The 56,866-nt window shown below is 70.4% G+C and carries 52 protein-coding genes and 1 riboswitch (2 of these 53 cut by a window edge); of the genes, 15 read left to right on the top strand and 37 right to left on the bottom strand.

Going from position 1 to position 56,866, the window contains the following annotated elements; genetic code table 11:
• Together ACZ7L5_RS36540 and ACZ7L5_RS36535 are read right to left on the bottom strand one after the other, a co-directional pair.
• Window positions 1–958: the 5' portion of a PucR family transcriptional regulator gene (locus ACZ7L5_RS36540; protein ID WP_471522440.1), read on the bottom strand. The gene continues 722 nt to the left of window position 1, outside the view; the window shows 958 of its 1,680 coding nt (coding positions 1–958); it begins with the start codon at window positions 956–958; its stop codon lies off the left edge, out of view.
• Window positions 959–1,100: 142 nt separating this feature from the next.
• Window positions 1,101–3,221, bottom strand: coding sequence for an ATP-binding protein (locus tag ACZ7L5_RS36535; RefSeq protein WP_471522438.1), 2,121 nt, complete (start codon window positions 3,219–3,221; stop codon window positions 1,101–1,103).
• 261 nt (window positions 3,222–3,482) lie between these two features.
• Here ACZ7L5_RS36535 and gabT point away from each other — a divergent pair, with 261 nt between their 5' ends.
• Window positions 3,483–4,817, top strand: coding sequence for a 4-aminobutyrate--2-oxoglutarate transaminase (gabT, locus tag ACZ7L5_RS36530; protein ID WP_383245183.1), 1,335 nt, complete (start codon window positions 3,483–3,485; stop codon window positions 4,815–4,817).
• Window positions 4,818–5,039: 222 nt separating this feature from the next.
• Window positions 5,040–5,849: a phosphatase PAP2 family protein gene (locus ACZ7L5_RS36525; protein ID WP_471522584.1), complete on the top strand. Its 810-nt coding sequence runs from the start codon at window positions 5,040–5,042 to the stop codon at window positions 5,847–5,849.
• 3 nt (window positions 5,850–5,852) lie between these two features.
• Here ACZ7L5_RS36525 and ACZ7L5_RS36520 read toward each other — a convergent pair whose 3' ends face one another.
• From ACZ7L5_RS36520 to ACZ7L5_RS36485, 8 genes are all read right to left on the bottom strand, one after another.
• On the bottom strand, window positions 5,853–7,643 hold the full coding sequence (locus tag ACZ7L5_RS36520) for a chitinase (RefSeq protein ID WP_471522436.1): 1,791 nt from the start codon (window positions 7,641–7,643) through the stop codon (window positions 5,853–5,855).
• A 69-nt stretch (window positions 7,644–7,712) separates the two neighbouring features.
• Window positions 7,713–8,156: a hypothetical protein gene (locus ACZ7L5_RS36515; protein WP_471522434.1), complete on the bottom strand. Its 444-nt coding sequence runs from the start codon at window positions 8,154–8,156 to the stop codon at window positions 7,713–7,715.
• A gap of 128 nt (window positions 8,157–8,284) precedes the next feature.
• A complete protein-coding gene (locus ACZ7L5_RS36510; RefSeq protein ID WP_363032363.1) occupies window positions 8,285–9,712 on the bottom strand; it encodes an NAD(P)/FAD-dependent oxidoreductase in 1,428 nt (475 codons plus the stop codon).
• A 22-nt stretch (window positions 9,713–9,734) separates the two neighbouring features.
• On the bottom strand, window positions 9,735–10,535 hold the full coding sequence (locus ACZ7L5_RS36505; protein ID WP_362384090.1) for an ABC transporter permease: 801 nt from the start codon (window positions 10,533–10,535) through the stop codon (window positions 9,735–9,737).
• Complete coding sequence (locus ACZ7L5_RS36500) at window positions 10,536–11,465, bottom strand: ABC transporter permease (protein WP_471522432.1); 930 nt, start codon at window positions 11,463–11,465, stop codon at window positions 10,536–10,538.
• A complete protein-coding gene (locus ACZ7L5_RS36495) occupies window positions 11,465–12,628 on the bottom strand; it encodes an ABC transporter ATP-binding protein (RefSeq protein WP_471522430.1) in 1,164 nt (387 codons plus the stop codon). The genes ACZ7L5_RS36500 and ACZ7L5_RS36495 overlap by 1 nt, the downstream gene beginning before the upstream one ends.
• Before the next feature lie 5 nt (window positions 12,629–12,633).
• Window positions 12,634–13,881, bottom strand: coding sequence for an ABC transporter substrate-binding protein (locus ACZ7L5_RS36490; RefSeq protein ID WP_328878907.1), 1,248 nt, complete (start codon window positions 13,879–13,881; stop codon window positions 12,634–12,636).
• Window positions 13,882–14,028: 147 nt separating this feature from the next.
• The gene (locus ACZ7L5_RS36485; RefSeq protein WP_471522428.1) at window positions 14,029–15,564 is read right to left on the bottom strand and encodes a gamma-aminobutyraldehyde dehydrogenase; all 1,536 of its coding nucleotides are present in this window, start codon (window positions 15,562–15,564) and stop codon (window positions 14,029–14,031) included.
• 221 nt (window positions 15,565–15,785) lie between these two features.
• On the opposite strand from ACZ7L5_RS36485, the gene ACZ7L5_RS36480 reads away from it, so the two are divergent.
• Complete coding sequence (locus tag ACZ7L5_RS36480) at window positions 15,786–16,358, top strand: NADAR family protein (RefSeq protein ID WP_471522426.1); 573 nt, start codon at window positions 15,786–15,788, stop codon at window positions 16,356–16,358.
• Window positions 16,359–16,521: 163 nt separating this feature from the next.
• On the opposite strand, the gene ACZ7L5_RS36475 is transcribed toward ACZ7L5_RS36480, so the two are convergent.
• Window positions 16,522–16,767, bottom strand: a complete 246-nt coding sequence (locus tag ACZ7L5_RS36475) for a DUF4190 domain-containing protein (protein WP_362384096.1) — start codon at window positions 16,765–16,767, stop codon at window positions 16,522–16,524.
• A gap of 722 nt (window positions 16,768–17,489) precedes the next feature.
• On the opposite strand from ACZ7L5_RS36475, the gene ACZ7L5_RS36470 reads away from it, so the two are divergent.
• Both ACZ7L5_RS36470 and ACZ7L5_RS36465 read left to right on the top strand, forming a co-directional pair.
• Entirely contained in the window at window positions 17,490–18,551 is a 1,062-nt protein-coding gene (locus ACZ7L5_RS36470; protein ID WP_471522424.1) for an adenosine deaminase, read from the top strand.
• Between the two features lie 65 nt (window positions 18,552–18,616).
• A complete protein-coding gene (locus ACZ7L5_RS36465) occupies window positions 18,617–19,336 on the top strand; it encodes a glycerophosphodiester phosphodiesterase (protein ID WP_471522422.1) in 720 nt (239 codons plus the stop codon).
• Here the strand turns inward: ACZ7L5_RS36465 and ACZ7L5_RS36460 are convergent.
• On the bottom strand, window positions 19,318–21,021 hold the full coding sequence (locus tag ACZ7L5_RS36460) for a sigma-70 family RNA polymerase sigma factor (RefSeq protein ID WP_471522420.1): 1,704 nt from the start codon (window positions 21,019–21,021) through the stop codon (window positions 19,318–19,320). The genes ACZ7L5_RS36465 and ACZ7L5_RS36460 overlap by 19 nt on opposite strands.
• Before the next feature lie 276 nt (window positions 21,022–21,297).
• Between ACZ7L5_RS36460 and ACZ7L5_RS36455 the strand changes: the two genes are divergently transcribed.
• A complete protein-coding gene (locus ACZ7L5_RS36455; RefSeq protein WP_471522582.1) occupies window positions 21,298–22,461 on the top strand; it encodes a serine hydrolase domain-containing protein in 1,164 nt (387 codons plus the stop codon).
• Here ACZ7L5_RS36455 and ACZ7L5_RS36450 read toward each other — a convergent pair.
• Complete coding sequence (locus tag ACZ7L5_RS36450; RefSeq protein WP_471522418.1) at window positions 22,451–22,984, bottom strand: hypothetical protein; 534 nt, start codon at window positions 22,982–22,984, stop codon at window positions 22,451–22,453. The genes ACZ7L5_RS36455 and ACZ7L5_RS36450 overlap by 11 nt on opposite strands.
• A gap of 125 nt (window positions 22,985–23,109) precedes the next feature.
• Between ACZ7L5_RS36450 and ACZ7L5_RS36445 the strand changes: the two genes are divergently transcribed.
• A complete protein-coding gene (locus ACZ7L5_RS36445) occupies window positions 23,110–24,459 on the top strand; it encodes a diacylglycerol/lipid kinase family protein (protein WP_471522416.1) in 1,350 nt (449 codons plus the stop codon).
• A 34-nt stretch (window positions 24,460–24,493) separates the two neighbouring features.
• Here the strand turns inward: ACZ7L5_RS36445 and ACZ7L5_RS36440 are convergent, their stop codons facing one another.
• Window positions 24,494–25,684 carry a polyamine ABC transporter substrate-binding protein gene (locus ACZ7L5_RS36440; RefSeq protein ID WP_471522414.1) on the bottom strand — a complete coding sequence of 397 codons (1,191 nt, stop codon included), beginning with the start codon at window positions 25,682–25,684 and terminating at the stop codon, window positions 24,494–24,496.
• Between the two features lie 183 nt (window positions 25,685–25,867).
• On the bottom strand, window positions 25,868–27,307 hold the full coding sequence (locus ACZ7L5_RS36435; RefSeq protein ID WP_471522412.1) for a gamma-aminobutyraldehyde dehydrogenase: 1,440 nt from the start codon (window positions 27,305–27,307) through the stop codon (window positions 25,868–25,870).
• Between the two features lie 168 nt (window positions 27,308–27,475).
• On the opposite strand from ACZ7L5_RS36435, the gene ACZ7L5_RS36430 reads away from it, so the two are divergent.
• The 7 genes from ACZ7L5_RS36430 to ACZ7L5_RS36400 all read left to right on the top strand — a co-directional run bounded on the left by ACZ7L5_RS36430 (window position 27,476) and on the right by ACZ7L5_RS36400 (window position 34,244).
• The gene (locus tag ACZ7L5_RS36430) at window positions 27,476–27,991 is read left to right on the top strand and encodes an Lrp/AsnC family transcriptional regulator (protein ID WP_328422862.1); all 516 of its coding nucleotides are present in this window, start codon (window positions 27,476–27,478) and stop codon (window positions 27,989–27,991) included.
• Window positions 27,992–28,010: 19 nt separating this feature from the next.
• Window positions 28,011–29,384 (top strand): aspartate aminotransferase family protein, encoded by a 1,374-nt coding sequence (locus tag ACZ7L5_RS36425; protein ID WP_328878919.1) that lies wholly within the window; start codon window positions 28,011–28,013, stop codon window positions 29,382–29,384.
• Window positions 29,385–29,568: 184 nt separating this feature from the next.
• Entirely contained in the window at window positions 29,569–30,309 is a 741-nt protein-coding gene (locus ACZ7L5_RS36420) for an ABC transporter ATP-binding protein (protein ID WP_471522409.1), read from the top strand.
• Complete coding sequence (locus tag ACZ7L5_RS36415) at window positions 30,291–31,721, top strand: hypothetical protein (RefSeq protein ID WP_471522407.1); 1,431 nt, start codon at window positions 30,291–30,293, stop codon at window positions 31,719–31,721. Before ACZ7L5_RS36420 ends, ACZ7L5_RS36415 begins: the two co-directional genes overlap by 19 nt.
• A gap of 108 nt (window positions 31,722–31,829) precedes the next feature.
• Window positions 31,830–32,249 carry a VOC family protein gene (locus ACZ7L5_RS36410; protein WP_471522405.1) on the top strand — a complete coding sequence of 140 codons (420 nt, stop codon included), beginning with the start codon at window positions 31,830–31,832 and terminating at the stop codon, window positions 32,247–32,249.
• A gap of 37 nt (window positions 32,250–32,286) precedes the next feature.
• Window positions 32,287–33,411, top strand: a complete 1,125-nt coding sequence (locus ACZ7L5_RS36405; RefSeq protein ID WP_471522403.1) for an LOG family protein — start codon at window positions 32,287–32,289, stop codon at window positions 33,409–33,411.
• A 179-nt stretch (window positions 33,412–33,590) separates the two neighbouring features.
• A complete protein-coding gene (locus ACZ7L5_RS36400) occupies window positions 33,591–34,244 on the top strand; it encodes an LAETG motif-containing sortase-dependent surface protein (protein ID WP_471522401.1) in 654 nt (217 codons plus the stop codon).
• A 61-nt stretch (window positions 34,245–34,305) separates the two neighbouring features.
• On the opposite strand, the gene ACZ7L5_RS36395 is transcribed toward ACZ7L5_RS36400, so the two are convergent.
• The 11 genes from ACZ7L5_RS36395 to rpsB form a co-directional block, all read right to left on the bottom strand.
• A complete protein-coding gene (locus ACZ7L5_RS36395) occupies window positions 34,306–35,103 on the bottom strand; it encodes a maleylpyruvate isomerase family mycothiol-dependent enzyme (RefSeq protein WP_471522399.1) in 798 nt (265 codons plus the stop codon).
• 24 nt (window positions 35,104–35,127) lie between these two features.
• Window positions 35,128–36,147, bottom strand: a complete 1,020-nt coding sequence (locus ACZ7L5_RS36390; protein WP_471522397.1) for an ABC transporter ATP-binding protein — start codon at window positions 36,145–36,147, stop codon at window positions 35,128–35,130.
• Window positions 36,148–37,749, bottom strand: coding sequence for an ABC transporter permease (locus ACZ7L5_RS36385; RefSeq protein ID WP_471522580.1), 1,602 nt, complete (start codon window positions 37,747–37,749; stop codon window positions 36,148–36,150). It lies immediately after the preceding gene.
• 62 nt (window positions 37,750–37,811) lie between these two features.
• Window positions 37,812–38,912 (bottom strand): thiamine ABC transporter substrate-binding protein, encoded by a 1,101-nt coding sequence (locus ACZ7L5_RS36380; RefSeq protein ID WP_471522395.1) that lies wholly within the window; start codon window positions 38,910–38,912, stop codon window positions 37,812–37,814.
• A gap of 79 nt (window positions 38,913–38,991) precedes the next feature.
• Window positions 38,992–39,097, bottom strand: a riboswitch (TPP riboswitch).
• A 45-nt stretch (window positions 39,098–39,142) separates the two neighbouring features.
• A complete protein-coding gene (gene rlmN / locus ACZ7L5_RS36375; RefSeq protein WP_363032399.1) occupies window positions 39,143–40,249 on the bottom strand; it encodes a dual-specificity RNA methyltransferase RlmN in 1,107 nt (368 codons plus the stop codon).
• 70 nt (window positions 40,250–40,319) lie between these two features.
• Window positions 40,320–40,943 (bottom strand): hypothetical protein, encoded by a 624-nt coding sequence (locus ACZ7L5_RS36370; protein WP_471522393.1) that lies wholly within the window; start codon window positions 40,941–40,943, stop codon window positions 40,320–40,322.
• Window positions 40,944–41,214: 271 nt separating this feature from the next.
• Window positions 41,215–42,381, bottom strand: coding sequence for a phosphatidate cytidylyltransferase (locus ACZ7L5_RS36365; RefSeq protein WP_471522391.1), 1,167 nt, complete (start codon window positions 42,379–42,381; stop codon window positions 41,215–41,217).
• Window positions 42,381–42,938, bottom strand: a complete 558-nt coding sequence (frr, locus tag ACZ7L5_RS36360) for a ribosome recycling factor (protein WP_062666818.1) — start codon at window positions 42,936–42,938, stop codon at window positions 42,381–42,383. Before frr ends, ACZ7L5_RS36365 begins: the two co-directional genes overlap by 1 nt.
• A gap of 168 nt (window positions 42,939–43,106) precedes the next feature.
• Window positions 43,107–43,865, bottom strand: a complete 759-nt coding sequence (pyrH, locus tag ACZ7L5_RS36355; protein WP_471522389.1) for a UMP kinase — start codon at window positions 43,863–43,865, stop codon at window positions 43,107–43,109.
• A 195-nt stretch (window positions 43,866–44,060) separates the two neighbouring features.
• Window positions 44,061–44,897: a translation elongation factor Ts gene (tsf, locus tag ACZ7L5_RS36350; protein ID WP_383842176.1), complete on the bottom strand. Its 837-nt coding sequence runs from the start codon at window positions 44,895–44,897 to the stop codon at window positions 44,061–44,063.
• Window positions 44,898–45,080: 183 nt separating this feature from the next.
• The gene (rpsB, locus tag ACZ7L5_RS36345) at window positions 45,081–46,004 is read right to left on the bottom strand and encodes a 30S ribosomal protein S2 (protein ID WP_471522386.1); all 924 of its coding nucleotides are present in this window, start codon (window positions 46,002–46,004) and stop codon (window positions 45,081–45,083) included.
• Window positions 46,005–46,323: 319 nt separating this feature from the next.
• Here rpsB and ACZ7L5_RS36340 point away from each other — a divergent pair, with 319 nt between their 5' ends.
• Complete coding sequence (locus ACZ7L5_RS36340) at window positions 46,324–46,923, top strand: M23 family metallopeptidase (RefSeq protein ID WP_471522578.1); 600 nt, start codon at window positions 46,324–46,326, stop codon at window positions 46,921–46,923.
• Window positions 46,924–47,615: 692 nt separating this feature from the next.
• Here the strand turns inward: ACZ7L5_RS36340 and ACZ7L5_RS36335 are convergent.
• The 11 genes from ACZ7L5_RS36335 to lepB (ACZ7L5_RS36285) all read right to left on the bottom strand — a co-directional run.
• Complete coding sequence (locus ACZ7L5_RS36335) at window positions 47,616–48,173, bottom strand: TetR/AcrR family transcriptional regulator (protein ID WP_363048976.1); 558 nt, start codon at window positions 48,171–48,173, stop codon at window positions 47,616–47,618.
• Window positions 48,174–48,268: 95 nt separating this feature from the next.
• Window positions 48,269–49,111, bottom strand: coding sequence for an RNA polymerase sigma factor WhiG (gene whiG, locus ACZ7L5_RS36330; protein ID WP_328422905.1), 843 nt, complete (start codon window positions 49,109–49,111; stop codon window positions 48,269–48,271).
• A gap of 293 nt (window positions 49,112–49,404) precedes the next feature.
• Window positions 49,405–50,565, bottom strand: coding sequence for a DNA-processing protein DprA (gene dprA, locus ACZ7L5_RS36325; RefSeq protein WP_471522384.1), 1,161 nt, complete (start codon window positions 50,563–50,565; stop codon window positions 49,405–49,407).
• Window positions 50,562–52,187: a YifB family Mg chelatase-like AAA ATPase gene (locus tag ACZ7L5_RS36320; protein ID WP_471522382.1), complete on the bottom strand. Its 1,626-nt coding sequence runs from the start codon at window positions 52,185–52,187 to the stop codon at window positions 50,562–50,564. The genes dprA and ACZ7L5_RS36320 overlap by 4 nt, the downstream gene beginning before the upstream one ends.
• A 1-nt stretch (window position 52,188) precedes the next feature.
• Complete coding sequence (locus ACZ7L5_RS36315) at window positions 52,189–52,566, bottom strand: YraN family protein (RefSeq protein ID WP_328878935.1); 378 nt, start codon at window positions 52,564–52,566, stop codon at window positions 52,189–52,191.
• Between the two features lie 107 nt (window positions 52,567–52,673).
• Window positions 52,674–52,982: a DUF2469 domain-containing protein gene (locus tag ACZ7L5_RS36310; RefSeq protein WP_003993268.1), complete on the bottom strand. Its 309-nt coding sequence runs from the start codon at window positions 52,980–52,982 to the stop codon at window positions 52,674–52,676.
• A gap of 56 nt (window positions 52,983–53,038) precedes the next feature.
• On the bottom strand, window positions 53,039–53,605 hold the full coding sequence (locus ACZ7L5_RS36305) for an NUDIX hydrolase (RefSeq protein ID WP_471522380.1): 567 nt from the start codon (window positions 53,603–53,605) through the stop codon (window positions 53,039–53,041).
• Window positions 53,595–54,371 (bottom strand): signal peptidase I, encoded by a 777-nt coding sequence (lepB, locus tag ACZ7L5_RS36300; RefSeq protein WP_471522378.1) that lies wholly within the window; start codon window positions 54,369–54,371, stop codon window positions 53,595–53,597. Before lepB (ACZ7L5_RS36300) ends, ACZ7L5_RS36305 begins: the two co-directional genes overlap by 11 nt.
• Window positions 54,372–54,499: 128 nt before the next feature.
• On the bottom strand, window positions 54,500–55,468 hold the full coding sequence (gene lepB / locus ACZ7L5_RS36295; RefSeq protein WP_471522376.1) for a signal peptidase I: 969 nt from the start codon (window positions 55,466–55,468) through the stop codon (window positions 54,500–54,502).
• A complete protein-coding gene (gene lepB / locus ACZ7L5_RS36290; protein WP_471522373.1) occupies window positions 55,356–56,447 on the bottom strand; it encodes a signal peptidase I in 1,092 nt (363 codons plus the stop codon). The genes lepB (ACZ7L5_RS36295) and lepB (ACZ7L5_RS36290) overlap by 113 nt, the downstream gene beginning before the upstream one ends.
• On the bottom strand, window positions 56,440–56,866 hold the 3' portion of the coding sequence (gene lepB, locus ACZ7L5_RS36285; RefSeq protein ID WP_362384156.1) for a signal peptidase I. The gene runs 290 nt beyond the window's last position; 427 of the gene's 717 nt are visible here — the last part of the coding sequence; its start codon lies beyond the right edge, outside the window — the gene reads right to left on this strand; its stop codon occupies window positions 56,440–56,442. The genes lepB (ACZ7L5_RS36290) and lepB (ACZ7L5_RS36285) overlap by 8 nt, the downstream gene beginning before the upstream one ends.

Here is a 56,866-nt window from a genome sequence, read left to right as displayed (position 1 = left end):
GCGCCGCCGACACCGACGCGGCCTCGGCGACGATCACCCGGAAGGGCGCGTCCAGGAGCCCTCCGTACAGGTCCCCGGCCACCGCCCGCGCATGATCGGGCTCCCCTGCGAGCAGCATGCGCAGCACTGCCGCGCCCACCCGCGCCTCGGCCGCCTGCAGCGAGCGCGACCGCTCGGTGGTCAGGGTCAGCAGCGCGATGGCCGAGTGGACGGCGTACCGCTCGGCCGTGCCCAGTGCCGCCGCGGTGCCCACGGCCAGGGCGGCGCGGGGCCGGCGGCCGGTGCCCAGGGTGTGCAGCTCGACCCGGTCCTCGTTCTCCGGCCCGCCCACGACGGACGACGCCGGCGCCGGCCGCTCCCGCAGCCGTTCCACGTCCGCCGTGAGCCGTGCCGCCCTCCGCCCGGCCCATTCCGGCGCGGTCGCGACGACGGCACCGGATGCGTCGAACAGCGCCGCCCAGCCGTCGACCTGCGAGGCCAATGCCGTCAGCAGCCCTTCCGGCCCGTCGGTCAACGCCTGCTTGGTCAGCTCCCGTTGCGCCGCGAACCCCGCCGTCACCGCCCGGTACTGATCCGCCGCGATCGCCGCCGACACGGCCTTGCTGATGGCGAGGAAGGGCGTGCGCCGCGGCACCTCCAGCAGCGGCATGCCCTCCTGCGCCGCCGCGTCGACGAGTGCCTCGGGGATGTTCTCGTAGTTGACGCCGACCGCGAAGCCGAGTCCGGCCACGCCCGCGCCGACCAGCCGCCGCACATAGCGCTGCATCGACTCGGGGTTCTCCGCGTCCAGCTTGAGCGCGGTGATCAGCAGCAGTTCCCCGCCCTCCATGTAGGGGACCGGGTCGGCGAGCTCACTGGCGTGCACCCAGCGCACGGGCACGTCCAGGCGGTCCTCGCCCGCCCGCACGGTCAGCTTGAGCGCGGAGTGGTGCAGGAGCGAGGCGAGCGTGGGGGGCATGAGGCCTTCAAATCGGTGTGAGCTCTGTGACCGCTGGATCTTCGGTGATCTCTGTGATCATTTGGCCGCCGTGTATGAACGACCTGTGCCGATTCTGCCTCACCGGAAGGTCACCGCGCGGCCTGCCGCCCGTACCCCCAGGTCACCCCCGAAGATCCACCAGCAAAGGCGGCGCGTGCTCGCCCTGCACGCTGGTGAGCGACAGCACCGCATGCCCGGGCGGCACCGCGTGCGCCAGCTCGGACGCCGACCAGCGCTCGCGCTCGACCTGGCGTACGGTCACCGCCCGCGCGGTCGGCGCCTTGCCGGTGATCACCCGCCGCAGCGCGTGCACCGCCTTCCCGGCCGGGGTCTCCGCGATGATCTGCCGGTCGGTGACGTCCCGCGCCTCGGTCCACTCCTTGCCCCACACCTCGGCGAAGTCCTGCCCGTCCCAGGGCGTGATCCCGGCCAGCGCCATCCGGCACCCGGCGGCGCCGAGCAGCGGCCCGCGCAGCGGCCTCGGCGCGTCGTCCAGGCTGCGCAGCGTGAGCACCGCGCCGGCGTTGCCGGACCGCAGCCGCTGGATGCCCCGTACGGCCTCGGGCGTCACGACGCCGGTCGCGTCGTCCAGCACCAGACAGGCGAACAGCGACCGGTCCTCCCGTACGGCGATGCTGGCCGTGAACTGCGCCAGCACCAGCCGCGCCAGCATCCGCGAGGCCTCCGCGTGCCCGCGCGCCGGCAGGTCGATGCGGACCCGGACGGGGTGGTCGAGGGCCTTCAGCGAAAACGGCCGGGACTGCCCGGAGGTGTCGAAGAACCCGGCGAAGGCAGGGCGGTCGAGCAGCGCCACCCGGTCCGCGAGCACGGCCGCCACATCGCCGGGATGCCCCGACTGCCGCTCCCGGGCGTCGAGTTCGCGGATGAGGGATTCCTGCCCGGACCCCTCCAGCGCCGTGCGCAGCGCGCCGAGCGCACCAGGGGCGCCGTCCAGCAGCTGCCGTAGCTCCGCCACGGACGGGAAGCGCTGATGGACGGCGCGGAACGGCCCGAGCAACTGGGCCAGCACGGTCGTGGAGCGGCGGCTGTCGCTGCCCGGATGCGGGTCGGCGAGATCCCCGACGAGCGCCTCGGCGAGCACGGCCGCCGCCTCGTCGGGGTCGCCGGTGCCGCCGTACAGGTCCAGGTCGTAGACCGAGTCCGGGTTTCCGATCCGTACGACGACGTCGTACGAGTCCTCCGGTCCGAGCCCCGTGCCCGCCGCCCCGACCACGACCACGGCGGCCCGTCCGGCGAGCGTGTGCAGGCACAGCGACTCGGCCAGCGGCCGCACGACGGTCCCCGTCTTGCCGGACCCGGCCGGCCCGACGGCGAGCAGGGAGGTGCCGAGCAGGTCGGGCCCGAGGCCCAGTCCCGTCCCGCGGTAGGCGTACGGATTGCGCGGATCGTCGGCGGTCGTACCGAGCCGCACCTGACCGCTGACGAGGTCGTGCCGCGCGACCCGGCCCGGCACGTCGCGCTCGCCCGACGGGTGCAGACAGGCGGCGGCACCGTCCTTGAGGACGGCACCGCTGAAGGTGGCAAGGTCGTGCCGCCCACTGCGCACGCCCTGCCAGGCGCGGCTGATCCGGGCGTAGTCGACGTCCCGCATCAGCCCCGACCGCGCGTCGGCACTCAGCCGCTCGGCGGCATCCGTGGCACCGGCGGTGCGCAGCGCGGGCCAGGACGCGGGGTCCTGCTCGGGGGCGGGCGCCCGCTCGGGCGCGGGTGCCGTACGCAGCCAGGCGGGCGGGCCGTAGCGACGCCAGACCTCGCCCCAGCGACCCAGTCGGCCGACGGCGAGCATTATGGCGAGGGCGATGAGCGTGTAGTAGCTGTACCAGAGGACGGCGTTGCCGACGCGGTCGTTGTTCTCGCGCCAGGAGTCCGGGGTGAACAGCTCCAGGGGCAGCACCCACCAGCCACCGAGATAGCCGTTCCAGAGCAGCGACCAGATCAGCCACCCGACCAGGAAGGCGATCACCGCCCCGCTCAGCAACTGCCGCCCCGGGATCCGCTCGGGCTCCGCGTCCGGGCGGGGCACGTGCCCGAACCGCCACACGCCGGGGAGCGCCTCCGGTCGTGGCGCCCGCAGCCAGGTCAGGAACGCCGAGTCGTCCGGCCCCGCACCCGGCGCCCGTGTCGGCCGAGGCGGCACCGCAGGGGCCTGTGGTGGTGCCGCAGGCCGAGGCACAGGCGTGGCGTGCGTACCCCGCGCGTCCCGCGTCCCGTCGCTGTCCATCGCCCTTGCCCCCTGACCAGCCGTTCCGTCCGTACCATCCACCATCAGCGAGTCAATCTAACGTGCACTCCTGGGGAGTTCACCGCTTACACGGCCGACCGAACGGATCGAGCTGCTCCAGACACTCGGCGTCGCTATGTCCACGACGGACAACCGGGCCCCCTGACAACGCCCACATGGAGCATGCCCACCCCCCGCTCCCCGCCCTAGCCTGCGAGAAAAGAACAAGACAAGCGTCCGCAAAACCCCCAGGAGCCCCTCATGAGCGCACTTCCGCAGGAGCGCCGCCTCGTCACCGCCATCCCCGGCCCGAAGTCGCAGGAGCTGCAGGCCCGCCGTACCGCCGCGGTCGCGCAGGGCGTGGGCTCCGTGCTGCCCGTGTTCACCGCGCGGGCGGGCGGCGGCATCATCGAGGACGTCGACGGGAACCGGCTCATCGACTTCGGTTCGGGCATCGCCGTGACGTCGGTCGGCGCGTCCGCCGAGGCGGTCGTACGCAGGGCGAGCGCGCAGCTCGCCGACTTCACCCACACCTGTTTCATGGTCACGCCGTACGAGGGCTACGTGGCCGTCGCCGAGGCGCTGGCCGAGCTGACGCCGGGTGACCACGCCAAGAAGTCGGCGCTGTTCAACTCCGGCGCCGAGGCCGTCGAGAACGCCGTCAAGATCGCCCGCTCGTACACCAAGCGCCAGGCCGTCGTCGTCTTCGACCACGGCTACCACGGCCGTACGAACCTCACCATGGCGCTGACCTCGAAGAACATGCCGTACAAGCACGGCTTCGGCCCGTTCGCGCCCGAGGTCTACCGCGTGCCGGTCGCCTACGGCTACCGCTGGCCGACCGGTGCGGAGAACGCCGGGCCGGAGGCCGCCGCGCAGGCCATCGACCAGATCAGCAAGCAGGTCGGTGCGGAGAACGTCGCCGCGATCATCATCGAGCCGGTGCTCGGCGAGGGCGGCTTCATCGAGCCGGCCAAGGGCTTCCTGCCGGCGATCAGCAAGTTCGCCTCCGACAACGGCATCGTCTTCGTCGCCGACGAGATCCAGTCCGGCTTCTGCCGCACCGGCCAGTGGTTCGCCTGCGAGGACGAGGGCATCGTCCCGGACCTGATCACCACCGCCAAGGGCATCGCGGGCGGTCTGCCGCTCGCCGCCGTGACCGGTCGCGCCGAGATCATGGACGCCGCGCACTCCGGCGGCCTGGGCGGCACCTACGGCGGCAACCCGGTGGCGTGCGCCGGTGCGCTGGGCTCCATCGAGACCATGAAGGAGCTCGACCTCAACACCAAGGCGAAGAACATCGAGGCGACCATGAAGGCCCGCCTCACCGCCATGGCCGAGAAGTTCGACATCATCGGCGACATCCGCGGCCGCGGCGCCATGATCGCCATCGAGCTGGTCAAGGACCGCACCACCAAGGAGCCCGACGCGCAGGCGACCGCCGCGCTCGCCAAGGCCTGCCACCAGGAGGGCCTGCTGGTCCTGACCTGTGGCACCTACGGCAACGTGCTGCGCTTCCTGCCTCCGCTGGTGATCGGCGAGGACCTCCTCAACGAGGGCCTCGACATCATCGAACAGGCCTTCGCCCGCATCTGAGGTCACAGCAAAACCACTGGTGAGCGACAGGGGCCTCGCCCCATGCGACTCGTCCGCCCCAGCCCCGGCACCTTCCGTGATTCCGGGGCCGGGGCGGCTACCGTCAGAGCGTGTGAAGAAGGTGTGCGAGGTGGATGTCAGGACGCCATTCCGGCTGTCTAACACCATCGCCCTGTCGTAGGTTCTAAGCAGATGAGAGATACACCCCGCCCAGAGGGGACTCTGGGCGACTTCGGGCCGAGGCCTCCCCAGCTTCGACCTGGTCGTGCCCTCGCGCACACACCCGGAGCTTCCGGCTCCGGATCTCCTCACCGATCGGACAGTCGCCCGCCCCAAACCCCCCGGGGCGCGCGACCTTCCGATCCGGACGGCCGCCCCGGAACCACCCCCCCTGTTCCGGGGCGGCCGACCTCCCTCTTCGTCCTTCTCGGACTCCTCGGGCTTCCCGCCCTTCTCTTCGTGCTCATCACCTGGCAGGTGGTGGCCGACGGCCCGCTGGTCGACCTCGACGAGGCGGCCAGCCGGGCCCTGGCTCATCCGGACCGTTTCTCCGAACTCCTCGCCGACCTGGGCAATGTGCCGGTCGCGGTGCCCGTGCTCGCCGTGAGTCTGATGTACGTCGCCTGGCGGGCCCGCAGCACCGGTACACACCAATGGTGGTGGCCGGCCGCCTCCGCGGCCCTGCTCATGGCGCTGGTTCCGGCCCTGGTGATCCCCCTCAAGATCCTGACCGACCGCCCCGGCACCCCGGTAGTGCCGCCCGCCACCGGCTACTACCCGTCCGGCCACACGGCCACGGCCGCCATCGCCTACGGTGCCGCGACCCTGTTGCTGCTGCCGTGGCTGAGTTCCGTGTTCGCACAGCGCGCGCTCCTCGTCACGTGCGCCGTGCTCAATCTCTGCGTCGGCTTCGGGCTGGTCCGGCGCGGCTACCACTGGCCACTGGACGTAGTGGCCAGTTGGTGCCTGTGCACGGTGCTCCTCTCGCTGCTCTGGCTGTTCCTCAGCCGTGCCGGGCGCCGGCCCGCGTAGCCGTCAGCCGAAATAGCCGTCGAACGTCCGCTGGAACTCCCAGTTCGAGTAGCGGTCCCAGTTGATCGACCACGTCATCAGACCGCGCAGCGCGGGCCAGGTGCCGTGGGTGGCGTACGAGCCGCAATTGGCCCTCTTCGTCAGGCAGTCGAGGGTCTTGGTGACCTCGGCCGGAGGGACGTGGCCGTTGCCCGCGTTGGTGGAGGCGGGCATGCCGATCGCGATCTGGTCGGGACGCAGGGGCGGGAAGACGTTGCCGGCGTTGCCCGCGACCGGGAAGCCGGTCAGCAGCATGTCGGTCATGGCGATGTGGAAGTCGGCGCCGCCCATGGAGTGGTACTGGTTGTCCAGGCCCATGATCGGGCCCGAGTTGTAGTCCTGGACGTGCAACAGCGTCAGGTCGTCGCGCAGGGCGTGGATGACCGGGAGGTACGCCCCGGCCCTCGGGTCCTGGCCGCCCCACTGGCCGGTGCCGTAGTACTGGTAGCCGAGCTGGACGAAGAAGGTCTCCGGGGCCATGGTCAGCACGAAGTCGTCGCCGTACCTGGCCTTCAGGGTCTTCACGGCCGAGATGAGGTTGACGATCACCGGCGTCCTCGGGTTCTTGAAGTCCGTGTCGTCGGCGTTCAGGGAGAGCGAGTGGCCCTCGAAGTCGATGTCCAGGCCGTCGAGTCCGTACTCGTCGATGATCCTCGACACCGACGTCACGAAGGTGTCCCGCGCGGCCGTCGTCGTCAGCTGCACCTGGCCGTTCTGGCCGCCGATCGATATCAGCACCTTCTTGCCGGCCGCCTGCTTGGCCTTGATCGCCGCCTTGAACTCGGCGTCGCTCTCGACGTTCGGGCACTCCGTGGCCGGGCAGCGGTCGAACCGGATGTCGCCCGAGGTGACCGAGGTCGGTTCGCCGAAGGCCAGGTCGATGACGTCCCAGCTGTCGGGGACGTCGGCCAGACGGGTGTAGCCGGAGCCGTTGGCGAAGCTCGCGTGGAGGTAGCCGACCAGGGCGTGGGCAGGGAGGTCCACGGGGCTGCCGGTGCCCGCGGTCGTCGTCGCGGTCACCGTGGCCGACTTCGCCGACTCGCCCGCGTCGTTCACCGCGGCGACCTGGAAGCCGTACGCCGTGGAGGGCGAGAGCCCGCCGATCGTGGCCGAAGTGCCGGTCACCGTCCGGACGTTGACGCCGTCGCGGTAGACGGCGTAGCCCGTCGCACCCGGGACGGCCGACCAGGACAGGGCGACGCTGGACGAGGTGACCGCTCCGGTCTTCAGGCCGGTCGGGGCGGCGGGCGGCTGGCCGGCGTCCACTCCGGGTCCGACGAGGGAGATGTCGTCGGCGTTGTAGGCCCCGGTGCCGTACCAGCCGTGGGTGTAGAGGGTGACGCGGGTGGTGGACGGGCCCGTCCTGAAGGTCGTCGTGAGCTGCTGCCAGCCGGGGGCGGACTGCGTCCACGCGGAGACGTCGGTGGTGCCGGTGCCGCTCGCGCCGAGGTAGACGTACGAGCCGCGGACGTATCCGGACAGGGTGTACTGGGAGTCCGGCTTCACGGTGACGGTCTGTGCGCACCGGGCGTTGTCGCTGCCGGCCGGGGTGGCCTGGAGCGCGGAACTGCCGCTGCGCACGGGCGTGTTGACGGTCGTACCGGCCGTGCAGGTCCAGCCGTCGAGGCCGGCCTCGAAGCCGCCGTTGCGGGCCAGGTCCGCGTCGGCCGCACGGGCGGCCGACGAGAGCGCGGTGACGCCGGGCAGGGTCAGTGCCGCGGCGGTCAGGAGAGCGAGGGGTCTGAAGCGATCCACAAGTGCCTCCAGGCAGGGGGGAAATGGAGGGTGGAGCCGCACACAACTTGGTCCAGACCAATCCGCCTGTCAAGAGTCGGCGAGACCCGCCGCCGCCTCGTGCATGGCCAGTTCGAGAAGTGCCGGGTCGTTGAGGGTGCCGGTGCCGTCCGGTGGGACCAGCCAGCGGGTGCCGCCGGTGGCGCGGCCCGGGTACGGAACGACGATCCAGGTGCCGGCCCCGGCCGTACGGATGCCGGTGCCGAGCCAGCGTGCGGCCGTGCCGGGCGGCACGAAGAAGCCCATGCGGGCGTCGCCGAAGTCGACCAGGACCGGGCCCAGTTGGTCGATGACGCGGCTGAGCACATCGAGCGTCGGATAGCCGAGCTCGCCCGGCAGGATGAGTACGTCCCAGGCCTTGCCCGCCGGCAGCAGTGCGACCCCGAGGGGGTTGCGCTCCCACTCCCAGCGACAGGCTTCGGGATTCGGCGCAACGGATGCCAGCCACTCGACCGCCGTCTTCGCCCCTGTCATGACGGTGACCTCCCTTTTCCTCATGGACGCTGATCGCGTCACGAGGGAGAGGGAGGTCATCGGCAGGCATTACGCGGGTTCTCACCGCCAGTTCAAAGTGAGCTGAGTCACATGCTCACCGGCGGTCTTCAGCTGTCGAAGCCGAGGCCCAGCCGGTCCATCGCCTTCAGCCACAGATTGCGCCGCCCGCCCTGCGCGTCGGCGCGGGCCAGCGACCACTTGGTGAGCGCGATGCCGGTCCAGGCGAAGGGCTCCGGCGGGAAGGGCAGTGGCTTCCGGCGGACCATTTCGAGCTGCGTGCGCTCCGTCCGCTCCCCCGCCAGCAGGTCCAGCATCACGTCCGCGCCGAACCGGGTGGCGCCGACGCCGAGTCCGGTGAAGCCCGCCGCGTACGCCACGTTGCCCTGGTGGGCGGTGCCGAAGAACGCCGAGAAGCGCGAGCAGGTGTCGATCGCGCCGCCCCACGCGTGTGTGAAGCGGACGCCCTCCAGCTGCGGGAAGCAGGTGAAGAAGTGCCCGGCGAGCTTGGCGTACGTCTCCGGACGGTCGTCGTACTCGGCCCGCACCCGGCCGCCGTACGGGTAGATGGCGTCGTAGCCGCCCCACAGGATGCGGTTGTCGGCGGAGAGGCGGAAGTAGTGGAACTGGTTGGCCGAGTCGCCGAGGCCCTGGCGGTTCTTCCAGCCGATCGACGCCAGCTGGTCCTCGGTGAGGGGCTCGGTCATCAGGGCGTAGTCGTAGACCGGGACGGTGTAGGAGCGGACGCGCTTGATCAGGTTCGGGAAGATGTTCGTGCCGAGCGCGACCTTGCGGGCGCGGACCGAGCCGTACGGAGTGCGTACGGCCATCCCCGCGCCGTACGGCTTCAGGGTGAGGGCGGGGGTGTGCTCGTAGACGCGGACGCCGAGGTCCAGGCAGGCCTGCTTCAGGCCCCACACCAGCTTGGCCGGGTTGAGCATGGCGACGCCCCGGCGGTCGTAGAGGCCGGCCTGGAACGTCGGTGAGTCGACCTGTGCCCGCACCGCCTCGGCGTCCAGGAACTCGACGCCCTCGGCGAGTCCCTTGTCCCGCAACTCCTCGTACCAGTCGCGCAGTTCCGCTGCCTGGTATGCCTCGGTGGCGACATCGATCTCGCCGGTGCGTTCGAAGTCGCAGTCCAGGGAGTAGCGGGCGACCGCCTTCTCGATCTCGTCGAGGTTGCGGGCGCCCAGCTCCTCCAGCTTGTGGATCTCGTCCGGCCAGCGGGTGAGCCCGTTGGGCAGACCGTGGGTGAGGGAGGCGGCGCAGAAGCCGCCGTTGCGGCCCGAGGCGGCCCAGCCCACCTCGCGTCCTTCGAGCAGCACGACATCCCGCTGCGGGTCGCGCTCCTTGGCGATGAGCGCGGTCCACAGTCCGCTGTACCCGCCGCCGACGACCAGCAGATCGCAGGTCTCGGCGGTGGTGAGGGCGGCCTCGGGGCGGGGGCGGCCGGGGTCGTCCAGCCAGTACGGGACCGGCTGGGCGTCGGAGAGGGCCTTCGTCCAGTGATTGCCAGAACTCATGGCGCTTGGGGCCATGATTTCAACTCCCTACAGGGGTTTATGCCTTTTGCTTCTTACGGCGGTTTCCGATGGCCATGGAGGCCAGGACGAACAGTACGGCGATGATGAACATGGCCGTACCGATGACATTGATCTGAACGGGCGTTCCGCGCTGGGCCGAGCCCCAGACGAACATCGGGAAGGTGACGGTGGAGCCCGCGTTGAAATTGGTGATGATGAAGTCGTCGAAGGACAGCGCGAAGGCGAGCATCGCGCCCGCCGCGATTCCCGGCGCGGCGATCGGCAGGGTGACCCGGACGAACGTCTGGAAGGGGCCGGCGTACAGGTCCTGCGCGGCCTGTTCCAGCCGCGGGTCCATCGACATCACGCGCGCCTTCACCGCCGTCACGACGAAGCTCAGGCAGAACATGATGTGCGCGATGAGGATCGTCCAGAAGCCGAGCTGAGCACCCATGTTGAGGAACAGGGTGAGCAGCGAGGCGGCCATGACGACCTCGGGCATTGCCATGGGCAGGAAGATCAGCGAGTTGATGGCGCCCCGCGCACGGAAGCGGTAGCGGACCAGCGCGAAGGCGATCATCGTGCCCAGCAGCGTGGCGCCGATGGTCGCCCAGAACGCGATCTGGAGGCTGACCGACAGCGAGCCGCACAGGTCGGAGACACCGCACGGGTCCTGCCAGGCGGCCGTGGAGAACTCCTGCCATTCGTAGTTGAAGCGCCCCTTCGGTTTGTTGAAGGAGAAGATCGTCACGATGACATTGGGCAGGAGAAGATAAGCGAGCGTCAGCAGTCCCGCGATGACCACGAGATTGCGCTTGAGCCAGTTGACGAAGGTCATTTAAACCAGATCCTCCGTGCCGGACCTGCGGATGTAGACCGTCACCATGACGAGGATGGCGGCCATGAGGATGAAGGAAAGAGCCGCTGCCGTCGGATAGTCCAGGATTCGCAGGAACTGCGTCTGAATGACGTTTCCGACCATGCGGGTGTCGGTCGAGCCGAGCAGATCGGCATTCACGTAGTCACCGGCCGCCGGGATGAAGGTCAGCAGCGTGCCGGAGACGACGCCGGGCATCGACAGCGGGAAGGTGACCTTGCGGAAGGTGGTGACCGGCTTGGCGTAGAGGTCGTTCGCCGCCTCGTGCAGCCGTGGGTCGATGCGCTCCAGCGAGGTGTAGAGCGGCAGGATCATGAACGGCAGGAAGTTGTACGTCAGACCGCACACCACCGCGAGCGGCGTGGCCAACACGCGGTCGCCCTCGGTCATGCCGAGCCAGCTGGTGACGTCCAGGACGTGCAGCGTGTTGAGGGCGCCGACGACCGGGCCGCCGTCCGCGAGGATCGTCTTCCAGGCGAGGGTGCGGATCAGGAAGCTGGTGAAGAACGGCGCGATCACCAGGATCATGATCAGGTTCCGCCAGCGGCCCGCCCGGAAGGCGATGAGGTAGGCGAGCGGGTAGCCGAGGACCAGGCACAGGATCGTCGCCGAGCCGGCGTAGAGCACCGAGCGCAGGAACTGCGGGTAGTAGTCGGACAGGGCGTCCCAGTACGTGGCGAAGTGCCAGGTGACCTTGTAGCCCTCCTCCAGGGAGCCCGTCTGCACGGACGTGGAGGCCTGGTAGATCATCGGCAGCGCGAAGAATACGACCAGCCACAGGATGCCGGGCAGCAGAAGCCAGTACGGCACCAGGCGCCCGCGTTTGCGGGGCGGCTTCTTCTCCGGGGCGGTCGGGGAGAGAGGCGGGGGCGCCTCGGTGACTGTCGCCATCAGACCGCCGCCTCTTCCTGGATGCCGGCGGAGCCCGTCGTCCCGGCAAGCAGGGACTGGGCCGCGTCAAGGCCGAAGGTGTGCGCGGGGTTCCAGTGCAGGACGACCTCGGCGCCGGGTACGAGCCGGTCGTCCCGGTCGATGTTCTGGGCGTAGACCTCGAACTCGGGGCAGACGGGGCTGTCGACGACGTACTGCGTGGAGACGCCGATGAAGGACGAGTCCGCGATCTTCCCGGTGATGCGGTTGCGGCCCTCGGGTATCTCGCCCGCCTCGTCGGCATGCGTGAGGGAGATCTTCTCGGGGCGCACGCCGACCAGCACCTTGCCGCCGGTCGCCGTGGCCGCGCCGCACCGCGCCTCGGGCAGGACGAGCTTGCCGCCGGCCGCCTTCAGCACGATGTCGCCGCCGCTCTTGGAGTCGACCTCGGCCTCGATGAAGTTGGAGGTGCCGAGGAAGTTGGCGACGAACGTCGTGCGCGGGTTCTCGTAGAGGTCGGTCGGCGAGCCGAGCTGCTCGACGCGGCCCGCGTTCATCACGGCGACCGTGTCGGCCATCGTCATGGCCTCCTCCTGGTCGTGCGTGACGTGGACGAAGGTGATGCCGACCTCGGTCTGGATGCGCTTGAGCTCCAGCTGCATCTGGCGGCGCAGCTTCAAGTCGAGGGCGCCGAGCGGCTCGTCGAGGAGGAGCACCTTGGGGTGGTTGATCAGCGCACGGGCGACGGCCACACGCTGCTGCTGGCCACCGGACAGCTGGTGCGGCTTCTTGCGGGCCTGCTCGCCGAGCTGGACGAGGTCGAGCATGTCCTCGACCTGCTTCTTCACGCTCTTGATGCCGCGTCGGCGCAGCCCAAAGGCGACGTTCTCGAAGATGTCGAGGTGCGGGAAGAGGGCATAGGACTGGAAGACCGTGTTCACCGGCCGCTTGTACGGCGGGAGCGCGGTCACGTCCTGGTCGCCGAGGTGAACGGTGCCGGAGGAAGGTTCCTCCAGGCCGGCGATCATGCGCAGAGTGGTGGTCTTGCCGCAGCCGGAGGCGCCGAGCAGGGCGAAGAAGGAACCCTGGGGCACGGTCAGGTCGAGCGGGTGTACGGCATTGAAGGAGCCGTAGGTCTTGCTTATGCCGGAGAGGCGGACGTCGCCGCTGGTGTCGTTCGTCATGGTGGTCACGCCCCTGTGAGCTTCGCGAACTTCTCTTCGTAGGCCGTCTCTTCCTTCGAACTCAGGGAGCGGAAGGCACGGGACTGGGCCTGCATGGCCTTGTCGGGGAGGATCAGCGGGTTGTTCGCCGCGTCCTCGTCGATCTTCGCGAGCTCTTCCTTCACGCCGTCCACGGGACAGACGTAGTTGATGTAGGCGGCGAGCTCGGCGGCGGGCTTCGGCTCGTAGTAGAAGTCGATGAGCCGCTCGGCGTTCGTCTTGTGACGGGCCTTGTTGGGAATCAGCATGTTGTCGCTGGACGTCATGTAGCCGCTGTCCGGGATGAGGAAGTCGATGTCCGGGCTGTCGGCCTTGAGCTGTACGACGTCACCGGCCCAGGCGAGGCAGGCCGCGAAGTCTCCGCTGGTGAGGTCGGAGGTGTAGTCGTTGCCGGTGAACCGGCGGATCTGCTTGTTGTCGACGGCCTTCTGCAGACGGGCGATCGCCGCGTCGTAGTCGTCGTCGGTGAACTTCGCGGGGTCCTTGCCCATGTCGAGCAAGGTCATCCCGATGGTGTCGCGCATCTCGGTGAGGAAGCCGACGCGGCCCTTGAGCTTGGGGTTGTCGAGCAGGTCGGAGACCGTCTTCACCTCGACGCCGTCGAGCGCCTTCTTGTTGTAGGCGATGACGGTCGAGATGCCCTGCCAGGGGTACGAGTACGCCCGTCCCGGGTCCCAGTCGGGGTTGCGGAACTGCTGGGAGAGGTTGGCGAAGGCGTGCGGCAGGTTCGACGGGTCGAGTTTCTGGACCCACCCCAGGCGTATCAGGCGGCCGGCGAGCCAGTCCGTGAGGACGACGATGTCGCGCCCGGTCTCCTGGCCCGCGGCCAGCTGCGGCTTGATCTTCCCGAAGAACTCGTTGTTGTCGTTGATGTCCTCGGTGTACTTGACCTTGATGCCGGTCCGCTTCGCGAACTGCTCCAGCGTCGGGTGGTGCTTGCCGCTGTCGTCGACGTCCATGTACTCGGTCCAGTTGGAGAAGCTGACCTGCTTCTCCTTGGCCGAGTGGTCCTCGGCGGACGTGCCGCCCTCGGTCTTGCCGGCCGCGGGGATGCCGCAGGCACTGAGCGCCCCGAGTCCGCCCACCGCGAGAGCGCCGCCGGTGGAGGCGCGCAGCAGGGAACGGCGGGTCATGGCGGCCCGGCCGTTGCGCAGGCTGCGCCGCATGGCGGCCACTTGGGCCGGGGACAGGCGGTCGGGCTCGTACTGCTCCATGCGCGTGGTGCCCTTTCGGGAGATCGGGAGGGAGGGGAGGCCGGCCGCGGGGAGGGGGTCGAGGCGGCCGCGCCGATCTGATCCGGTCCGGCTTCCTGCCTGGTCAGGTCCGCTCAGGCCGAGGTCGGTCCGGTCCGGTCGGATCGGCTATCGGTCCCCGAAGACCGTGCGATGCCAGTCCTTCCTGGCGACCGCCGTGTTGTCGAACATGACGTGCTTGATCTGCGTGTACTCCTCGAAGGAGTACGCGGACATGTCCTTGCCGAAGCCGGAGGCCTTGTAGCCGCCGTGCGGCATCTCGCTGATGATCGGGATGTGATCGTTGACCCACACGCAGCCCGCCTGGATCTCGCGGGTGGCGCGGTTCGCCCGGTAGACGTCGCGGCTCCATGCGGAGGCGGCGAGCCCGTACGGGGTGTCGTTGGCGAGCCGGATCCCGTCATCGTCGCTGTCGAACGGCAGAACGACAAGGACCGGCCCGAAGATCTCGGACTGGACGATCTCGCTGTCCTGGGCGGCGTCGGCTACCAGGGTGGGCCGGTAGTACGCACCGTTCTTGAGATCGCCCTGCGGGGCCTCACCGCCGGTGACCACGCGCGCGTAGGCACGCGCACGGTCGACGAACCCGGCGACACGGTCGCGCTGGACGTGTGAGACGAGGGGCCCGAGATCGGTGCCGGGGCTGAAGGGGTCGCCGAGGCGGACGCTCTCCATGAGGGCGGCGGTGCGCGAGACGAACTCCTCGTAGAGCGGCCTCTGCACGTACACGCGCGTGGCGGCCGTGCAGTCCTGCCCGGTGTTGATGAGGGAGCCCGCGACGGCGCCGTTGGCGGCGGCCTCCACGTCGGCGTCGTCGAAGACGACGAAGGGCGCCTTGCCGCCCAGCTCCAGGTGGATCCGCTTCACCGTGGCCGTGGCGATCTCGGCGACGCGCCTGCCCACGGCGGTGGAGCCGGTGAAGGAGGTCATGGCCACGTCGGGGTGGCCCACGAGATGCTCGCCGGCCTCCTTGCCGGTCCCGGTGATGATGTTGATGACGCCGTCGGGGATGCCGGCGTCCGTGGCGGCCTGGGCGAAGAGGAGCGAGGTGAGAGGGGTGAGCTCGGCCGGCTTGAGCACGATGGTGTTGCCCGCGGCGATCGCCGGGAGGACCTTCCAGGCGGCCATCTGGAGGGGGTAGTTCCAGGGGGCGATGGAGCCGACGACGCCGATGGGTTCGCGGCGGATGTAGGAGGTGTGGTCGCCGGAGTACTCCCCTGCGGACTGGCCGGCGAGGTGGCGGGCGGCCCCCGCGAAGAAGGAGGCGTTGTCGATCGTGCCCGGCACGTCGAACTCACGGGTCAGCTTCAGCGGCTTCCCGCACTGCAGGGACTCCGCGCGGGCGAAGTCCTCGGCGCGCTCGGCGAGGACGGCGGCGAAGCGGTGCAGTGCGTCCGAGCGCTCGCCCGGGGTGGCTGCCGCCCAGGCGGGGAACGCCTCGCGCGCGGCGGCCACGGCGGCGTCGACGTCGTCGGTACCGGCCAGGTCGTACGTGTATACCTCCTCGCCGGTGGCCGGGTCGACGACGGCGTGCGTACGACCCGACGTTCCCTTCACCAGACGGCCCGCAATGAACTGCGCGCCGTCCGCGAAGCGGTCTTGGGCCGGGAATCGTTCCGGGGTGTCGGTGCCCGGGTTGTGCATGTCGCTCTCCTCCGTGTCCCCCTGGAGGGACCGCAGTGGGGTCGGCGTGGGGTGGCGTGGCTCAGGCTCGATTTGAGTGCCGATCCTGACAGAGCAGGAAGGGCTCAACAAGTGATTCCGTTGTTGCCTTTTGGTTACGCAACGGAATCTGTCGACCAGGTGTCGAGTTGGCCTTGAAAACCCGGGACGGATTGTCGGTGGTGCGTGCCAGACTCGGCCACATGGCGAAGATCGATTCTTGGGACGTCCTGATCAGGGAGGTCCGTGCGGGGACGAGAGTCAAGTATCTGCACTTCTGGGGCCACCGGCCACGACCGGACGGACAGGTGAGCGCGAGTTGCCTGAGCCAGTGGTGGCCGTCGCCGTTCACGGTGGCCGGCGTGTCGTACGCGACCGCCGAGCACTGGATGATGGCCGAGAAGGCCCGGCTCTTCGGGGACGCGGAGGCCGAGCGGCGGGTGCTGGAGGCCGGGCACCCCTCGCTGGCGAAGAAGGCGGGGCGGCTCGTGCGCGGCTTCGACGACGCGGTGTGGGAGCGGGAGCGGTTCCGGATCGTCGTCGAGGGGTCGGTCCACAAGTTCGCGGCGGATACGGAGCTGCGGGGGTTCTTGCTGGGGACCGGGGACCGGGTGCTGGTGGAGGCCAGTCCGGTGGACCGGGTGTGGGGGATCGGGTTGGCGGCGGGGGATGACGGGGCGGGGGATCCTGAGCGGTGGCGGGGGCCCAACTTGCTGGGGTTTGCGCTGATGGGGGCGCGGGAGCGGTTGCGGGGTCAGGAGCCGGCAGGGCTCTGAATTCCCAGCGCCGGTCCAGGCATTCCAGCCCGTCTGGGGGTGCCCCCTCTGGGGGAGTTTGAGGACTAGGCCCGTTCAGGGCCGAAGCGGGGGTCTGGGGGGGGCGGCAGCCCCCAGGTACGGGACGGGTAGGGGCGGCGGGGGCGAAGAAACCCCCCGCTCCCTACACCGTCGAGATCAACACCGCCAGCATCCCCAACCCCAGCACCAACCCCACCGCCCCACAGATCATCCCCGCCAGCGCCTGCCCAGGGTTCGTCGCTTCGCCCCGACGCGCCTTCCCCCGCCCGATCGACCCGAAGATCAACGCCAGCGCACCCATCACGATGGCGACCGGCCACAGGCAGAAGATCGCCGCGGAGATGATCCCGAGTACGAGCCCCGCCGTACCCATCCCATTGCTCGGCATGGGCTGCACCCCGGGCCACCCGTAATAACCCCCTGCACCGGGACCCATGACCGGCGGCGGGTAACCCTGGACAGGCCCGGGATAGCCGTACGCAACATGCCCCGGCCCACCGGGCGCGATGGGCGGCGGCGGCACGGGCGCACCGTGGGCGGCGTAGGGAACGGACGCCGTAGGGGGCGCGAAGGGCCCGGCCGGCGCGAGGGGCGGCACAGGCGACGTGGGTTCCGGCGCCGCGAAGGGGTTGGCACTCGACTCGCCCGGCGGCGTCGGCATGCCGGAGGACGGCATGGACGTCACCGTCTGCTGATCGTGCACGGATGGTGCTGGCCAGGTCAGCGGGTCGTTCGAGGCGACGGTGTAGCCGGGGCCCCCGGATCCCCCAGGCGCGACCGGCGGCGCCCACGGATCCGGCTCGGCGGAGGACGCGTTCCTGCCCGTCTTCTCCAACGAGGTTCTCGGATCCGTCTCCGACGAACCCGACGACGAAGCCCCCGGCGAAGCCGGCCCTCCTGCCGCCGCGCCCCCCGATCCGTCCGCCGCCCCCGGCGTCTGCGCGTCGTCCGACATGCCCGGCCCCCCTCCGTCGTATGTGCCGTCATGCTAAGGCCCGGGCATCTCGGGCACGGCCCCGGCATACGATGACCCCGAGTCATCGATCAGCCGATCACCCGCGTCCCGCCGACCACACACCCGGCCGGGGACGCCGTTCCTGGGGAGGAACCTTGACCGACAACCTCGTCGACGCCCGTGTCCCGCGCGATCTGCACGCCTTCATCGCCGGACTGCCCAAGTCCGAACTGCACGTCCACCACGTCGGCTCCGCCTCCCCCCGCATCGTCGCGGAACTCGCCGCCCGCCACCCCGACTCCAAGGTCCCCACCGATCCCGAGGCCCTGGTCGACTACTTCACGTTCACGGACTTCGCGCACTTCATCGACGTGTACCTGTCCGTCGTGGATCTGATCCGCACCCCTGAGGACGTACGGCTGCTGACGTACGAGGTGGCCCGCGAGCTGGCCCGCCAGCAGGTGCGGTACGCCGAGCTGACCATCACCCCGTTCTCCTCGACCCGCCGCGGCATCGACGAGGGCGGCTTCATGGCGGCGATCGAGGACGCCCGCAAGGCGGCCGAGGCCGAGTTCGGGACCGTGCTGCGCTGGTGCTTCGACATTCCGGGCGAGGCCGGCCTGGAGTCCGCCGCGGAGACCGTGCGGCTCGCCACCGACGACCGGCTGCGCCCGGAGGGCCTGGTCTCGTTCGGGCTCGGCGGGCCCGAGATCGGCGTACCGAGGCCGCAGTTCAAGCCGTACTTCGACCAGGCCATCGCCGCAGGTCTGCACTCCGTGCCGCACGCCGGCGAGACCACCGGCCCGGAGACCGTCTGGGACGCCCTCACTCACCTGCGCGCCGAGCGCATCGGGCACGGCACCAGTTCGGCGCAGGATCCGAAGCTGCTCGCGCACCTCGCCGAGCACCGGATCCCGCTGGAGGTGTGCCCGACCTCCAACATCGCCACGCGCGCGGTGCGCACGATCGACGAGCACCCGCTCAGGCAGTTCACCGAGGCCGGCGTCATCGTCACCATCAACTCCGACGACCCGCCCATGTTCGGCACCGACCTCAACAACGAGTACGCGGTCGCCGCCCGCCTCCTCGACCTCGACGAGCGAGGGCTGGCCGATCTCGCCAAGAACGCCGTGGACGTGTCCTTCCTCGACGAGCCGGGCAAGGCCCGGATCAGGTCCGAGATCGACACGTACACCACGGACTGGCTCGCCTCCTGAGCCCGCGGCGCCTTCCACGCCTCGGCTCATCCACGATGGCCCCCGCCCCCGACCGGAATGCCCTCATGCAGAACGTGACCGCCGTGGCCCACCGCGGCGACCCCTACCGCGTCCGCGAGAACACGCTCGTTTCCCTGCGCTCCGCGCTCGAACGGGGCGCGGACGCGGTGGAGATCGACGTACGGCTCACCAAGGACGGCGTGCCGGTGCTGCTCCACGACGAGACGCTGAAGCGGCTGTGGGAGCAGGACCGTCCTGTCCTCGCACTGTCTGCGGCCGAGGTGCGCGGGCTGACGGCGGGCGGGGTGCCGACGCTGCCGGAGGCGCTGGCGTCGTGTGACGGGAGCCGGGTGATGCTCGACCTGCCGGGCACGCCCGACGTGCGGGCGGCTCGGCGGATCGCGGACGTCGTGCGCGAGTGCGGGGCGCAGGACCGCGTGTACTACTGCGCGGGCGCCCCGGCCATGCTCGCGGTGCGGGCCGCCGACCCGGCCGCGGAGATCGCCCTGACCTGGACGACGCTGGCCCCGCCGCGCCCCGCCCTGCTGGACGCGGTGCGCCCGCGCTGGCTCAACTACCGTTTCGGCCTGGTCGACCGCGCCCTCGCCGAGCGCGTCCACCGCGATGGTCACCTGCTGTCCGTCTGGACCCCGGACACCCGGCGAACCATGCGCCGCCTGCTGGACCTCGGCGTCGACTCGATCACGACCAACCGCGTCGACGTCCTCCGCGGCCTGCTCGCAGCCCGGTCCGACGCCGAAGGCCGCTACACGCGCGAGCGTTGAGGCACCGTCGCCGGATCGGCCGGGGTCGCGCGCGTGACGTACTGCGGGACCGGTGCGGTGTCCTTGCCGTCGTCGCGGACCTGGCCGTAGCGGATCGCGCCCTGGTCGGGGCCGGTCCGCACGTCCTTCTCGGCCGCGTCCCAGGTCGACGGGAAGACGATGACGCCGTAGTCGGCGCCCCGTTCGTTCTGGTTGAGGGTGACCGATCCGTCGACGTAGAAGTACTCGTTCTGCCACATCTGCTGGGTGCCGTCGGGCAGGACCGTGTAGCCGGTGGCGGGGCCGCCCATGCCGGTGGTGTCGGGGCCGGTGGTGTCGTCCATACGACGGCCGCCGCCGGACGCGACATGGAAGAGCCTGCCCTTCAGGCCGGTCCAGGTCGGCATGACCAGCGCGCCGGACCGTGACTGCGGGGAGATCTGCCAGCGCACCAGGATGTAGCCCTGCCCGCTGAGCGTCACCTTCTCGCCGCGGTGCTGCATGACGGCCTTCGCGCCCCAGGTGCTGGTGATGCCGGACTCGGGGCGGTGCGGCAGGGCGGCGGGCCGGGCGTGCGGGTCCGGGGCCCGGTCGACGGCGTCGACGACCGTGCCGTACAGGTCGGACTTCCGCGACGGTGACGGAGACGACGAGGGTGAGGGGGACGGTGAGAGCGTGGCCGTCGGTGACACGGTCGGGGCCGTCGCCGGCGGGCGGGCCGTGCTCGCCGCGGTGGGGGCGGCAGCGCGGGGCGGGGCGTCCGGGGTCTGGGTGACGACGTACGCGCCGCCCGCGACGAGTGTCGCCCCGGCCGTCACCGCCACGGCGGGCTGGGTGAGCGCGGCCATCACCTTCGCGGACCATCCGACGGAGGTCGCCGTGGCCGTCGCCGTGGCCGCGACCACCGTCTTGCCGCCGAGGGCGAGCGACAGGGTGAGGCCGACCGGGATCGGGACGAGCGCGATGCCGACGAGAAGGCGTTCCGCCGGTACGACGGCCTCGCGGGTGTCGCCGCAGTAGCCGCAGCCCCTGATGTGCCGGGCCAGCCGCTTGCGCCAGACGGAGTCCGGGCGTCCGTTCCAGCGGGCGGTCAGTTCGGGCAGGTCGGGGCAGGCGCCGTCGAGTGCGCGGACGATGCCGCGCGCGGTCTCCAGCCGCTCCTTCACCCGCTGGACGCGCACCGCGGCGTGCTGCCGGCTGATCCCGGCCGCGGCGGCCAGTTCGCGCCGGGTCAGCTCGCCGGCGACTTCCAGCCACCACAGCGACAGCAACTGCCGGTCCTCGGCGTCCAGCCAGCGCACCGCCTCCGCGACCTCCCGCCGCTGCCCCTCTAACTGGAGCCGCAGCACGGTGAGTTCGGCGAAGTCGGTGGCCTCGTGCGCCGCCGACTCCTCAAGCGGTGCGGGCTGCTTGCGGCGGGCCCGGTCCCGGATCTGCCGCATGGCGATCGCGACGAGCCAGGAGCGGAAGCTGTCCGGGTCCCGCAGCGAGCCGAGGTTGTCGACGGCACGCAGCATCGTCTCCTGGACGACGTCGTCGACATCGGCATGGCCGTTCAGGGCACGTCCGACGACGTTGTAGACCAGCGGCAGCCAGCCCTCCACCAGTTCGTCCAGCGCCTGCCGGTCACCGGCCTGCGCCGCCGCGATGGTGGAGCGCCACTGCCTGCCGGCTCCCTCGTCCACGTACGTCCTCTCCCGGGTCATGCGCTGCCCGTACGCACCTTCTCAGCCTGACCAGCGCTGTCGGCCATATCGGAGATCACATTCCGCCAGTGGAGACGCGGTGAAGGGGTCGGCGATAACACTTTTCCGCCGGCCGGCGGCCCGTAGGGGCGATCCCCCACAACCCCCTTGCCCTGTAAGGCATTTGCTCCGGGCTCCCCCAGGGGCGCAGCCCCTCCTCACCGACGATCCGCCGCAGGACCGCACGGCCCGACGATGATCACGGACATCCCACCGACCCGACTCCAGGAGCAGCAGATGCCCGTACGCCCGCTTCCCGCACTCCTCACCTCAGCGCTCGCCCTGACCCTGGCCGCACTGCCGCTCGCCGGGACGGCCTCCGCACGGCCCGCGTCGTCATCGTCCTGTTCCGCGCACGCGATCGAGACGGCCCCAAGGAACGGCCCCGACGTCAAGGCCCTGTGCGCCGCGCTCGCGGGGCTGCCCGACAAGGACGCCACGGCCGCGCTGATCCGCGTGGGCGGCAAGGGGAGCTGGCACGGGGCGGCCGGCGTGCGAAACTTGGGAACCGGGGCGCCGGCGCTGGAGAACGCCCGCTTCCGCGCCGGTTCGACGACGAAGATCGTGACCTCGGCGATCGTGCTGCAACTCGCCGCCGAGGGCCGGATCTCCCTCGACGGGACGGTGCAGCAGTATCTGCCCGGCCTGCTCACCGAGGACTTCGCGCCCATCACCGTACGGCAGTTGCTGAACTTCACCAGCGGTCTGCAGCCGGGGGCGTCCCTCGGCGAGGGCGTCGACGACGGTTACGAGCACCGCTTCGAGACGCTGCCCCCCGAGGAGGTGGTGGCCGCGTCGGTCGCCAAAGGCCCCGACCCCGATCACGCGCCCGGCGAGCACCAGCGGTACGGCAACATCCACTACACGGTGCTGGGCATGCTGATCGAGAAGGTCACCGGCGACTCGTACGCCCACCAGGCGGCCGTACGGATCTTCCGCCCGCTCGGTATGCGGCACACGTCCTTCCCCGACGGCCCGGACCCCCGCGTCCACGGACCGCACAACCGCGGCTACGACTGGATCGACGGCAAGCTGGTCGACGTGACCGAGTGGAACATGTCCGACCGGTTCGCGGCCGGCGACATGATCTCGACGACGGCGGACCTGGAACGGCTGCTGTTCGCCCTGTTCCGCGGTCGGGTCGTGCCCGAGCCGCAGCTGAAGGAGATGTTCGCGGTCCCGGACATCGAGGGGGCCACCATGGGTGCCTCGCTGGAGCGTTTCGAGCTGAACGGCAAGGAGATCTGGGGCAAGACGGGTTCCCGCCCCGGCTATCACACCGTCGTCGCGGCCACCCGCAATCTGTCCCGGACGGTCGTCTACTCCGTCAACTCGACCGATGCGAAGGGCGACGGCCTGTCCATAGCCCAGCGCTTCGCCTTCCCGGCGTTCAACCGCTGACGACGGCGGCGGCTGGAGGTGCTGACGGTGTCGTCAGCTCCTCCAGCCGCTTGATCCTCTTCCGCACGACGTACAGCGGGATGATCCCGAAGACGCCGAACGCCATGTCGATCACCGACCACCACAAGGGGATGCCGCGGATCGGCCCGCAGATCAGGGCGAGCGGGATGATGCCCGCGCAGGCGATCATCCCGAACTCGACGACCCAGATGTTGCGGACCGGGTCGCGGTAGGGGCCGTAGAAGGCGACCGCGATGACGAGATGGGCGAAGGCGAGCCAGTCCGTGCCGTAGAGCAGGAAGGGGTAGTCGGCGTCGGCGGTGTCGAGACCACGCCGGACGCGCTCGATCCAGTCCATGAGGCCGGGGAGGTGCTCCGGCACGGACAGGGAGCGCAACAGGTCCTCGGTCCAGCGCAGTTCGTGGACGAGGGGGAAGGCCGTGGCGCCGCTGAGCACCAGGCAGACGACGAAGAGGGCCAGCCAGACACGGATGCCCTTGAGCAGGGCGGCTCTGTCGCTCATGGGGGCAGCGTACGCCTGGAGTTGAACACGTTCAAAGCCGGGCTCCGTCGCGGAGCCGGAACCGACGGCCGCCATGCGGCCCGCACCGGCCCGGCCCTACGATGTCCGCCGACGAGGGAGGACGCATGGGCCTGGACCTGAGCGAACGGGCTTACCGGGGGCAACGTTGGGCGGCACGGGCTTCACTGGCCGCGGCGGGGCTCGCAGTGCTCGTGCCGCTCGCCTACGGCGGGGTCGGCGGCGTGCTGCTCCTGGTGGCCGGTGTGGCGGGCCTGGGGGTCGGCGCCGTCGCCGTGTGGTGGACGCTGACGCTGCGCGGACCTCTGCGCTGGCTGGCGGGCGTCGTGGCCCTGGCCGTACCGGCCGCCGTGATCACGTTGTTCGCCGCCACCCTCTTCTGGTCGCTGCTGGTGTCCGTGGCGCTGTGGACGGTGGCCGTGTGGAGCGGCCGGTACGCGCTGCGGGGCACGGGGAGCTCACGGGTGCGGGTGATGCGGGGGCGCAAGGCGGCGCCACCGCGGCGGGCGATCCTGATCATGAACCCCCGCTCGGGCGGCGGGAAGGTGGGGCGCTTCGCGCTCAAGGAGAAGGCGGAACGGCTCGGCGCCGAGGTCGTCCTGCTCGACCCCGATGAGCATCAGGACGTCACCGCCCTGGCCCGCAAGGCCGTTTCGGACGGCGCGGATCTGCTCGGTGTGGCAGGCGGGGACGGCACCCAGGCGTTGGTCGCGGCCATCGCCGCCGCGTACGACATCCCGTTCCTGGTGATCAGCGCCGGTACCCGCAACCACTTCGCCATGGACCTGGGCCTCGACCGCGAGGATCCCGCAGCCTGCCTCGACGCGCTCGTCGACGGCGTCGAGCTGCGCGTCGACCTCGGCTTCGCGAGCGGCCGGCCCTTCGTCAACAACGCCTCCTTCGGCGCGTACGCGGCCATCGTGCAGAGCCCCGGGTACCGCGACGACAAGATCGGCACCAGTCTGGAGCTGCTGCCCGACCTGCTCACCCGCCAGCAGGGCCCGCTGCTGACCGTCCGGGCGGGGGGCGCGACCCTCCACGCCCCGCATGCCGTGCTGGTCAGCAACAACCCCTACCGCACGGACGATCCTTTCGGACTCGGCCGACGCGACCGCCTCGACGCCGCCGTTCTCGGCGTCCTCGGCATCAGGGTGGACAGCGCGGCCGAGGCCGCCGCATTGCTCCTCGACCCCGCGCCGCCCGGCCTCAGCATCCTCACCGCGACCGAGGTGGTCATCGAGGCCGACCGTGAGGAGATCGAGGCCGGCATCGACGGCGAGGCCCTTGTCCTGCCGGCCCCGGTCCACTGCCGCATCACTCCGGGCGCCCTACGCGTCCGCGTCCCCCGCAAACGCCCCGGCGTCCCTCAGCGCGGCCCACGCCTGGACTGGCGCCGACTGCGCAAACTGGCGGCGACGGTGGGGCGCACGGCGGTGCACCGGCAGGGGCACTGGTAGGGGCACTGGTAGGGGCACAGGGCCGTAGGGCCGGCTACAACCCCGCGATCGCGTTCCACCGCTTCGCGAACCCCACCCGCTCCTCCGACGTGATGTCCCGAGCGATCGCGAGACGCCGACGCATGGCCGTGTCCGGGAAGATCAGCGGATCCTCGGCCAGCGCCGCCGTCTCCTCGTCCTTGGCGGAGGCGAGGACGTCCTGGGCGGCCGGGACGGGGCAGACGTAGTTGACCCAGGCGGCAAGGTCGGCGGCGACCTCAGGGTCGTAGTAGTAGTCGATCAGCCGCTCGGCGTTGGCTTTGTGGCGGGCCAGGTTGGGGACCATCAAGGACTCCGACCAGAGCTCGGCGCCCTCCTCCGGGACGACGAAGCGGATGTCGGGGTCGTCGGCCTGGAGCTGTATGACATCGCCCGAGTAGGCCTGGCAGGCCAGTACGTCGCCGCTCGACAGGTCCTTGATGTAGTCGTTGCCGGTGAAGCGGCGGATCTGGCCCTTGCGGACCTGCTTGTCGACCTGGTCGCAGACGGTGTGGAAGTCGTCCGCGGTCCACCGGGTGATGTCGACGCCGTTGCCCTGCATGAGCAGCGCGAAGGCCTCGTCCAGACCGGAGAGCAGGGTCACCCGGCCCTTCAGGTCGCTCGCCCACAGCTCGGAGACGCTGTGTATGTCGCGGCCCAGCCGACGGCGGTTGTACGCGATGCCGGTGATGCCGGACTGCCACGGCACGGTGTACTTCCGTCCGGGGTCGAACGCCGGTGAACGCAGCAGCGGGTCCAGGTACTTCGTCACGTTCGGCTGGCGCGCCCGGTCCATCTCCTGCACCCAGCCCAGCCGTACGAACCGGGCGCACATCCAGTCGCTGATGACGACGAGATCGCGGCCCGTGCGCTGATGGTTCATCAGGGAGGGGCTGATCTTGCCGAAGAACTCGTCGTTGTCGTTGATCTCCTCGACGTAGTCGACGGAGATCCCTGCCCTCTTCTCGAACGCCTCCAGGGTGGGCCTGCGCCTCGCGTCCTCGTCGTCCGTGTCGATGTACAGCGGCCAGTTCGCCCAGGTGAGCCGCTTGTCGGTCGCGGAGACATCGGTGGCGGCCCGGTCGCCGGGCGGCACATAGGCGGGGCGCACACCGCAGCCGGCGAGCCCGCCGAGCGCAGCGCCCGCACCGAGGGTGCGCAGCAAAGTCCGGCGGGACAGCGGGGAGTTCATCGAGGGGAGGGCCATTGCCGCAGCATGGCGCTGCTGACCGCGGCCGATCAATCGACGCCATGTCGAGCGGCAGCCCCGAACGGTACTCACTCCGTCCGGGGCTGCGACGCCGCGAAGGGGCGCGGGGAACTGCGCGACCGGCCACAACGAACCCGCAGCCGTGGAACAGCTACGAATGCCGCGGCGCCTAGCGCAGCGTCACGCGTCCAGGGACGTCATCACGTGCTTGATCCGCGTGTAGTCGTCGAACCCGTACCCCGACAGGTCCTTGCCGTACCCGGACTTCTTGAACCCGCCGTGCGGCATCTCCGCAACCAGCGGAATGTGCGTGTTGATCCACACGCACCCGAAGTCCAGCGCCTTGGACATCCGCATCGCCCGCCCGTGGTCCTTGGTCCACACGGACGACGCGAGCGCGTACTCGACGCCGTTGGCCCACTCGACGGCCTGCGCCTCGTCCGAGAAGGACTGCACGGTGATGACGGGGCCGAAGACCTCTTTCTGGACGATCTCGTCGTCCTGCTTCAGCCCGGACACCACGGTCGGCGCGTAGAAGTACCCCTTGTCACCGACCTGGTGACCGCCGGCCTCGACCTTGGCGTGGGCGGGCAGCCGCTCGATGAACCCGGAGACCTGCTTGAGCTGGTTCGGGTTGTTGAGCGGGCCGAACAGCACGTCCTCGTCGTCCGGCTGCCCGGTCTTGGTGTCGGCGGCTGCCTTCGCGAGCGCCTGCACGAACTCGTCGTGGATGGCCTCGTGGACGAGAACACGCGTGGCGGCCGTACAGTCCTGCCCGGCGTTGAAGAAGCCCGCGACGGAGATGTCCTCCACGGCCTTGGCGATGTCGGTGTCGGCGAACACGACGACCGGGGCCTTGCCGCCCAATTCCAGGTGGACCCGCTTGAGGTCCTTGGACGCGGACTCGGCGACCGACATGCCGGCCCGTACCGAACCGGTGATGGAGGCCATCGCCGGAGTCGGGTGCTCGACCATCAGCCGCCCGGTGTCACGGTCGCCGGTGACGACGTTGAAGACACCCTTGGGCAGGATGCCCCCGATGATCTCGGCGATCAGGACGGTCGACGCCGGGGTGGTGTCCGACGGCTTCAGGACGACCGTGTTGCCCGCCGCGAGGGCCGGCGCGAACTTCCATACGGCCATCATCATCGGGTAGTTCCAGGGCGCGACCTGCGCGCAGACGCCGATCGGCTCCCGGCGCACGATGGAGGTCAGGCCCTCCATGTACTCACCGGCCGAGCGGCCCTCCAGCATCCGCGCCGCGCCCGCGAAGAAGCGGATCTGGTCGACCATCGGCGGGATCTCCTCGGACCGCGTGAGTCCGATCGGCTTGCCCGTGTTCTCCACCTCGGCCGCGATGAGCTCTTCGGCCCGCTCCTCGAACGCGTCGGCGATCTTCAGCAGGGCCTTCTGTCGCTCGGCGGGGGTCGCGTCACGCCACGCGGGGAAGGCACGCGCGGCGGCCTCCATCGCGGCGTCGACGTCCGCCTGCCCGGACAGCGGCGCGGTCGCGTACGCCTCGCCCGTCGCGGGGTTGACCACCTCGGTGGTCCGTCCGTCGGCGGCGTCCCGGAACTCACCGTCGATGTAGTTGCGCAGACGACGCAGCTCGGTGCTCACTGCCGGCCTCCTGTCAGGTAGAGCTGTCCATTCTCTGAGACACCCACCCTAATCGGCTGACCCACGTTTTCAACACCCCCATTGGCGCCTCTTCTGCGAAATCCGCAGGTCTCAGTCACGCAAACAACGAATTTCATCGCCTCGGCCTTGCGGAACTGTCGAGACGTCGTGCACAGTGACGTCGTGGCCAGTCGAAGCGCAGAGCACAGGGACTCCCGCGAGTCCAGGAACGGCGGTCCCCAGCTGGACGCCGTCTCCCTCGCCATCATCGAACAACTTCAAGAGGACGGCCGCCGGCCGTACGCCGCCATCGGCAAGGCCGTCGGCCTGTCCGAGGCGGCCGTGCGCCAGCGCGTCCAGAAGCTGCTCGACCAGGGCGTCATGCAGATCGTCGCCGTCACGGACCCGCTCACCGTGGGTTTCCGCCGGCAGGCGATGGTCGGCGTGCACGTCGAGGGCGACGTGGAGTCCGTGGCCGACGCACTGACCGCCATGGCCGAATGCGAGTACGTGGTGATGACCGCCGGGTCCTTCGACCTGATGGTGGAGATCGTCTGCGAGGACGACGACCACCTCCTGGACGTCATCAACCGACGCATCCGTGCCGTCCCCGGAGTGCGCTCGACGGAGAGCTTCGTCTACCTCAAGCTCAAGAAGCAGACCTACATGTGGGGAACCCGATAACCGTGAGGACCCGATAACCGTGAGCACCAACAGCCCTCAGGACCTCAGCAGGACCGCGTACGACCACTTGTGGATGCACTTCACGCGTATGTCCTCGTACGAGCAGGCCCCCGTCCCGACGATCGTCCGGGGCGAGGGCACCTACATCTACGACGACAAGGGCAGGCGCTACCTCGACGGGCTCGCCGGCCTGTTCGTGGTGCAGGCCGGGCACGGTCGCGTCGAGCTTGCCGAGACCGCCTTCAAGCAGGCGCAGGAGCTGGCGTTCTTCCCGATCTGGTCCTACGCCCACCCGAAGGCCGTGGAGCTGGCCGAGCGCATCGCGGACCACGCGCCGGGCGATCTCAACAAGGTCTTCTTCACCACCGGCGGCGGCGAGGCGGTGGAGACCGCCTGGAAGCTGGCCAAGCAGTACTTCAAGCTGACCGGCAAGCCCACCAAGCACAAGGTCATCTCGCGCGCGGTCGCGTACCACGGCACCCCGCAGGGCGCCCTGTCCATCACGGGTCTACCGGCCCTGAAGGCCCCCTTCGAGCCGCTGGTCCCCGGCGCGCACAAGGTGCCGAACACCAACATCTACCGCGCCCCGATCTTCGGTGACGACCCGGAGGCCTTCGGCCGCTGGGCCGCCGACCAGATCGAGCAGCAGATCCTCTTCGAGGGCCCGGAGACCGTCGCCGCGGTCTTCCTGGAGCCGGTCCAGAACGCGGGCGGCTGCTTCCCGCCCCCGCCCGGCTACTTCCAGCGGGTGCGCGAGATCTGCGACCAGTACGACGTCCTGCTGGTGTCGGACGAGGTCATCTGCGCCTTCGGCCGCCTCGGCACGATGTTCGCCTGCGACAAGTTCGGCTACGTCCCGGACATGATCACCTGCGCCAAGGGCATGACCTCGGGCTACTCCCCGATCGGCGCCTGCATCATCTCCGACCGCCTGGCCGAGCCGTTCTACAAGGGCGACAACACCTTCCTGCACGGCTACACCTTCGGCGGCCACCCGGTCTCGGCCGCGGTGGGCATCGCCAACCTCGACCTGTTCGAGCGCGAGAACCTCAACCAGCACGTCCTCGACAACGAGGCCGCGTTCCGCGCGACGCTGGAGAAGCTGTACGACCTTCCGATCGTCGGCGACGTCCGCGGCAACGGCTTCTTCTACGGCATCGAGCTCGTCAAGGACAAGGCGACAAAGGAGTCGTTCAACGAGGAGGAGACCGAGAGGGTTCTGTACGGATTCCTCTCCAAGGCTTTGTTCGACAACGGTCTGTACTGCCGTGCCGACGACCGCGGCGACCCGGTCGTCCAGCTCGCGCCGCCGCTGATCTCCAACCAGGAGACGTTCGATGAGATCGAGCAGATCCTGCGCGCGACGCTGACGGAGGCGTGGACCAAGCTCTAACCGCACGTGGTTCGTTCGACGGCGGGGGTGCACCCGTAGGAGTGAGAAGGGTGCACCCCCGCCGCGTGCTGTCCGTCGTTGCGCCCCCGGATCCTTAGCGTGCCTGGTAACCGATCGGCCCTGTCTTCGTTCCCCCGCACGGGGGAACGGCCCGGGAACTACGGATCTGACGAGGTGTACGCCCATGGAGGCTCCGCCGGACAACGACGTGCTCTGGGCACGCGCGCTGCACTTCACGCACGGCGACGGCTCCCCCGCGCTCGGCGGGGTCTCGCTGGGTGTGCGTGAGGGGGAGATCCTCGCCGTCACCGGTCCCCGCGGCAGCGGCAAGACGGCTCTCCTGCAGTGTCTGTCCGGCCTGTCCCCCGCCCGCAGCGGCGAGGTCTGGTTCAACAGCGTGCCGGTGCACACCATGACCCCGATGGCGCGCGAACGGCTCCGCCGGGACCGCTTCACCTGGATCGACCCGGCCCCGTCACTCGTCCCCGAGCTGAACGTCTGGGAGAACGCCGCGCTCCCCCTGATGCTGCGCGGCACCAGCCGCCGCCGCGCCAAGACGACCGCGCTGGAGTGGCTGAACCGCCTGGACGTCGGCGAGGCGGCCCGCAAGCGCCCGCACCAGCTCGTCCAGGCCGAACGCCAGCGCGTCTGCATCGCCCGTGCCCTGGCCCCCTCCCCCACGGTCCTGTTCGCCGACGAGCCGACGGCCCCGCTGCACCGCGCCGACCGCGCGCACGTCCTGCGCACCCTGACGACAGCGGCCCGCTCGCACGGCATCACGGTCGTGCTTGCCACCCACGACGCGGAGAACGCGGCCTTCGCCGACCGCACCCTCGCCCTGCTCGACGGACGGCGCGTGAACACGGTGCACCTGCCCCCGGTCACCGCGGCGGAAGGCCGGGCCGCGTGCTCGCTCTCCGTCTGAGCCGCAGCGCCCAGCCCGCCGTACAGCTGCGCCGCCTGCTCCTGGCGGCGGCGTCGGCCGGCACGGGCTTCCTGCTGCTGTGCGCCCTGGGCTACGCCATGTCCCACACCGACACGTCCGCGGCGGTCCTCCGCCTTGCCTGGTGCGTGCCCCCGCTCGCCGCGACGATCCACTTCGCGGTCGCGGTGGCGCGCACGGACCCCGGCACCAAGCCCCGCTCCGGCCTCTCGGCGATCGGACTGGGCCCGGCCCGTCTGATGCTGGTCTCGGCCACCACCACGGCCCTGTCCTGCGCCCTCGGCTCGATGCTCGCCCTGCTCGTCTTCCTCCACCTCCGGGGCGACCTGACCGGCATGCCCTTCGACGGGGCCGCAGCGCAGTTCCTGGCAGCGAACGCCCCCCTCCCCCTGCCGGCCGCCCTGACATTGCTGTCCCTGACGCCGGCCATCGCGTCGACGGCGGTGGCACTGGTGCTGCGCCCGAAGGAGCCCGGGCCCACCGGGGCACGAGGCGCGGGGCGGGCGTACAGCGGCATCGGGGGGTACGGCAGGTCGATGGCCCGGGAAACCTTCGGGGCCTACGGCAGGTTCGGGGCCCGTCTGAGGCGGGGCCCGACGGCCGCGCCCGGCGCCGCGGAGGACGGCGAGGGCGCGGCCGCGCCGTCTGCGAGCAGTCCTGCCGCTGAAGTGGTGCCCACCCCGGAGACCGACGGCACCCCACCCGCGCCGGACCGCGCGACCGACCCCGCGGCTGACGACGCCGGCCCGGCACTGGACCACGTGACCCACCTGCCGGCTCCCGCCAAGCCCCCCGCCGGCCTGCCCTGGGGCATCGCGGTCCTCGCCGCGGGCATCGCCCTGGAGGCCTACGCGGGCCGCACCGCCACCCCCACCCCCCTCACGCTTCCCGCCGCCCTCCCCACCGGCCCCGCGGCAGTCCTGGTCGGCTGGCTCCTGACCGCCCTCGGGCTGGCCCTGGCGGCCCCCGGCCTCACCCACCTCTGCGGCCGCGTCCTGCAGGCCGTACGCCCGGGCGCGGTGCGCCTGCTCGCGGGCCGTGTCCTGATGGCCGAAGCCGCCCGCATCGGGCGCCCCCTCGGCGTCGTCTGCGCCGTGGCCTCCGCGGCGTACGCCATGGCGCCCCTGTCCGCCCCCGTGGCCAGGGACGCCATCGGCCCCCTCACCGCCGTCGGCGCCACCGTCGTCACCGGCTGTGCCGTGGCCACCCTCCTCACGGCCGCCGTGGAGGCCAAGCAGGCCCGCGCGGGCACCACGGCCGCACTGCTCCGCCTCGGCGCCCCCACGGCGATGCTCCGCAGCGCGGCAGCCCTGCGCGCCGGCGCGCTGCTGGTCTTCTTCTGCCCGCTCACCCTGGTCGTGGCCGAACTGGCCGCGGCGCCCCTGGCCCGCTGAAAAACTCGTACGAAAAAAATCTCCGTCCGGCGATGACTTCCGCTCGGACCCCCGGTCTATCCCACCGAACAGCAGCGACAGCAGCAGCCACCTGAGGGAGAGACCACGATGACCGCCCCCGCCTACCAGCAGATGATCTTCCTGAACCTGCCCGTGAGCGACCTCGGCGCCTCGAAGAAGTTCTTCACGGAGCTCGGTTACTCGATCAACGAGCAGTTCAGCGACGACACGACCGCCTCCGTCGTGATCAGCGAGACCATCGTCGCGATGGTGCACACGCACGAGAAGTACGCCCAGTTCACGAAGAAGCAGATCGCGGACGCCACGAAGACCAGCGAGGTGCTGATCGCGCTGAGCTCCGAGAGCCGCGAGAAGGTCGACGAACTGGTCGAGAAGGCGGTCGCCGCGGGCGGCTCCGTCACCGGCGAGACCCAGGACCACGGCTTCATGTACGGCCGCGCCTTCGACGACCTCGACGGCCACACCTGGGAGGTCGTGTGGATGGACCCGTCGGCCATCGAGGGCTGATCCCCGCCGTCCCGTGGCCGGTGCCTAGCATGGGCGGGTGCAGACGATGCCCGCCCATGCGGCCCACCACAACGACCGTGAGATCGAGACGCTGGAGGAGTTCGACGCGACCGTCTCGGCGCGCGGCTCCCTCGCCGGATTCCGTATCCAGGCCGTCGACCTGACGGACCGTACGCGCGAGTTGCTCACCGCGGACACGGCGGGCGCCGTCTTCCTGGGCTGCGCGATGCGCGAGGACGCGGCGGCGAAGGTCCGCACGGACGGCGCCCTGGTCTTCCCGCCGGTCCCCGACCTGCCCTTCGACCCGTACCGGGGCATGGTCTACTCGCCCGACGATCTCTTCGCGTCACTGCCGGACGGCTACGAGAACACCCCCGACGCCCACGCGTACGCCTGGTTCCAGCGGACCAAGGCCGACCGCGACATCCACGCCTCCATGCTCCGCGCGATCCACGACGACTCCATATCGGACGCGCTCGACGAACTCCTGTCCGGCGCCCGGGTGGTGGGCGTCATGGGCGGCCACGCGATGCGGCGCGGCACGGAGGCGTACGAGGGGGCCGCGCGGCTCGGCCGGGAACTGGCCCGCGCCGGTTTCACGGTCGCCACCGGCGGCGGTCCGGGCGCGATGGAGGCGGCGAACCTCGGCGCGTACGCCGCCCCGCACGACGACGAGATGCTCGGCGACGCCCTCCGACTCCTGGCGAAGGCGCCCCTGTTCACGCCCTCGATCACCGAGTGGGCGACGGCCGCCTTCGAGGTGCGCTGCCGCTGGCCGCAGGGCGGCCGCTCCGTCGGCATCCCGACCTGGTTCTACGGCCACGAGCCGCCGAACCCCTTCGCCTCCCACATCGCGAAGTACTTCGCCAACGCCACCCGCGAGGACGGCCTCCTGGCCCGCTCGAACGCGGGCGTCGTCTTCCTGCCGGGCGCCGCCGGCACCGTGCAGGAGATCTTCGACAACGCGACGCCGAACTACTACGAGTCGCGCGGCGAGCCCACCCCGATGGTGCTCGTGAACAAGGCTCACTGGACTCAGAAGCTGCCGACCTGGCCGCTGTTGCAGGCCCTCGCCCGGGATCGGTCGATGGAGTCCCGTATCGCCCTCGTCGACCGGATCGAGCAGGCTCCGCAGGCGCTGAAACGCATCAGCGAGCAATAAGACGGCAAAGCCAACGCGTGCGGAGAGCATATGCGTTGACACTGCTTATGCCACGCTTATAAACCTGTGAGACTCCTGGGGACGGTGATGTGTCCCATCGCCGCCTCGTTCAACCCCCCTCAGTGGTGCAACTCGTAAGGACAAACGTGTCCATAAACCGCCGTACTGTTGCGCGCTCCGTGCGCGCTCTTGGTGTCGCGTCCGCCTCCGCCGCACTCGCGCTCGGCCTCGCGGGCAACGCCCTCGCCTGCAACATCAGTGAATTCTCCGCCGAAGCCAAGTGCGACGGCGACAAGGGCGTCATCACGGTCACCGACGTGGACCCCAGCGGCATCCCCGCGACCATCAGCGTCTACCTGCAGAACAACGGCGCCGACCTGAAGAAGGTCGGCGAGCAGGTGGTCAAGGGCTCCCGCGAGGGTGTCACCATCACCTTCGCCGAGAACTGGAAGCCGGACGCCGAGTACCGCGTCCACGTCAAGGCCGCGGGCTACGTCGACGAGGACATCAAGCCGAACCTCACGACCCCGTCGACGGCCTGCAAGAAGGAAGAGGAGGAGCCGCCGGCTCCGTCGGACACTCCGACCCCGTCGGACTCCGCCTCGCCCCCGGCCGAGGAGACCCCCGCTCCGACGCCCTCGGAGAGCGAGAGCACCGCTCCCGCGGACACGGGCAGCGCCCCGTCCCCGGCGACCGATGACTCCAACCTCGCCGAGACCGGTGCGAACTCCAACACCGGCCTGATCGCCGGCATCGCGGTCGGCCTGGTCGCCATCGGTGGCGGCGCGGTCTTCTTCGGACTGCGGCGCCGCGGGGCGAGCAGCGACCGCTGACGCGCCCGTAGAGCGACACCGCTGTGGCCCGTCCCCTTCCCGGGGGCGGGCCACACGCCTGTCAGCCGAACGTCGCCCGCTCCAGCCAGAACTCCAGCAGCTCCCGCTCGCCGAGGACCTCCAACTCCGGGCTGTCCAGCGGCAGTCGACGGTAGAAGGCGAGCAGTACGGCGGTGAGCGGGCCGCGCAGCGCGACGGTCGCCTTCTCGTGGCCGCGCCGCCAGGCGACGACGTCCTGGTCGAGGCCGATGAACCATTCGGCGTTCAGCTCGGCGGTGCCGTCCGTGGCGTGCAGATGGATGCTGCTCCCCGGCCGGCGCAGCTCCCGCGCCGGGTCGTCCGGCAGGGTCCGCTGCGCCCACTCGACGATCTCCAGCCACTCGTCGATCGCGTCGGCGGCGATGTCGGGCGCGACCTCGAAGGGCAGGCCGGCGGCGAGTGTCGCGTCCGCGCGGTGGATCGTGATCTCGTGGGTCATACGGCGGGCCCAGAACCCGGCGTTGAGCACCCCGGCCCAGCCCCACACCTTGGCGTCGGGACCGGCCTCCCGCAGCGTGCCGACGATCATCTCGCCGGTCTGCGCGAGCCAGGCGTCGAGCGCGGCGGCGTCACCCTCGCCCTCCGGGCCGGCGAACCCCGGCACCTGCTCCTCCGGGATCTCCTCCTCGGCCCGGGTCCGCACGGTCAGCTCCACCCAGCGCAGGGCGCCGCCCGTGTGCCGCACGAGCTGCTCCAGCGACCAGTCCGGGCAGGTCGGCACGGTGGCCGACAGGTCGGCGCCCGAGGTCACGACGGCCCTCAACAGGCCGATCTGATGGGCGATTTCGTCGCAGTAACGATCATGCGGGAGTGACGTCATGCCCGCACCCTATGTGCGGGGTGATCAGCCCAGCAGCACAATTTCCGCCGCGTCGAACTCCACGCCGACGGCGTCCCCGACCTCGGGCGCCTCCCGCAGCGCACACGCCGCCTCCAGGCGCGGCGCGTCCTCCGGCTGGAGGTGCACGGCGACATGCGTGCCCTTGAACGTGCGCGCCGTGACCGTGCAGCGCAACCCCGAGTCCGGGGACACGAGCCGCACCCCGGCCGGCCGTACGAGCAGCGTCCGGGTGCCCTGTGCGGCGCCCTCGCCCACGGGCAGCTTGCCCCAGGGGGTGTCCGCGGCCTCTCCGGCCACCGTTCCCTCGACGACGTTGTCGAACCCGAGGAAGCGGGCCACGAACTCGTCCACCGGACGCTGCCACACCTCAAGAGGCGTACCGGTCTGGGCGATCCGCCCGTCCCGCATCACCACGACCCGGTCGGCGAGCGCGAAGGCCTCGCCCTGGTCGTGCGTCACGGCCAGCACGGTGGTGCCCAACCGGCCGAACAGTTCCCGCAGTTCGACCACGAGCCGCTCCCGCAGCGAGCGGTCGAGCTGGCCCAGCGGCTCGTCCAGCATCAGCAACCGCGGCCGGGGCGCGAGCGCACGGGCCAGCGCCACGCGCTGCTGCTCACCGCCGGACAGGGAGGCGACGGCACGACGGGCTGCGCCCGGCAGTCCGACCAGATCGAGCAGCTCCCGCACCCGATCCGCCTGTTCGGCCTTGGAGGAGCCGTGCATCCGTGCCCCGAACGCCACGTTGCCGCCGACGTCCCGCTGCGGGAAGAGCTGATGGTCCTGGAACATCAGGCCGACGCCCCGCTTGTGCGCGGGCACCCCCGCCTGGTCCCGCCCGTCGAGCAACACCCGGCCCTGGTCCAGTGGCTGAAGCCCGGCCACCACCCGCAGCAGCGTCGACTTGCCGCTGCCGCTCGGCCCCAGCACGCACACGATCTCGTGCTCGGCGACGTCGAGGCCGACCCCGGCCAGCACGGCCCGCCCGTCGAACCGGACCGTCGCGTCCGCAAGGCTCAGCAGCATCTAGAACTCCCCCGTCCGGTCGGTGCGCAGCCGCTCCAGCACCAGCAGCGCCACCGCGCACACGATCATCAGAATCGTCGAAAGGGCCATCGCCTGCCCGTAGTTGAGATCACCGGCCCGCCCGAGGAGCTTCGCCACGGCCACCGGCAGGGTCGGGTTGTCGGGCCGCGCGATGAACACGGTCGCCCCGAACTCGCCCAGCGACACCGCGAAGGCGAACCCGGCCGCGATCAGCAGCGCCCGCCGCACCATCGGCAGGTCCACCTCACGCCAGACCCGCCACGGCGACGCCCCCAGCACCGCAGCCGCCTCGCGCAGCCGCTGGTCCACGGCGCGCAGCACGGGCAGCATGGTCCGTACGACGAACGGCACGCCGACCAGCGCCTGGGCGAGCGGGACGAGGATCCACGTACTTCTGAGGTCCAGCGGCGGCTCGTCCAGTGCGATCAGGAACCCGAACCCCACCGTCACCGCGGACACCCCGAGCGGCAGCATCAGCAGCGCGTCGAAACCGCGCACGAACCGGCCCGCGTCCCGCCGGGTCAGCGCGGCCGCGGCCAGACCGCCGATCAGCACGGCGATGAGGGTGGCGACGACGGCGTACTGCAGGGAATTGCCGATCGCCTCGATGGGCGGGACGAGGAAGACCCCGCCGTCGGCACTGGTCAGCGCCCGGTAGTAGCCGAAGTCGGGCACGTCCAGCGACCGCTGCACCAGCACGGCCAGCGGCAGCACCAGGAGTACGGAGACGACGACCAGGACACCGGCCAGCAGCGACCACTGCCCGGCGCCGCGTGGCCGCCGCGCTGTCGCCGACGCGTCCACCAGGCGCAGGGCGCTCTCCCGTCGCCGTACCGTCCAGGCGTGCACGGCGAGGACCGCGCCGACGGCGAGGAACTGGACGATCGTCAGAACGGCGGCCGTGGACAGGTCGAAGATCTCCGACGTCTGCCGGTAGATCTCGACTTCGAGCGTCGAGAACGTCGGACCGCCGAGGATCTGCACCACGCCGAAGGAGGTGAAGGTGAACAGGAAGACCATCAGCGCGGCGGCGGCCACGGCGGGGCCCAGGGCCGGGAGGGTGACGGTCCGCCAGGCGGTGAGGCGTGACGCGCCCAGCGTCCGCGCGGCCTCCTCCTGCCGCGGGTCGAGCTGCGACCACAGCCCGCCGACCGTCCGTACGACGACGGCGTAGTTGAAGAAGACATGCGCGAGCAGGATGGCCCACACGGTGGTGTCGAGCCGTACGCCCCACAGCTCGTCGAGGAGTCCGCCGCGGCCGACGAGCGCAAGGAACGCCGTGCCGACGACGACCGTCGGCAGCACGAACGGGACGGTCACCACGGCCCGCAGGATCTGTTTGCCGGGGAAGTCGAAGCGGGCGAAGACGTAGGCGCCCGGCAGCGCGATCAGCAGGGTCAGGGCGGTGGAGGCGAGCGCCTGCCAGGTGGTGAACCACAGGACGTGCCGGATGTCGGGCTGCCCGAGCACGTCCAGGAGGCGCCCGAACCGCCAGACACCGTCGACCTTCAGGCCGCGCGCGACGATCGCGGCGACGGGAAGGGCGAAGAAGACCGCGAAGAACGCGACGGGCACGGCGATGAGGCCGAGCCGCACCGCCGCGCTCCGCGCGCGTCCCTTACGGAAGGCGCCCTTGCGAGGGCCTACTTCAATACGAGCGAGGTCCACGACTTGACCCAGTCGTCACGGTTGTCGGCGATCTTCGCCGGGTCCAGGGTCTCGGGGTTCTTGGCCTGCGGGCCGTACTTCGTGAACTCCGGCGGTACCTGGGCAGCTTCGCGCACCGGGTAGACGAACATGTTCAGCGGCATGTCGTCCTGGAACGTCTTGGTCAGCATGAAGTCGAGAAGTGCCTTGCCGCCCTCGGCGTTCTCGGCATTGCTGAGCAGACCCGCGTACTCGACCTGCCGGAAGCAGGTGCCGGTCGCGACGCCCGTCGGCGCGGTCGTCGGCTTCGGATCGGCGTAGATCACCTCGGCGGGCGGCGAGGAGGCGTACGACACGACGAGCGGACGGTCGCCCTTGGCCTTCTTGCCGCCGGCGGACCCGGAGAACTCCTCGTTGTAGGCCTGCTCCCAGCCGTCGACGACCTTGACGCCGTTGGCCTTGAGCTTCTTCCAGTAGTCCTGCCAGCCGTCATCCCCGTACTTGGCGGCGGTGCCGAGCAGGAAGCCGAGGCCGGGCGAGGAGGCGGAGGCGTTCTCGGTGACGAGGAGGTTCTTGTACTCGGGCTTGATCAGGTCGTCGAAGGAGCTCGGCGGGGTCAGCTTGTGCTTGCTGAAGTACGCCTTGTCGTAGTTGACGCAGATGTCGCCGGTGTCGATCGGGGTGACCCGGTGCTTGTCCCGGTCGACCCGGTACTCGGGCAGGACCAGGTCGGAGCCCTTGACCTCGTACGACTGGAACAGTCCGTTGTCGAGCGCCCGCGAGAGCAGGGTGTTGTCGACCCCGAAGAAGACGTCGCCCTGCGGGTTGTCCTTGGTGAGGATGGCCTTGTTGACGGCCTGCCCGGCGTCGCCGTCCTCCAGGACCCTGACCTTGTAGCCGGACTGCTTCTCGAAGGCCGCGAGGACGCCCTTCGAGACGGCCCACGAGTCATGGCTGACGAGCGTGACGGTCTTGGACCCGCCGCTGCCGCTGTCGGCGTCGGACGACCCGCACGCGGACAGCGCGGGCAGCGCGACGAGGCCCAGCCCGACGGCCAGGGCCACGGACTTCACCGTGGACTTCTTGGTGATGCTCACTAATTCCTCCTGGGGGTGACCAGGAAGAGACGCGGCCCTGCCCGCAGCCTTTGGGAGGGCTCCGGGCAGGGCGCAACAGCTCGAGTGGTGACCGATCTCCCTACCCAGAATGACCTGGGCCAGGTTCGGAGGGTCTGCGGCCGATGCCGCACTCTCAGCGCTGTGGCGCTCCCCTGTCGGAATATGAAGATGTATTTACGCCATAGGAAAATGTACCTACGGCGATCAGACTACCGTTCGGTCGCGGCGAGCTGCCCGCACGCCCCGTCGATCTCCTGACCACGGGTGTCCCGAACCGTCACCGGCACACCATGCGCGGCGATGGCCTCGACGAACGCCTTCTCGTCCTCGGGGCGCGAGGCGGTCCACTTGGAGCCCGGAGTCGGGTTCAGCGGGATCAGGTTCACATGCACCGGCTTGCCCTTGAGCAGCCGCCCGAGCCGGTCACCACGCCAGGCCTGGTCGTTGATGTCGCGGATGAGCGCGTACTCGATGGACAGTCGGCGGCCCGACTTGGCGGAGTACTCGAAGCCGGCGTCGAGCACCTCGCGCACCTTCCACCGCGTGTTCACGGGTACGAGGGTGTCGCGCAGTTCGTCGTCGGGCGCGTGCAGCGAGATCGCGAGCCGGCACTTGAAGCCCTCGTCGGCGAACCGGTGGATGGCCGGGACGAGACCGACGGTCGAGACGGTGATCCCGCGCTGGGACAGCCCGAGCCCGTCCGGCTCCGGATCGGTCAGCCGCCGAATGGAACCCACGACCCGGTTGTAGTTGGCGAGCGGCTCACCCATCCCCATGAAGACGATGTTGGAAAGCCGGGCAGGCCCACCGGGTACGTCCCCGTCCCGGAGCGCACGCATCCCGTCCACGATCTGATGCACGATCTCGGCGGTCGATAGATTCCGGTCCAGCCCCGCCTGCCCCGTGGCACAGAACGGGCAGTTCATCCCGCACCCCGCCTGGGAGCTGATGCACATGGTCACCCGGTCCGGATACCGCATCAGCACCGACTCGACGAGCGTCCCGTCGAAGAGCCGCCACAGCGTCTTGCGCGTGGTGCCCTGGTCGGTCGACAGATGCCGCACCACCGTCATCAGCTCCGGGAACAGCTCCTCCCGCAGCTTGGCCCGCGCCCCGGCCGGGATGTCGGTCCACTGCTCCGGCTCGTGCGCGTACCGCGCGAAGTAGTGCTGCGAGAGCTGCTTGGCACGAAACGGCTTCTCGCCGATCGCAGCGACGACGTCCTTGCGCTCGGCAGGAGTGAGGTCGGCAAGGTGCCGCGGCGGCTTCTTGGCTCCGCGGGGGGCGACGAAAGTGAGTTCTCCGGGTGCAGGCATAACTCCCCCAGTGTCGCAGATCAACCGAGTGCCGATTCGTCCGCTCCATGTTCACGTCAACGAATCGTGATCAGAGCGCAGGGGAGCTCGACACACTCACGTGGCTACCACCGGAGCCGCAGCGTTCGGCGAGCAGGCGCTTGCGATGGCCTCTGCGGCGGAAGGCGGTGACGAGGACGATGGCGGCGCCGCTGCTGATTCCGAGCATTGGGAGAAGGACGGCCAGTGCCAGCCAGCCTCCGAATGTGACAAGGCCTCCGGGGTCCCCGATGGCGTACCGGGACGGCCCTTGGGAGGTGCAGGTGACCTGGTAGTCGCCTGCCCGCGGCACGTCGATGGTGTAGAGCGGGTTCCAGGTCTCGTCGCGGGTGAGGAACACGTCGATTGCCGGATCGGTGAGACGGGGGTCGCCCGGCCCGGTGATGCCGCACGCCTGGTCGGATGACGGGCCTCGGTCCTTGATCCAGATCGCCTTCTCGCGTCCCGGCTCGAGCCGCAGAGTAACGGTGTCGCCGTTGGCGAACTGGTTGACCGTGTCCACCGCGTCAATCGCGCTTTTGAACCGGTACACACCGATGGCCACACCCAGCACGATCAGCACGACAGTGATCGCGGCCGCCGTTGCATACCAGTGACGGCCGGGCCGGAGTTCGTTCGCCGGTATCGGCGGCGACGGCAAGGGCTGCATCGACACACCCTAGATCACCGGCGCTGCCCGGCACCCGCCCCGTTAACGCAGCCCACCACTCGCCCGGCTCCCTGTGGAAACACCTCCCTGAAGGGGCCGCCGGTGGTTGTTGCTCGCCTTGTGGCCCTGGCCCTGTCCATGTCGGCGGGCGTCGGCGCAGCCGGGGCGGAGCGGGCCGAAGGCGGCGCCGCGAGCGGAGTCGGGAAGCCCGCCCGGCGAAGCGGAGGGCCCCCGCTCGGTCAGAGCGGAGGCCCCCAGGTACGTACATGTACGGACGTCAGCCCGAGCCCACGAACAGCACCATCAGCAGCCACACCACCGGCGCCGTGGGCAGCAGGGAGTCCAGTCGGTCCATGATCCCGCCGTGGCCCGGCAGCAGCGTGCCCATGTCCTTGATGCCCAGGTCCCGCTTGATCATCGACTCGCCGAGGTCACCGAGCGTGGCGGTGGCCGCGACCGCGAGGCCCAGGAGCAGGCCCTGCCACCAGGTGCCGTCGTCGATGAGGAACTGCATGCACAGCGCGCCCGCCACCATCGCGAAGCTCACCGCGCCGAGCAGGCCCTCGCGGGTCTTGCCGGGGCTGATGCGCGGGGCGAGCTTGTGTGTGCCGAAGCGCCAGCCGACGGCATACGCGCCGGTGTCGCTGACGACCGTCAGGAGCAGGAACGTCAGGACCCGCCAGGGCCCGTCGTCGGCGGTCAGCATCATCGCGACGAACGTCGCCAGGAACGGCACGTAGAACGCCGCGAAGACGCCCGCGGTGACGTCCTTGAGATAACCCTCCGGCGGCTCCGTCATCCGCCAGACCAGCACGGCCAGCGAAGTCAGCGCCATCGCCGCCCAGGCGCCCTCGGCACCCCGGGCGTACCCGGCGACCACCATGGCCGCACCGCCGAGCGCGAGGGGGACGAGGGGCGCCTTGATGCCCTTGCGCTCCTCCAGCCGCTTGGTCAGTTCCCACAGACCCACGACCACGGCGACCGCGACCACACCGACGAACACGGCCTTGACGACGAACAGCGACGCGACGATCACCACGCCGAGCCCGACAGCGACCCCTATGGCCGCACCCAGGTCGCGCCCCGCGCTCTTCTTCTGCGGCGGGGGCGCCGGCTGCGGGGAGTCGTGCATGGGCTCCGGATTCTGCTGCGCCGCCTCGGAGGGCCGCGCCTGCGACGTGTCGTACGGCCGCATACGGGGCGGCTGTTCGCGGAACAAGGGGCCGCTCAGCCGAGCGGCCCCCCGGTCGTCATCCTGGTCTCCGCCATACGCGGGTACGTCGGGCACGATGGGCATGGGGCGAGTCTGCTGCGCCTCAGGCGCATCGTACGCGGGACCCGCCGGGGCAGCCCCTTGTACAGGTCCACGCGCGGTGGCCCCCCAGTACCCGGCATGCCCGGCCTGCCCGGCTTGTGGCGGCGCCCCCCAGGAAGAGTCGTTCATCAGACCTCGAGCAGCTCGGCTTCCTTGTGCTTGAGGAGCTCGTCCACCTGAGCGACGTACTTGTGCGTGGTGTCGTCGAGCTCCTTCTCCGCGCGGCGGCCCTCGTCCTCGCCGATCTCGCCGTCCTTGATCAGCTTGTCGATGGCGTCCTTGGCCTTGCGGCGGACGGAGCGGATGGACACCTTGGCGTCCTCGCCCTTGCCCTTGGCGACCTTGATGTAGTCGCGGCGGCGCTCCTCGGTGAGCTCGGGGAACACCACTCGGATGATGTTGCCGTCGTTGCTCGGGTTGACGCCGAGGTCGGAGTCGCGGATCGCCTGCTCGATGTTGCGCAGCGCGCTCTTGTCGAACGGGGTCACGACGGCCATGCGCGGCTCCGGCACGGAGAACGAAGCCAGCTGGTTGATCGGCGTCGGCGCACCGTAGTAGTCGGCCACGATCTTGTTGAACATCGCCGGGTGCGCACGGCCGGTGCGGATCGCGGCGAAGTCCTCCTTGGCGACCACGACGGCCTTCTCCATCTTCTCCTCGGCCTCGAGGAGGGTCTCTTCGATCACCACTTGCTCCTGCGTGTCTTGAGTAAGGCCCGGCTGCGGTTCCTCGGTGGGGCGGCGGCCGGCTGCGTCGCGTCTTCTTCCTGCACGGTTCCCGACCGGCAGGACATTGTCCATCCCCCGGTCAGGGTCCGTCCCGTCCGTCCCCCGGACGGGCTTGTTGTCGGAGCGTCAGCCCCGACCGCCCTGCTCGCCCACAAGCGTGCCGATCTTCTCACCCTTGACGGCGCGCGCGATATTGCCCTCCGCCAGAAGCTCGAAGACGAGGATCGGGAGCTTGTTGTCGCGGCACAGCGTGACGGCGGTCGCGTCGGCGACCTTGAGGTCGCGGGTGATGACCTCGCCGTAGCCGAGGGAGTCGAACTTGACCGCGTCCGGGTTGGTCTTCGGGTCCGAGTCGTAGACCCCGTCGACGCCGTTCTTACCCATCAGCAGCGCCTCGGCGTCGATCTCCAGGGCGCGCTGCGCGGCGGTCGTGTCGGTGGAGAAGTACGGCATGCCCATACCGGCGCCGAAGATGACCACGCGACCCTTCTCCAGGTGCCGTACGGCGCGCAGCGGGATGTACGGCTCGGCGACCTGGCCCATGGTGATGGCGGTCTGGACCCGGCTGTCGATGCCCTCCTTCTCCAGGAAGTCCTGGAGCGCGAGGCAGTTCATCACGGTGCCGAGCATGCCCATGTAGTCGGAGCGGGCCCGGTCCATGCCGCGCTGCTGGAGTTCGGCGCCGCGGAAGAAGTTGCCGCCGCCGATGACGACCGCGACCTGCGCACCGTCGCGCACGACGGCCGCGATCTCGCGGGCGATCTTGTGCACCACGTCCGGGTCGACGCCGAGGCCCCCGCCGCCGGAGAAGGCCTCTCCGGACAGCTTCAGCATGTACCGGCCGCGTACTTTGCCGTCGTCGCTCTTCTGGGCCTTGGTGGTCATCGAGATCCCGCCTTTGTTACGTGGTGCACATACGAAGAAGGCCACTGCCGGTTGGGGTGTGTTTCGCATCCCATGCGCGGCAATGGCCTCCTCGTCAGATCTGCTGTCGTCCGTCACGCGCGCGTACGTGGTGACGGCGTCCGCCAACGACTGCCCTCGACCCTATCGGGGTCGGGCGCCGATCGCGGTACGGACTCAGATGCCGACCTTGATGCGCGAGAAGCGCTTCAGGGTGACACCGGCCTCGTCCAGAACCTTCTGGACGGACTTCTTGTTGTCGAGCGCGTACGGCTGACCGAGCAGCGTGGCGTCCTTGAAGAAGCCGTTGAGGCGACCCTCGACGATCTTCGGCAGGGCGGCCTCGGGCTTGCCCTCGGCGCGGGTGGTCTCCTCGGCGACACGACGCTCCGACTCGACGACCTCGGCCGGCACGTCCTCCTTGGCGAGGTACTTCGGCGCGAAGGCGGCGATGTGCTGGGCGATGCCCTTGGCGACCTCGGCGTTCGGCTTGTCCAGCTCGACGAGGACACCGATCTGCGGGGGCAGGTCGGGCATCGTGCGGTGCATGTACGCGAGCACGAAGCCGTCGCCGTACTGCGCGAAGCGGTCCAGGACGATCTTCTCGCCCAGGTTCGCGTTGGCCTCGTCCACGAACGCCTGGACGGTCTTGCCGGCCTCGATCTCGGAGGCGAGCAGGGCCTCGATGTCGGCCGGGGAGGTCTTCGCGACGTGCTCGGCGATCGCGGTGGCGACGGCCTGGAACTTGTCACCCTTGGCGACGAAGTCCGTCTCGCACTTCAGCTCGACGAGGACACCGGAGGAGTTGTCGTCGGCGATGATCGAGACCACGGCGCCGTTCTCGGCGGAGCGGCCCTCGCGCTTGGCGACGCCCTTCTGGCCCTTGATACGGAGCGCCTCGACAGCCTTCTCGACGTTGCCCTCGGCCTCGTCCAGCGCCTTCTTGCAGTCCATCATGCCGGCGCCGGTGAGCTCACGGAGCTTCTTGACGTCAGCGGCGGTGTAGTTCGCCATGAGTCTGTGAATCTTTCTCGAAGTCTGGAAGATCGAAGATCTACGGGGTCTGCGGCCCCCATGAAGGCGGAAGCCGCTGACCTTTCGTCGACCTACGGGTGAACGGCGGGAGCGGACTTCACCGCGCCAAAGGCGCAAGTGGGTGCAGTACCGCTCCCGCCGTCAACCCTGACGCTGACGGTGTCAGGCCTGCTCGCCCTCGGCGGCCGGGGCCTCGGTGGCGGGGGCGTCGGCAGCCGGCGCCTCAGCAGCCGGAGCGTCGGCGGCCGGAGCCTCGACAGCGGGGGCCTCGGCGGCAGGGGCCTCGGCGGCGGCCGGAGCCTCGTCGGCCTTCTTCTCGCCCTCGAGCAGGTCGCGCTCCCACTCGGCGAGCGGCTCGCCCGCGGCCTTCTCGCCCTTGTCACCGGTGGCGACGCCGGAGCGGGCGATGAGGCCCTCGGCGACGGCGTCGGCGATCACGCGGGTGAGCAGGGTGACGGAGCGGATCGCGTCGTCGTTGCCCGGGATCTTGTAGTCGACCTCGTCGGGGTCGCAGTTGGTGTCGAGGATCGCGACGACCGGAATGTTGAGCTTCCGGGCCTCACCAACGGCGATGTGCTCCTTCTTGGTGTCCACGATCCAGACGGCGCTGGGCACCTTCTGCATCTCGCGGATACCACCGAGGGTCTTCTCCAGCTTGGCCTTCTCGCGGGAGAGGACCAGCAGCTCCTTCTTGGTGAGGCCGGAGGCGGCCACGTCCTCGAAGTCGATCTGCTCGAGCTCCTTCAGGCGCTGCAGGCGCTTGTAGACGGTCGAGAAGTTGGTGAGCATGCCGCCCAGCCAGCGCTGGTTGACGTAGGGCATGCCGACGCGGGTGGCCTGCTCGGCGATGGCCTCCTGCGCCTGCTTCTTCGTGCCGACGAACATGACCGTGCCACCGTGGGCGACGGTCTCCTTGACGAACTCGTAGGCGCGGTCGATGTACGACAGCGACTGGAGCAGGTCGATGATGTAGATGCCGTTGCGCTCCGTGAAGATGAAGCGCTTCATCTTCGGGTTCCAACGACGGGTCTGGTGACCGAAGTGGACGCCGCTTTCCAGCAGCTCCCGCATCGTGACGACGGCCATGGCCGTTCTCCTTGAATTTCTCGGTTGTGCCGCGGGTGCCGGACGGCTCCCGCGCCTGACGCCCACATGCGCCGTGCCACAAAGGACCGAGAGGCGCTGATACGGACCGTCTCCGGTTGTCGTATCGGGGCGTGCGAAGTCGACCCGGTGACCCGGATCGCCAGAAGAAGTGTACGGGACCCGCGAGGTACCGGGTGACGCCGCTGTCCACAACCCGGGAGTTATCCACAGATCCCGGCCGTGATCGGCGGCGGTGGGGGACGGTTCTCGCATGCGAGCGAAGCAATGTGCGAGGCCGGCGCGTGCCGCGAGGGCGGCGATGACGGCCAGGACGGCCAGGACCATCGGACGGCTGGTGGTGCTGTTGCTTCTGACGGCGGCCGTGCTGCTGTCCCCGGCACCACGACTGACCCCGACCGCCGCGAGCGCCGGCGCCGCGTCGGCCCCGGACCCGACCGTGCCTACGGTCGGCCGGTCATGGCCCGTGGGCTCTCCCCCGCCGATCCTCCGTGTTTGGGAACCCCCGGCGACACGGTACGGGCGCGGCCACCGGGGCGTGGACCTCGGCGCCCCGGCCGGGACACCGGTACGGGCGGTGGCGCCGGGGCGGATCTCCTTCGCGGGCCGGGTTGCGGGCAAGGGGGTCGTGTCGGTGGAGCTGACGGGGACCGGGGATCCGCCGCTGCGGACGACGTACGAGCCGGTGCGGGCGGTGCTGAAGAAGGGCGCCGAGGTGGCGGCGGGCGAGGTCGTGGGGACGGTGGAGCCGACGGGCTCGCACTGCACGGGAACGTGCATGCACTGGGGTTTGCGGCGAGGCGACGCCTACCTGGACCCGTTGTCACTCCTGCCACCGGGGCTGCTACGCAGGGGACCGTCGCGGCTGCTGCCGGTGCTGGGGGTGCCGTTGCCGACGTAGCCGACCCGACCGGCGGAGCCGACCTGGCCGGGGCAGTCGACCTGACCGACGTGGCCGATCCGACCCGCGTTGCCGACCTGGCCGGCGCCGTCGACCCGACCGACATAGCCGACCCGACAGCACAGTCGACCCGGCCCAGCGCCGTCCGACACACAACCCCGCACACGGCCCCGCACAGACCTTGGCCCGCCGCGGCCTCCGAGTCGGCAACCGCGCCGGCTTGGCGGAAGGTCGTCGGCCGCCAGGCTCGTGGACGCTCTTGCCGCCGAGGCATCGGCGCCTCAGCGGCGCCCCGCAGACCGACTCGCGCAACTGCGCGCAGTCGTGCCGGTGGGGCTGCGCCCAGCCCCCTGCGGCGGGGCGTCGCCGGTATCAGGCCACGCCCGACCCCGGCCTACTCCCAGCCCACAAGGGCGGCACGCACCGACATCGAGCCGCGTCAACCCCCGACCTGGCCCCGCCCCACAGAAGCGGCACCCGCCGACATCGAACTGCACCCACCCCCGACCCCGGCTTACTCCCAGCCCACAGAAGCGGCACCCGCCGATATCGAAACGCGCCAACCCCCGACCTGGCCCCGCCCCACAAAGGCGGCACCCGCCGACATCGAACCGCACCCGACCCCGACCTCGCCCCCGCGCCGGCCGCCCCCTCCCGCACCAGGCAGCGGCCACCTGCGCACCCCGCCGGACTCAGCCCCGAACGCCCCTCAGGGCCATCGAGACAGCCGCCTCCGTAATCGCCGAAGGCTCCTCCGCCGCCCCCAGCTCGATCCGTCGCACGGCCGCGTCCACCACGCCCTGCAGCAGCATCGCCGCCAACCGGGGCTCGGCGTGTCCCATCTCCGCCAGCGCCTCGACGATCATCGCGACCAGCCCGCCGTGCGCCGCCCGGATCTTCTCCCGGGCCCCCGCGTCCAGCTCGCTCGCGGAGATCGCCACCACAGCGCGGTGCCGCCGGTCCCCGACGAGCGCGAGCTGCTGCCGGACATACGCCTCGACCTTGCCCTCGGCCGTGGTCTCCCGTTCCATCGCCGCCGAGACATCAGCGGCCCACACGGGAAAGTCGACCTCGCACAGCTCCTCGACCACGGCGGCCCGCGACCGGAAGTACTCGTACACGGACGACCGCGCGAGCCCGGTCCGCTCCGCGAGGGCGGGGAAGGTCAGCGCCTCCGTCCCGCCCTCGGACAACAGGGATCGCGCCGCATCCAGCAGGGCGGCTCGCTGCATCGACCGGTGCTCGGCCACGGAGGCCGCTCGAATCCTTGGCACATGAACCACTTTACGGACGCACCCGCGCCGAGGGGAGTCTCTCCGCCCAACCCGACGGACGTACCGCCAGGTCAACGACCGAAGCCGGCCAGCTTCGCCCGCAGCTGCAGCACGGACTTGGTGTGGATCTGGCTCACCCGGCTCTCGGTCACGCCCAGCACGTTCCCGATCTCCGCCAGCGTGAGCCCCTCGTAGTAGTACAGCGTCACCACGGTCTTCTCCCGCTCGGGCAACGTGTTGATCGCCCGCGCCAGAAACCGTCGCAGCTCCCGGTCCTCGGCGACCTCCACGGGGTTGTCCGCGGCGGTGTCCTCCAGCGTGTCCATGACGCTGAGCCCGTCGCCGCCCTCGCCGCCGACGTGCAGCAGCTCCTCCAGCGCCACCACGTTGGCCAGCGACAACTGGCTGAAGACCGAGTGGAGTTCGTCCACCGCGATGCCCATCTCGACGGCCACCTCCGCCTCCGTGGGCGTGCGCCGAAGCCGCGCTTCCAGCGTCGCGTAGGCCCGCTCGACGTTCCGCGCCTTCTGCCGCACCGACCGTGGAATCCAGTCCAGCGCTCTGAGCTCGTCGATCATCGCGCCCCGGATCCGCGTGATCGCGTACGTCTCGAACTTGATCTCCCGGTCGATGTCGAACTTCTCGATCGCGTCGATCAGCCCGAACACCCCCGACGACACGAAGTCCGCCTGCTCCACATTGGGCGGCAGGCCGACGCTGACGCGGCCCGCCACGTACTTGACGAGCGGCGAGTAGTGCAGGATCAGCTGCTCGCGCAGCCGCTCGTCCCCCGTCGCCTTGTACGACCGCCACAGCTCGTCGAGTGTCGAGGGAGCGGGCGGCCGCACGCTGCCACCGTCACGGGCGGCTGGGGGGATCGCCGCCCGGTCGGACCCGGAGGTGTGCTGGGGCATTCGTTGCCTTGTGCCGTTCTGCCGTGAAGTGAGGGTGCCTGGGGGAGCAACCGGTCGGATGTCGTTCTGCTGCCGTTCTGGGGTCGAGGTGCCGGTCTGCGCCGGAATCCACGTGAGCGTAGCGTGACTGAAGTGTCGCGGTGCGCGAAGGGCGGAGCGCACGCCGTACGCAGATACGTTCCGCTCAACGCCCAGCAGGGTCAGGACGGTCGCTCTACGTGATCACATGAACACCCCAACTGGGGGAATTCTCAAGGGCGTCCGTGTTCCCCCGTACGGCCGAACACGCTCGGTCAGCATCGACTCCGACCGGCCTGAACGGACATCATCGCCTGGCGTGTCAACTTCCAGCTGTCGCCGTGTCGTTCGACGTAACCAAGTGAGCGGAGTTCGTACAGCCTCGCGATCGCGTCGTCCTCGGTGGTCTGCGCATCGCGCGCGACCTCGTCCGCTCTCGCCGCGCGCCGACCGGGCAGCGCCGCCAGGACTCTGCGCGCCCGGGGCTCCAGCAGATCGCGGGGCAGGACGGGCCCGCGCCGCTCGGGCGCGAGCTCTCCCATGTCGCCGACCAGTTCGACGACCTCCGCGGCGTCGGTGACCAGGACGGCGTCCCCGCGCAGCAGTTCGTGCACGCCCGCCGAGAGGCCGCTGGTGGCCGGGCCCGGGATCCCCATCGTGTGGCGTCCCAACCGCTGGGCTGCCCGTGCCGTGGCCAGTGAGCCGCTGCGATGGGCGGCCTCGACGACGACCGTGCCCCGCGTCAGGGCCGCGATCACCCGGTTCCGCACGATGAACCTGCTGGGCGTCGGGTGGTCCCCCGGCGGCAGCTCGCCGATCACGAGTCCCTGTTCCGCGATCCTGTTGATCAGCTGGGTGTGCCCGCGCGGGTAGGGCCGGTCGACGCCGCAGGCGAGCACGGCGACGGTGGCTCCGCCGGAGCCGAGGGCACCGCGATGAGCGGCACCGTCGACCCCGTACGCGCCGCCGGACACGACGACCCAGCCCCGCTCGGCGAGCCCCCCGGCGAGGGTGGCCGCCATGTGTGCGCCGTACTCGGTGCAGGCGCGGGCCCCGACTACGGCCACCGAGCGCAGCGCCCACATCCGCAGACTGGCCCGCCCGCGCACCCACAGCCCGAGGGGCCGGGCGTCCCCCAGGTCGTCGAGTTGCCCCGGCCACTCAATGTCCCCGGGGTACAGAAACCGCACGCCGGCCTCCTGGGCGACGGCGAGGTCCCTGCCGGGCTCGGCCGCCATCCCTCGGGCCCGCAGCCCGTCCCACCGCTTGTAACCGACCCCCGGCAAGGCCTCCGCCCCCTCCCGCAGGCGCCGCACCACCTCCCCCACGCCGTACTCCCGCACCCACCGTCCGGCGACCTCGTCCCCGGGCTCGACGACCCGGCTGAGAAAGACCCGGCCGAGCAGTTCGTCGTCCGGGTCCCCGGTGCCGTTCACGTCAGCGCCCCGATGGCCATGGGCACGCCGCGCGGCACACCGGTGCGCAGTTGCAGTGCCAGGGCGACGTCCGTCGCGTCGGGCCGGTCGTGGCCGACCAGGTCGGCGACGGTCCACGCGACCCGCAGCACACGGTCGAGTCCTCGTGCGGTCAGTACGCCGCGCTCCAGGTTCCGTTCCGCCTCGTCCATGGCGCCGACCGCCGCGTACCAACGGCTGCGCAGCTCCCGGCCGGGGATTTCGCTGTTGGTCCGCCACGGGGTACCGGCGAGCCGGTCCGACGCCCGCTCACGCGCTGCACGGACCCGGTCGGCGACCGTGGCCGTGGACTCGCCCCGGGCCCCGCGCTCGGTCAGCTGGGCGCGCGTGACACGGTCCACCTCGACCCGGAGGTCGACCCGGTCGAGCAGCGGCCCCGACAGCCGTGCCTGATAGCGGCGGATCGCCGAGGGCGGGCACTCGCACAGGTCGCCCGTCCGGGAGAAACGGCCGCAGGGGCAGGGGTTGGCCGCGAGAACCATCAGGAACTTCGCCGGGAAGCGCACCACGCCCGCGCTGCGTGCGATCACGACGTGCCCCGCTTCCAGCGGCTGCCGGAGGGCGTCGAGGGCATGGCTGTTGAACTCCGGCGTCTCGTCCAGGAAGAGGACCCCTCGGTGGGAGAGCGACACCGCGCCGGGCCGGGCGATGCCGGCGCCGCCGCCGACGAGGGCCTGCATGGTTGCCGAGTGATGCGGTGCGCAGTAGGGAGCCACGTCGATCAGGGGCTTGCCCGGGGGGAGCAGGCCCGCCACCGAGTGGACTGCCGTGACCTCCAGCGACTCCTGCCTGCTGAGCCGGGGCAGGATGGCCGGCAGCCGCTCCGCGAGCATCGTCTTGCCGGCGCCGGGCGGTCCTTCGAGGAACAGGTGATGCCCGCCCGCCGCGGCGACCTCCACGGCCGTCCGCGCCGAGATCTGACCCACCACATCGGCGAGGTCGTGCCCGTGCTCGAACTCGGTGGCACCCATGCTGTGCATGCCCGTGGCCGCGCCCGTGCCCGGCATTCGCAGACCGGCGAGCAGCGGATCCGGGCGGCCCGGCTCCTCCGGTTCCTCGTCGGGCACGGGTTCGTCCGCGAGAACGGCGATCAGCTGGCGCAGACTGCGCACACCGAGTACGGACACGCCCGGCACCAGCGAGGCCTCGGCCGCGGCGCACTCGGGGACGACGACCTGCTCGTAGCCGGCGTCAGCCGCGGCCAGCACCGCGGGCAGGATGCCGCGCACGGGACGCACCCGTCCGTCCAGGCCCAGCTCGCCGATCATCACGATGTCGGCGAGGACCCGTGGATCGATTCGCTCAGCGGCGCCGAGGACGGCGCATGCGACGGCCAGGTCGAAGCCGCTGCCCGCCTTGGGCACCGAGGCCGGGCTGAGCCCGACGGTGAGCTTCTTCTGCGGCCACTCCCCGCCCGAGTTCACGACGGCCGCCCGTACCCGGTCGCGGCTCTCCGAGAGGCTCTTGTCTGGCAGTCCCACCAGGGTGAACGCCGCCACCCCCGGCTCCAGATCCGCCTGGACCTCGACCACAACGCCCTCGACGCCCACCAGAGCGACCGAGCACGTACGCGCGAACCCCATCTCAGGCCACCCCTCGCGCGTGCTCGACCACGGGCGCGCCGCGGTCGGGCAGGACCACGCCGACGAGGTCGATGCGGACGCCTCCGGGTGGAGCCCCGCCATGGGCGTGGATCCAGTGTTCCGCCAGGCCGCGCAGACGCTGCGTCTTCTCGGGGGTGACCGCGGCCATCGGATGCTCGTAGCCGCTGGTCCTGCGGGTCTTCACCTCACAGATGACCAGCACGTCGCCGTCCCGGGCGACGATGTCGATCTCTCCGGTCCTGCCGCAGCGCCAGTTGCGCTCCAGAACCGTCATCCCGGCCTCGACCAGCCGCCGTGCGGCCAGCGTCTCGCCGTACCTGCCCAGTGCGCTGCGTGCGCTTCCCTTGCTCGTGCTCATGTCGGCACCACCTCCGGCGCCAACGATGAGGGCAGCTCAGCGAGCTATTGGATCTTGGTGGACAAGTCCGTGACTGTGGACAACTCGCTCACTCCTGCGGGTGAACCTCACCCGCTCGGAAGCTCGAGATCGCTCTTGTTGAGCTCCTCGATGTTCACGTCCTTGAATGTGAGGACCCGAACCTGCTTCACGAACCGGGCCGGCCGGTACATGTCCCACACCCAGGCATCCGCCATGGACACCTCGAAGAACACCTCACCCTGGACCGAGTGCACCTGCATCTCGTAGTCATTGGTCAGATAGAAGCGCCGCTCGGTCTCGATCACGTACTTGAACAGACCGACGACATCGCGGTACTCCCGATAGAGCTTGAGCTCCATCTCGGTCTCGTACTTTTCGAGGTCCTCGGCGCTCATGGCATGTTCCCCTTCAGCCGTGCGATCCCACCATTGTGCGCCAGTCCCGTCCGCACCTAGACAATTTCGGAGTCAAGGGTCACGGGCCCGGCGGGGGGACCTTCGTCGAGCAGTGTGCGCAGTAGCTCGGCGAGTCTGGTCGGATACACCGTCTCATGTGCCTGGGCAAGTTCCCGACACGTCCACCAGCGTGCTCCGGCGACGCTGCGCCGCTCCAGTTCGGTGAGGCCCATGGCCCGGGTCGCCGTCTGCGTCGTACGGGCCAGGTAGTACCACTCGTCCTGGTCCCAGCGACGGCCGGCGAACGGGAACGAGCACATCCGGTGCCACAGTACGGGGCCGAGTTCGACCTCGGTGATGCCGGTCTCCTCGGCGAGTTCCCGCAGTGCGGCCTGAGCGCGGCTCTCGTCGCCCTCGACGCCGCCTCCCGGGGTGAACCACCAGTCGTCGGACGGATCCTCCGGCTCATGGCCGTGCAGCAGCAGGATGCGGTCCTGCGGGTCGAGGAGGACGACTCGGGCGACCTTGCGCAGTCCGCCGTCGTACGAGTCGCCGTACGGTCCGTTCCCGAAGCCTGTCCCGCCGGACGGCCCGTTCCCCACACCCGTCGCCTCAGCGGGCACCCGCGGGCTCCGTACGGGTCTGGGAGCGCTTGCTCACGCGTTTCGCGATCGGGCCGTAGGCGCCGCCGGCCAGGACGAGCACGCCTCCGCCGACGATCAGCACGACCATCGTCCGCAACGGCCCCGGCGACGACAGCGCACCGAGCTGCTCGAAGCTCGTGGCGGGCTCCAGCATGCCGTCCACGGGCCAGACCACGGCGTCCACGCGGGCCGACACGGCGCTGCGCGCCACGGTGCCCTTGGCCGCGTCCGTGAGGTGGGCCGTGGAGTCCAGGGAGCCGCTGCGCTCGTCGCCGAGCAGGAAGAGCCTGTCCTTCGGCACCGTCACCGTCGGGAAGTTCTGGAGCTCGGCCAGGCCGCCCTCGGCCAGGTAGGGCTCGTCGATCTGCTTGCCGTTGACGGTCAGTTTGCCGTCGGTGCAGCAGGCGACCGTGTCGCCGCCGACGGCTACCACGCGCTTGACGACGGGCGCGTTGCTCACCCAGGTCTTGTCGGTGAAGACGACGACGTCACCACGGCGTACCTCACCGCCGTCGACACGCTGGGCCAGCACCCGGTCGCCCGCGCCGATCGTCGGCGCCATCGAACTGGTGGGCACGGTGTACGGCCGGTAGACCACCACTCCCCAGGCGAACCCGCCCAGGAACAGCACCAGGCCCAGCGCCACGGCCAGTCCGGACAACCGCTCTCCGGTCCGGCTGCCCGCCGGGCCACTGCTCGCGCCACCGCCACGCGGCGCCGTACGTATCGTGCTCTCGCCACCCATGGGTCCGCACCCTACCCGGCGGTACCGACAGCGGGCAGCCCCTCCTGAGCGCCCGGGGCCACCGGCTCGGCAAAGCTTTCCCAAGCTCTCCGCAGCGGGGGCCTCGGCCCAGGAAGGGCGTCAGGCGGTCAGCGGGTCTGCGTCGCCTTGATCCGCTGCCGGCGCCACAGCACCAGCGGCACCGCACCGGCGAGCGCAAGGCCCTGCGGGGCGACCGTCAGAGCGGCGGACCGGGCGCTCAAGTTCTGCTCGAAGGTGTCCGGAACCGGCAGGTTGTCCCAGCGGTTGATCGGCCAGGCGATCACGATGGCGCGGCCGACGACCTCGTCGACGGGGACCATGCCGTGGTTCTTGTCGGACTGGTTGTAACGCGAGTCCCGGGAGTTCTGCCGGTGGTCGCCCATGACCCAGATCTTGCCCTCGGGGACCTTGACCTTGAACTGGCCGCCCTGGTCGTCCTGGCTGCAGGGGGTGTTGCCCGGGTAGACGTACGGCTCGTTCAGCGCCTTGCCGTTGACCAGCAGCGGGCCGGTGCCCTCGCACTGGATCGTGTCGCCGCCGACGCCGACGACACGCTTGATGAGGTCCTTCTCCTCGGCGGACGGCATCAGGCCGATCCAGCTGAGGAAGGTCTGCAGCGCGTTGGGGTCGGGAGTGGGCTCACCCGCCAGCCACTGGTCGGGGTCGTGGAAGACGACGACCTCGCCGCGCTCGGGCTCGGAGCCGAACCAGGGGGTGAGCTTGTCGACCAGGACGCGGTCACCCTGCTGGAGGGTGTTCTGCATCGAGTCGGAGGGGATCGAGAACGCCTGCACCAGGAACGTCTTGATCAGCAGCGCGAGGACGAGCGCGATACCGATCAGGATGGGCAGCTCCTTCCAGAAGGAGCGCTGCTTCTTCGACTGGGGGGAAGCACCGCCCGACCCCTGACCGTCGGTCGGCGGCTGCCCGCCGGACCCTTCGCCGCCGCCGGCCGCTCCGGGGTCATTCCCGGAGGTCACGGCGCCGTCCGCGGCCGGGTCGGCTGCTCCCACGGGGCGTCCGCGGTGCTCCTCGCCGTCGTGCCCGGATCGTGCGCCAACCGCCACATCCCCCACGCCAACTCCTCACTCTGTGCCGCTGCCTGACCGAGAGACGGTGCAGGCCCACTACTCCCATAACGAGCGGGAGTTCCGCAGGGCTCGGGAGCTGAATCGTTCCGATCGATTCGTCGGAAGCAACCCTATGCGACTGCTGGGCGGCCGCGGTCGACCCGGTCGCCGCGTCGGACACCGATGCGTAAGTTTTAGGTTCCTCGAGTGAGTTCCAGTGGCCGAAGGGCCAGGCGATGACCATGGCCCGTCCCACGACCTCGGTCTCGGAGACCGTGCCGCCGTAGCCCTGGTTCTGGTGTACACGGGAGTCCGCGGAGTTGGCGCGGTGGTCACCCATCACCCACAGCCGGCCCTGCGGGACGGTGATGTCGAACTTCGAGTCGGAGGGGGCGTTGCCGGGGTAGAGATAGTCCTCGTTCAGGGGAACGCCGTTGACGGTGACTCGCCCTTGCGTGTCACAGCACTTGACGCGGTCGCCGCCGACGCCGACAACACGCTTGATGAGGTCCTTCTCGTCCTCGGAGGGCAGCAGGCCGATGAAGGTGAGCGCCTCCTTGACCTGCTTGATGACGACCGGGTCCTCCTTCTGCACCGTCGTCTGTTCGTCCTGGAGCCAGCCACCGGGGTCCTTGAAGACGACGACGTCCCCGCGCTGCGGCTCGGAGCCGAACCAGGGGGTGAGCTTGTCGACCAGGACGCGGTCGCCGATCTGGATCGTCTGCTCCATCGAGCCGGACGGGATCACGAAGGCCTGGACGAGGAAGGTCTTCAGGACCAGCGCTATGAGGACCGCGACGCCGACGAGGAGGGGTATCTCCTTGATCGCGGAGCGCCTGCGGCGGCGCTTGACCTTGCGCTGGAGCTTGCGCCGCTCCGCGCGCGTGCGACCGCCGGCGGGGCTGGCGGCGCGCCGGGAACCGGTGGGCAGGAGATTTTCGGCGGGGCTGCTCGGGACGCCGCGCGGTTTGCCACGGTTACCCATGCGCGCCCTCCGCTGCGGGCACGCGCGCGTAGGCGTCCGGACGGTCCAGGCGGGTCCAGTGGGCGGTCGGCCATACGATCCAGTCGACGCGGCCGATGACGTCGTCGAGCGGGATCATGCCGCCGCCGGGCGAACCTAGATGGTCGCGGGAGTCGCTGGACTCGCTGCGGTGGTCGCCGAGGACGAACAGGGTGCCGTCGGGCACGACGACGTCGAAGGGCACCGTGGACGGGCTGTCGCCGGGGTACAGGTACGTCGACTCGTCGACCGACCGGCCGTTCACCTGGATCCTCCCCTCCTTGTCGCAGCAGACCACGTGGTCTCCCCCCACACCCACAACGCGCTTGACGTAGTCCGCATCCCCGAAGTACCCAGTTCCGTCGAACACGACAACATCGCCGCGTCGCGGCTCGGCACCG

Source organism: Streptomyces sp. NPDC107528 (assembly GCF_055639295.1).
This window is presented reverse-complemented; position numbering and strand designations above follow the sequence as displayed.

Excerpts from the sequence above, each read along its gene's own strand:
- ACZ7L5_RS36535 (WP_471522438.1), bottom strand. The coding sequence starts at position 3,221 with ATGGACAGCGACGGGACGCGGGACGCGCGGGGTACGCACGCCACGCCT.
- gabT (WP_383245183.1), top strand. The coding sequence starts at position 3,483 with ATGAGCGCACTTCCGCAGGAGCGCCGCCTCGTCACCGCCATCCCCGGC.
- ACZ7L5_RS36515 (WP_471522434.1), bottom strand. The coding sequence starts at position 8,156 with ATGACAGGGGCGAAGACGGCGGTCGAGTGGCTGGCATCCGTTGCGCCG.
- ACZ7L5_RS36510 (WP_363032363.1), bottom strand. The coding sequence starts at position 9,712 with ATGGCCCCAAGCGCCATGAGTTCTGGCAATCACTGGACGAAGGCCCTC.
- ACZ7L5_RS36505 (WP_362384090.1), bottom strand. The coding sequence starts at position 10,535 with ATGACCTTCGTCAACTGGCTCAAGCGCAATCTCGTGGTCATCGCGGGA.
- ACZ7L5_RS36500 (WP_471522432.1), bottom strand. The coding sequence starts at position 11,465 with ATGGCGACAGTCACCGAGGCGCCCCCGCCTCTCTCCCCGACCGCCCCG.
- ACZ7L5_RS36495 (WP_471522430.1), bottom strand. The coding sequence starts at position 12,628 with ATGACGAACGACACCAGCGGCGACGTCCGCCTCTCCGGCATAAGCAAG.
- ACZ7L5_RS36490 (WP_328878907.1), bottom strand. The coding sequence starts at position 13,881 with ATGGAGCAGTACGAGCCCGACCGCCTGTCCCCGGCCCAAGTGGCCGCC.
- ACZ7L5_RS36485 (WP_471522428.1), bottom strand. The coding sequence starts at position 15,564 with ATGCACAACCCGGGCACCGACACCCCGGAACGATTCCCGGCCCAAGAC.
- ACZ7L5_RS36480 (WP_471522426.1), top strand. The coding sequence starts at position 15,786 with ATGGCGAAGATCGATTCTTGGGACGTCCTGATCAGGGAGGTCCGTGCG.
- ACZ7L5_RS36475 (WP_362384096.1), bottom strand. The coding sequence starts at position 16,767 with ATGCCGAGCAATGGGATGGGTACGGCGGGGCTCGTACTCGGGATCATC.
- ACZ7L5_RS36465 (WP_471522422.1), top strand. The coding sequence starts at position 18,617 with ATGCAGAACGTGACCGCCGTGGCCCACCGCGGCGACCCCTACCGCGTC.
- ACZ7L5_RS36460 (WP_471522420.1), bottom strand. The coding sequence starts at position 21,021 with ATGACCCGGGAGAGGACGTACGTGGACGAGGGAGCCGGCAGGCAGTGG.
- ACZ7L5_RS36455 (WP_471522582.1), top strand. The coding sequence starts at position 21,298 with ATGCCCGTACGCCCGCTTCCCGCACTCCTCACCTCAGCGCTCGCCCTG.
- ACZ7L5_RS36450 (WP_471522418.1), bottom strand. The coding sequence starts at position 22,984 with ATGAGCGACAGAGCCGCCCTGCTCAAGGGCATCCGTGTCTGGCTGGCC.
- ACZ7L5_RS36445 (WP_471522416.1), top strand. The coding sequence starts at position 23,110 with ATGGGCCTGGACCTGAGCGAACGGGCTTACCGGGGGCAACGTTGGGCG.
- ACZ7L5_RS36440 (WP_471522414.1), bottom strand. The coding sequence starts at position 25,684 with ATGGCCCTCCCCTCGATGAACTCCCCGCTGTCCCGCCGGACTTTGCTG.
- ACZ7L5_RS36420 (WP_471522409.1), top strand. The coding sequence starts at position 29,569 with ATGGAGGCTCCGCCGGACAACGACGTGCTCTGGGCACGCGCGCTGCAC.
- ACZ7L5_RS36410 (WP_471522405.1), top strand. The coding sequence starts at position 31,830 with ATGACCGCCCCCGCCTACCAGCAGATGATCTTCCTGAACCTGCCCGTG.
- ACZ7L5_RS36395 (WP_471522399.1), bottom strand. The coding sequence starts at position 35,103 with ATGACGTCACTCCCGCATGATCGTTACTGCGACGAAATCGCCCATCAG.
- ACZ7L5_RS36390 (WP_471522397.1), bottom strand. The coding sequence starts at position 36,147 with ATGCTGCTGAGCCTTGCGGACGCGACGGTCCGGTTCGACGGGCGGGCC.
- rlmN (WP_363032399.1), bottom strand. The coding sequence starts at position 40,249 with ATGCCTGCACCCGGAGAACTCACTTTCGTCGCCCCCCGCGGAGCCAAG.
- ACZ7L5_RS36365 (WP_471522391.1), bottom strand. The coding sequence starts at position 42,381 with ATGAACGACTCTTCCTGGGGGGCGCCGCCACAAGCCGGGCAGGCCGGG.
- pyrH (WP_471522389.1), bottom strand. The coding sequence starts at position 43,865 with ATGACCACCAAGGCCCAGAAGAGCGACGACGGCAAAGTACGCGGCCGG.
- tsf (WP_383842176.1), bottom strand. The coding sequence starts at position 44,897 with ATGGCGAACTACACCGCCGCTGACGTCAAGAAGCTCCGTGAGCTCACC.
- rpsB (WP_471522386.1), bottom strand. The coding sequence starts at position 46,004 with ATGGCCGTCGTCACGATGCGGGAGCTGCTGGAAAGCGGCGTCCACTTC.
- ACZ7L5_RS36340 (WP_471522578.1), top strand. The coding sequence starts at position 46,324 with ATGACGGCCAGGACGGCCAGGACCATCGGACGGCTGGTGGTGCTGTTG.
- whiG (WP_328422905.1), bottom strand. The coding sequence starts at position 49,111 with ATGCCCCAGCACACCTCCGGGTCCGACCGGGCGGCGATCCCCCCAGCC.
- ACZ7L5_RS36320 (WP_471522382.1), bottom strand. The coding sequence starts at position 52,187 with ATGGGGTTCGCGCGTACGTGCTCGGTCGCTCTGGTGGGCGTCGAGGGC.
- ACZ7L5_RS36315 (WP_328878935.1), bottom strand. The coding sequence starts at position 52,566 with ATGAGCACGAGCAAGGGAAGCGCACGCAGCGCACTGGGCAGGTACGGC.
- ACZ7L5_RS36310 (WP_003993268.1), bottom strand. The coding sequence starts at position 52,982 with ATGAGCGCCGAGGACCTCGAAAAGTACGAGACCGAGATGGAGCTCAAG.
- lepB (WP_471522378.1), bottom strand. The coding sequence starts at position 54,371 with ATGGGTGGCGAGAGCACGATACGTACGGCGCCGCGTGGCGGTGGCGCG.
- lepB (WP_471522373.1), bottom strand. The coding sequence starts at position 56,447 with ATGGGTAACCGTGGCAAACCGCGCGGCGTCCCGAGCAGCCCCGCCGAA.